We start from the raw sequence: 57,671 nt of genomic DNA, 5'->3' as shown, positions 1-57,671 counted from the left end.
AATTTCTAATGAGTAAGATTCTTGGTATCGACCTTGGTACTACTAACTCCGCTATGGCCGTCCTCGAGGGCGGTTCTCCGACCATTATCGTGAACGCCGAAGGCGACCGCACCACCCCGTCCGTTGTTGGCTTCCGTGCCGACGGCGACCGCGTCGTGGGCAAGGCCGCTAAGAACCAGGCTGTCACCAACCCCAAGAACACCGTGTTCTCCATCAAGCGCTTCATGGGCCGCAAGTATTCCGAGTGCACCTCCGAGATCAAGACCGTGCCGTATGAGGTCAAGGAGGGCCAGGGTGGCCGTGCCGTCGTCGACATCGAGGGCAAGGATTACACCGCCGAGCAGGTGAGCGCCATGACGCTCGCCAAGATGAAGGCCGACGCCGAGAAGTATCTGGGCGAGACCGTCACCGACGCCGTCATCACCGTCCCGGCCTACTTCAACGATGCCCAGCGTCAGGCCACCAAGGACGCCGGTAAGATCGCCGGCCTCAACGTCAAGCGTATCGTCAACGAGCCGACCGCTGCTGCTCTGGCCTATGGCCTGGACAAGCAGGGCACCGACCAGCGCATCCTGGTCTTTGACCTGGGCGGCGGTACCTTCGACGTCTCCATCCTCGACCTCGCCGACGGCGTGTTTGAGGTTCTGTCCACCTCGGGCGACAACCACCTGGGCGGCGACGACTGGGATCAGCGCGTCATCGACTGGATGGCCGATAAGTTCCAGCAGGAGAACGGTGTCGACCTGCGTCAGGACCCCATGGCCCTGCAGCGTCTGAAGGAGGCCGCCGAGAACGCCAAGAAGGAGCTCTCCGCCGCCCAGCAGACCACCATCAACCTGCCGTTCATTACCATGAACCAGTCCGGCCCGCTGCACCTCAACTACACGCTGACCCGCGCCGAGTTCGAGAAGATCACCCGTGACCTGCTCGAGCGCTGCAAGCAGCCTGTCACCAACGCCCTGCGCGACGCTAAGCTTAAGCTTTCCGATCTGACCGAGGTCATCCTCGTCGGCGGCTCCACCCGTATGCCCGCCGTCCAGGAGCTCGTCAAGACTATGACCGGCAAGCAGCCCAACATGTCCGTGAACCCCGACGAGGTCGTTGCCGACGGCGCTGCCGTCCAGGGCGGCGTGCTCACCGGCGACGTCGAGGGCATCCTGCTGCTCGACGTTACCCCGCTGTCGCTGGGCGTCGAGACCATGGGCGGCATCATGACCAAGATGATCGACCGCAACACCACGATCCCGACCTCCAAGACCGAGGTCTACTCCACCGCTGCCGACAACCAGACCAGCGTCGAGATCAACGTGCTCCAGGGCGAGCGCGAGCTTGCCCGCGACAACAAGTCGCTCGGTAAGTTCCAGCTGACCGGCATCCCGGCTGCCCGCCGCGGCGTGCCGCAGATCGAGGTCACCTTCGACATCGACGCCAACGGCATCGTCAAGGTCTCCGCTAAGGACAAGGGCACCGGCAAGGAGCAGCAGATCACCATCTCCGGCTCTACCGCGCTTTCCGACGACGAAGTCGATCGCATGGTCAAGGACGCCGAGGCTCATGCCGAGGAGGACAAGAAGCAGAAGGAAGAGGTCGAGGTCCGCAACCAGACCGACAGCCTGTGCTACTCCACCGAGCAGACCCTCAACGAGCTCGGTGACAAGGTTTCCGCCGACGTGAAGTCCAAGGCAGAGGCCGCTATCGCCGACGCCAAGAAGGCGCTCGAGGGCTCTGACGTCGAGGCCATCAAGGCCGCCGGCGAGTCCCTGCAGTCCGTGGCCTACGAGCTGGCTCAGGTTGTCTACGCCGACGCTCAGCAGCAGACCGACGGTGCCGCCGGTGCCCAGCCTGCCGACGATGATGTTGTCGACGCCGACTACGAGGTTGTGGACGACGAGGACAAGTAATCATGTCCGCTCGTAAAGCTCGCACGGAGGCGGCCGCCGTTGGTGCCGCCCCCGTTGACTCTGAGGAGAAGGACGTGAAGATTCCCGTAGAGGCCGCAGACGTTACCGAGGCCAACGAGGCCCCGGCCGCCGAGGCTGCCGAGAACCAAGTAGAGGATTCCAACAAGGAGGCGACGATGACCGAGGACGAGATGGTGGAAGCCGCTATCCGCGCCGGTGAGGAAGCCGCCGACAACGACTTTAAGCTCAAGTTCGAGCAGGCTCAGAAAGAGCTTGCCGACGTGCGCAACGAGCTCGATGCTGCGGCAGAGGCTCAGAAGGCCGCCGAGGACAAGGCAAAGGACGCCACCGAGCGCACCGCCCGTCTGCAGGCCGACTGGGAGAACTTCCGTCGCCGCACCGCCAACGAGCGTATCGCCGAGCGCGAGCGCGCGACCGAGAAGCTCGTCACTGCGCTGCTGCCGGTGGTCGACGATATCGAGCGTGCGATCGACCACGCCCGCAGTCAGGAGCTTGCCGACGACTTTAAGCAGTTCGTCGACGGCGTCGACGCGGTGCATGCCAAGCTGCTCGACGTGTTTGCGCATGAGGGCGTTGAGCCCATCGACCCCAAGGGCGAAGCGTTTGATCCGCTCGAGCATCAGGCTGTGGGTCGCGTCGAGGACGCATCGCAGTACGACGAGACCGTCAACGACGTGTACCAGAAGGGCTACCGCATGGCGGACCGCATCCTGCGTTCCGCGATGGTGACGGTGACCTACGGTGGCGAGAAGCGCCCCGCACCGGAGCCCGAAGCGGCGCCCGAGGATGCTGCGGCCGATACGGCCGAGAGCACCGAGGAGTAATTGAGAAGGGCCCCGGGGCAACACCCGGGGCCCTTTCTGGCCTAGTGCCATATGAAAGCATGAACCGCCGCCCGCTGGGCGACGGATGAAACAGGAGAGGAGCTACGATGGCTGCAGGCAAAACCTTCTATGACATCCTGGGCGTATCCAAGAGCGCCTCCGACAAAGAGATCAAGAGCGCGTTTCGCAAGCTCGCGCAAAAATATCACCCCGATGCCGGCGGTGACGAGGCCAAGTTCAAGGAGATCAGCGAGGCCTACGAGACGCTTTCGGACGAGAAGAAGCGCAAAGAGTACGACCAGATGCTCATGTTTGGCGGCATGCCGGGCGCGGGCGGCGCGTATGGCGGCGGCTACGGTGCCGGCGCGGGTGCCAGCGGCTGGGGCGACATCTTCGACAGCATCTTTAGCGGCAACGGCGCCTGGGGCAGCGATTGGGGCTCGGGCTTTGCCGGGGCTGCGGGCGCTGCCGGTGCCGGCGCGGGTCGCAGCCGTGCTCGCAAGGGCGGCGACCTGTCGCTGACCGTCGATGTGACGGCCGAGGACGCGTTTCGCGGCGTGACGCACAAGGTCACCTATCGCATTCCCTCGACAGGCGAGCAGCAGACCATTACGGTCTCGGTGCCCGCGGGCGCGGTCGACGGCGGCAAGCTACGCTACAAGCGTCGCGGCGAGTATGGCGTTGCGGGTGGCGAGCGCGGCGACCTGGTCGTGACCACGCATGTGGAGGAGCACCCGCTGTTCAAGCGCAAAGGCGCCGACGTGACCATGGAGGTACCGGTCTCGGTCTACGAGGCGGCGCTCGGCTGCACGGTGGACGTGCCCACACCCGGCGGTGCGACGGTCCGTTTGAAAGTGCCCGCGGGTACTCAGACGGGCAAGAAGTTCCGCTTTAAGGAGATGGGAGCGCCCGACGTTAAGCACCGTGCCCGTACGGGCGCGCTGCTCGTCGAGATCAAGGTGCAGGTCCCCACGAACCTATCCGATGACGAGCGCGATGCCATGACCAAGCTGCGCGAGGCCGACACGCGCGACTATCGCGAGAAGGTCAACCGTTACAAGGCGACGTACTAGGAAGGTCGCGGCGCGCGCCCGCGCCCGCGGGCTTATGATGGACGATAGCGAGACGGAAAGGGGTCAGGTAGCATGGCCGAGGACAATAGGAACAAACCGCTGTACATGATCAGCGTGGCGGCCGAGTTGACCGGCATGCATCCGCAGACTCTGCGCGTCTACGAGTCTAAGGGCCTGGTGAACCCCCAGCGCTCGGGCGGTAACACGCGCCTGTATTCGCGTGCCGATATCGAGCGTCTGGAGCTCATCAACCAGCTGACTGACGAGGGTATCAACCTTGCCGGCGTGGTGCGCATTCTCGATATGAAGGAGCGTGCCGAGGAGCGCGAGCGCGAGAACGAGAAGCTCCGCGCTCGCGTGCGCCAGCTCGAGGATGAGCTGCACGAGTACAAGATGCAGAAGAAGATCACCGCCCTGGCCCCGCGCGATGGCTCGGTTAACCCCGAGCAAGTCATGCGCAAGCTACTGGGCGCCGGCGGAGATCTCTAGGTTCCGCCGTTCTGACGAACGGCGGACCAGTTGACGCTGCGCGCCGTCCAGAGCGACAATTTGTCATTCAAAGGGCAAGGCATGACCAGAAGGTCTATGCCTTGCCTTTTTCATGCCAACTTGTTCGCTCTGGACGGCGCTCGCTGTCCGTCCTCTGCCTGCGGCGTTGCCTTGCTCCGGATGCGGTAGGGTAGTCATTGGGGACGTTCTTAAATGACTAGTCGAAAGGGACGCTCTTGCACAAAATCTTCCGGCCCTCGACCGGCACGTCCTTTACTTTACCTAGATAAAGTGAACGTGCAGATTCGTAACCCACTCGCAACCGTTCTATGGCACGATATTGAACGAATTTATGCTATGCGCCCAAATCTTTTGGGCAGAGTGGGAGACAGTATGGTCAAGCTGTACGAGGACGGCATCTACCTGCGCGGCGGCAGCGAGGTCGTGCCTGCGGCCGAGGCTGCCGAGCGCGGCATTACGCAGGCGCCCGAGGATGCCAAACGCGGAACCATCGCGTATTCGATCCTCCAGGCACACAATACGTCCGGCGACCCCGAGGCGCTCAAGATTCGCTTCGACGCCATGGCGAGCCACGACATCACCTTTGTCGGCATCATCCAGACGGCGCGTGCCTCGGGCATGGAGCAGTTCCCGCTGCCCTACGTGCTCACCAACTGCCATAACTCGCTGTGCGCCGTGGGCGGCACCATCAACGAGGACGACCACGTCTTTGGCCTCTCCGCGGCCAAGAAGTACGGCGGCATCTTCGTCCCGCCGCACATCGCCGTTATCCACTCCTTTATGCGTGAGAACTTTGCCGGTTGCGGCAAGATGATCCTGGGTTCCGACTCGCACACCCGCTACGGCGCCCTAGGCACCATGGCCGTGGGTGAGGGCGGCGGCGAGCTGGCCAAGCAGTTGCTGCGCGACACCTACGATGTCGCCTATCCCGGCGTCGTTGCCATCTACCTCACGGGTGCCCCGCGCCCCGGCGTCGGCCCGCACGACGTGGCGCTCGCCATCATCCGCGCCGTCTTTGCCAAGGGCTACGTTAAGAACAAGGTCATGGAGTTCGTGGGTCCCGGCATCTCGAGCATGACGACCGACTACCGCAACGGCGTCGACGTCATGACCACCGAGACCACCTGCCTGTCGAGCATCTGGGCCACCGACGAGGACACGCACGCATTCCTGACCATGCACGGCCGCGGCGACGACTACCGCGAGCTCAAGCCCGCCGATGTCGCCTACTACGACGGCTGCGTCGAGGTCGACTTGTCGAGCATCAAGCCCATGATCGCGCTGCCGTTCCATCCTTCCAACGGCTTTGAGATCGACGAGCTCAACGAGAACCTCGAGGACATCCTGCACGAGGTGGAGCTCGAGGCCGCCAAGATCGGCGAGGGCAAGACGCACTTTAGCCTGCTCGACAAGATCGTCGACGGCAAGCTGCACGTGCAGCAGGGTGTTATCGCCGGCTGCTCGGGCGGCAACTACGACTCTGTGGTCCAGGCTGCCCGCGTGCTCAAGGGCGCCAACACCGGCTGCGGCGAGTTCTCGCTGTCGGTCTATCCCACGAGCCAGCCCGTGGCGCTCGAGCTTACACGCCGCGGCTATATCTACGACCTTATGGAGGCTGGCGCGATTGTGCGCACGGCGTTCTGCGGCCCGTGCTTTGGTGCCGGCGACACGCCTGCCAACAACGGCCTTTCGATCCGCCACACCACGCGCAACTTCCCCAACCGCGAGGGTTCCAAGCCGGGCAATGGCCAGCTGAGTGCCGTGGCCCTGATGGACGCCCGCTCCATTGCGGCGACGGCTGCCAACGGCGGCGTCCTGACGCCGGCGACCGATCTGCCCGAGGAGACTTGGGACGAGGCCTGCGAGTACACCTTCGACGACGCTCCCTACAAGAAGCGCGTGTACTGGGGCTTTGGCAAGGCGGAGCCTGCCGACGAGCTGGTCGAAGGCCCCAACATCAAGCCGTGGCCCGCGATGGAACCCCTCGGTGACGACATCCTGCTCAAGGTGTGTTCTAAGATCATGGACCCGGTTACCACGACTGACGAGCTCATTCCTTCGGGCGAGACGAGCTCCTTCCGCTCCAACCCGCTGGGTCTGGCCGAGTTTACGCTCAGCCGCCGCGATCCGGCCTACGTGGGTCGCTCCAAGGAGGTCGACGCGGTGGAAAAGCGCCGCGTTGCCGGCGAGGCGGCAGGCGACTTGGCGGCGCTCGATGCCGAGCTTGCCGGCGTGTTTGAGGCACTGGCCGGCGCGGGCGTCGCGGCCGATGCCAAGGCGACCGAGTACGGCTCCATGCTCTATGCCAAGAAGCCCGGTGACGGTTCTGCCCGCGAGCAGGCCGCGAGCTGCCAGCGCGTAATTGGCGGCCTGGCCAACATCGTCCACGAGTACGCCACCAAGCGCTATCGCTCCAACGTGATGAACTGGGGCATGGTGCCCTTCCAGATGGAGGCCGAGCCCAACTTTGAGGTGGGCGATTACGTCTTTGTGCCGGGTATCCGCGCCGCGCTCGATGGCGACCTAAAGGACATCGCCGCCTACGTGGTGCGTGCCGATGGTGCGGTCGAGCAGATTGAGCTCTATATTGCCGATATGACGGCAGAGGAGCGTGCCATCGTCAAGGCCGGCTGTCTGATCAACTACAACAAGTTCAAGGCCGCTGCCGAGTAACGCACATACTTGTCCGCCCCGGTTATACCTTTCCCTGCCGCTCACGCGCTTCGCGAGGGTCGCGTCAGAGAAAGGTATAACCGGGGCTACTTGTTAAGTGCTGCTCGTTGGGTCTTGAGGGCGCTAAAATCGAGGTTGCAACTCTCCTCTATGGGGGAGTGCGCCTTTGTTCATATGCTATCTAGAATTGACAGTATGAAGTTGGCGCTTTAAAGTGAGCTCAAAACACTCTCGTTTGTGGAGTTGAAGATGAAGCGTTGCACTTCTGTTTTGTTGCTGTTGGTGGCTTGCGTCGTCGCTGCTGCGGGCGTGGTCCTATTTGGCTCGCTTATCTTCTATGGGCCGAGTGGGGTTGAGCAGACGGTTGAGATGGCGTCCCTTGTTGCATCGATGCCCGGGCAAATGATTTCGGACGTTACAAAGCCCGATGAGATAACGCTCGATATCGAGGAAACGCCGGGCATTCTAAGCATAAGCAACTACCCCATGATTGAACTTGGCTCGTCTCGCTATACCAAGGACGAGAAGTTGTCCCGACAGGCGCTGGATTTGCTAAACGGGCGTTCGTTCAAACGCTGGGACGGTTGGGATGCCTATGAGCGCCGACGTGGTTCTGTGAACGGTGGCTACTATACAACGCTGAAGTTGTATTCATCTGATGGCAAACTGATGCGCACCGTTAACTACAATCCGGAATACGCAAAAGCCGGAGGTGGGGACGGCGTCTATATCCAAGATGGCGGCGTGACCTACATTCTTGAAGGCGACCAGCAGCAGGTGATCGATTTTTTGGATTGTTGCGTGATGGACGCGTACGACCAGACCTGCCTGCCCGACCCGCAGACTGCACGCGATGGTGGATCTGCTCGTACATGGCTATTCGAGGATGAGATGCCCTGGACCGCCGAATCGGGAAGCACGGGCTCGGCAAAAGAGTAGAGAACGCGACCACCACAAAGGTGCCCCTTTGCGGTGGTTTTCAGTCTGTCTCGATCTGTAACATCTGGGCCGTTAAAAGTGGGCTTGGTGTTGCAGATTTAGATTATCGATTCGGGTGTCTTCTGTTTATCTCGATCTGTAACAGGTGGACCCTTATTTGCCGAGTAGTTGTTACAGATTTAGATAAACGGGCGCCGCTGAGCATTTCATCTCAATCTGTAACATCTGGGGTCAAAAACGGCCGCTAGATGTTACAGATCGAGACAGATGAGCGCCGGAGTCGAAAATCACCACAAAGGTGCCTGTCCCCTTTGTGGTGGTGGGGGGCGGGCTCGATGTTATTGTGATTGCTGGGCAGCATTTTAATGAATGTCTCTACAGGATTTCATCTGGGGTGGCGGGTTTGGTTGTTTTGGGGATGCCGAGTTTGGATGACGCGAAATCGTCAACATTGTCCTTAATTCCGTCTTTGGTGTAGACAGTGACCATATAGGTGCTGTGTCCGAATTCGCCCTTGTCGCGTGTTGCCCAGGCATCCCAGTAGGCGGCCCCGTTTCGCCCTTTGATTTTTCCGACACGGCGGAGTTCTGTTCGCTTTAATTTCCGGTTGCTATAGATGGTTCGACCGGCTTCCGCGGTGAGCCCGCACTGTCCAAGCAGCTTGTCGAGGACTTGGTTCATGTGGCGCTCATCGGTGTTTGGTGCGTAGTCGTAGGCGAGGGTGATGGAGTCGAGTGGCTGGTCGTCGATCAGATAGTTTAGCGCCTGAGGTTCAAGGCAGAAATAGGGGGAGCATCCGTCGACCTTGCCGAGCAACGGTAACTTGGACTGCCAACTTCCGGTGGGAATTGCATATTCGTAGAACACGCCACGGCAGACAAAGGAGAGCGAGGTGGCACGCGAGCCGGCGTCGACCATCCCGCACAAATCGAAGGGCGAGGCGATACCGAGAGAAAAGGGCGTGATGACGATAAGGAAGAGCATCACGATGGGTACGGCGAGAATGGCGATGACGTTGCGACCGGTGGAATGAGACGGCTTCATATGATCTCCCCGAAACAAAAAGCTGTTGAGGATAGATAGAAATAGATAAATTCAGATAACAAATTAAGTTTAATCTCATGGCGTGAGATTGTCGACCGTTAGCGTCGAAACCCACCACAAAGGTGCCTGTCTCCTTTGTGGTGGTGGGGAGCGAGCGGCTTCTTTTGGTGATAGTGTTAGCTGACGGTATCATTAGGGCAAATGACGCAGATCTGCATTGCGAGGTGTTTTGCTGTGAGTCGCTCTGCCCGTATTGGATTGATTGCTCTGGCGCTTGCGATCGCCGTGGTTGGTGTGGGCGCTGTCGGTATGGCATTTCTACCTGCTGCGGTGACGGAGCCGGTGGTCAAGCCTGTGACTCAATCTGTCGAACTTCTGACCGGCGACGACAAGCCCGAGACCATTACCGTTGATTTTGATGAGCAGCCGGCTGTGCTGGGTATTAGCAATTATCCGCGTATTCAGCTTGGGGCCATGCGCTATACCACGGATACAAGCCTGATCGATAGGGCGTCTGAGCTACTCAAGGGCAAAACACTTAAGCGTTGGTACGGATATGCGTCCTATCGGGCAAAAGCGAACGACATGGTTGGCGGATGCCACTCTTCCATCGAGCTGGACACTGCAAACGGCGCAAAGTTATGTGATGTCTCGTACGATCCGGGCTACGAGGGCAATGAGGGTCCGGGCATCTACATCATGGACGGCGATGTCGCCTATGTCATGGAGGGCGACCAGACCGAGCTCAACGATTTTATGGGTCAGTGTATCCAAGATGCCTATAAACAGACCTGCTTGCCTGACCCGCAGACTGCACGCGATAGTGGGTCTGCCCGTACATGGCTGTTCGAGGATGAGATGCCCTGGACCGTCGAATCGGGAAGTACGGGTTCGGCGAAGGAGTAGAGACCGCGACCACCACAAAGGTGCCTGCCCTCTTTGTGGTGGTTTTCGGTCTGTCTCGATCTGTAACATCTTGGCCGCTAAAAGTGGGCCTGGTGTTACAGATTTAGATTTTTGATCCGGGTGTTTTCTGTTCGTCTCGATTTGTAACAGATAGAGCTCTATTTGCTGACTAGATGTTACAGATTGAGATAGTAAGGGGACGAGGCCGTAGCGGGTGAGCGCACCTGCTTCCTATCTTTCAATCACTCAGAAAATCTTATATATAGAGACTTAGATTTGTGTATAAGAACGCGCAAAGCTGGCAACAATACTTCTCGAACAACGTGAAGCCGCCCCGTAGGGCGGCCGCCCCAAGAGAGGTGATTCCATGAGAATCGATAAGCTAGCAATGACGTCGCGCGAGGCGCTGCAGACCGCCATGAGCACGGCTGCCGACGCGCAGGCCGGCGCGGTGGAGCCGATCCACCTGCTGTCTGCCCTGCTCGGCGCCGGCGAGCGTAACATCTCCGTGATCATCGAGCGCATCGGCGCCGATCCCGCTCAGCTCGCGCGTTCCACGCAGGATGCCATCGACCACGCGCCCAAGGTTTCGGGCGAGGGCCAGCAGATGGGTCTTTCCAACGAGCTCGTTCGCGTCATCGAGAAGGCTGAGAAGAAGGCCACCAAGATGGGCGACAGCTTTGTGGTGACCGAGCATCTGCTCATGGCGCTTGCCGAGGACAAGGGCGAGGCGGGTCGCGTGCTGCGCGACGCCGGCGTCACCAAGGAGCGCATCGAGCAGGTCTACGAGGAGCTGCGTGGCGATGACCGCGTGACGTCTGCCGAGGACAAGACTCAGTTTGAGGCGTTGGAGCAGTACGGTCGCAACATCTGCGATCTGGCCCGCGCCGGCAAGCTCGACCCGGTCATCGGCCGTACCGACGAGATCCGTCGTACTATTCAGGTCCTGTCCCGCCGCACCAAGAACAATCCCGTGCTCATCGGCGAGCCGGGCGTCGGCAAGACGGCCATCGTCGAGGGTATCGCCCAGCGTATCGTGGCCGGCGACGTGCCGAGTACCCTGCGCGACCGCGACCTCATCGAGCTCGATATGAGCGCGCTGGTCGCCGGCGCCAAGTACCGCGGCGAGTTCGAGGACCGCTTGAAGGCCGTGCTCAAAGAAGTGCAAAAATCCGAGGGCAAGGTCATCCTGTTCATCGATGAGCTCCACACCATCGTGGGCGCGGGTGCCACCGAGGGCTCTATGGACGCCGGCAACATCCTGAAGCCGGCGCTTGCCCGTGGCGACTTGCACGCGATCGGCGCGACCACGCTCGACGAGTACCGCAAGTACATTGAGAAGGACGCGGCGCTCGCCCGTCGTTTCCAGACCGTGATGGTGAGCGAGCCCACCGTCGAGGACACCATCTCGATCCTGCGTGGCCTCAAGGAAAAGTACGAGATCTTCCACGGCGTGCACATCACCGATAGCGCGCTCGTGGCCGCCGCCGACCTCTCCGATCGCTACATTGCCGATCGCTTCCTGCCCGACAAGGCCATCGACTTGGTCGATGAGGCCGCAAGCCGCCTGCGCATGGAGCTCGACAGCATGCCAGTCGAGATCGACGCCACCATGCGTCAGCTCACCCAGCTGCAGATCGAGGAGCAGGCGCTCATGAAGGAGACCGACGACGCCTCCAAGGAGCGTCTGGAGGCCCTGCGCCAAGAGATTGCCGAGGTCCAGGAAAAGCTCAACGTGCAAAAGGCCGGCTGGCTCAACCAAAAGAACGCCATCGACCACGTGCAGGAGCTTAAGGGCCAGCTTGACGAGGCCAAGAGCGAAGAGGAGCGTGCAACGCGCAACGGCGACCTGGGCCGTGCGTCCGAGCTGCGCTTCTCCGTGATTCCGGGCCTGCAGCAGCAGATTCAGGATTCCGAGGCTGCGCTCGAGGCACAAAAGCAGCAGGACGGCGAGGGCCTCAACGAGCAGGTGACCTCCGACGAGATCGCCGAGGTCGTGAGTGCCTGGACCGGCGTGCCCGTGTCCAAGATGATGCAGGGCGAGCTCGACAAGCTCAAGGGCCTGGAGGGCGAGCTGCATAAGCGCGTCATCGGTCAGGACGAGGCCGTCTCCGCCGTTGCCGCGGCCGTGCGCCGCAGCCGTGCGGGTCTCTCCGATCCGGACAAGCCCATCGGCAGCTTCTTCTTCCTGGGCCCCACCGGTGTAGGCAAGACCGAGCTCGCCAAGGCGCTGGCCGAGTGCCTGTTCGATGACGAGCGCGCGCTCGTGCGTATCGACATGTCCGAATACATGGAGAAGTTCAGCGTCCAGCGTCTGATCGGTGCGCCCCCCGGATACGTGGGCTACGACGAGGGCGGCCAGCTCACCGAGGCCGTGCGCCGTCGCCCGTACTCCGTAATCTTGCTCGACGAGATGGAGAAGGCTCATCCTGATGTCTTCAACGTGCTGTTGCAGGTGCTCGACGACGGCCGTCTGACCGATGGCCAGGGTCGTCAGGTGTCCTTCAAGAACACGATCATCATCATGACGTCTAACGTGGGTTCCAAGGCTATCGCCGATCTGTCCGGTAAGGACGAGGAGGAGATGCGCCATCAGGTCGACGCTGCCATGGCTCAGACCTTCCGCCCCGAGTTCCTCAACCGTATCGACGATATCGTGGTGTTCCATCCGCTCGGTATGGCGCAGATCGAGAAGATCGTCGACATCCAGCTCGCCGACGTCCGCGCGCGTCTGGCCAAGGAGCGCATGACGCTTGCCATCACCCCGGCGGCCAAGCAGATGCTCGCCGTGGGCGGCCTGGACCCGGTCTTTGGCGCCCGTCCGCTCAAGCGTCTGGTTCAGCGCGAGGTCGTGGATGCCATCGCCGCCGCTATCATCGACGGCACGGTGCGCGAGGGCGATCAGGTGACGGTCGATGCCGACAAGGACGGCGGCTTTACCGTCGTGTGCGACAACACGCCGGCGGCCACCTACGAGGTCCCCGACGCCGAATAGATTTATGGGACATGCCTTAAAATCTGCCAGCCGTCTCTAAACGCCAAAGGCGGCGGATCCAATTGGGTCCGCCGCCCTTATTCGTGCGACAATCGATAATGTTGAACGGATGCGATGCAAGGAGCTATGCAGATGAAAGACGAGATCAAGACAAGTGCGCCGGCGACCGATGCCGCACCCGCCGCACCCAAGCCTGTGCCTAAGCCGGCACCCAAGCCGCGCGACCCCTACATCCGTGCCGAGAACGAGGACGATGACGGCTACGATCCCTACAGCGATCGCCGCCCCGAGCGCGAGCCGCTGTTCGAAGCCGACCCGTGGCGCTAAGTGCCACCCAAAAGGCCACCAATAAGTTGCGGTGAAATAGGGACTGTTTTGCGGTTTGACCAGCAAAAACAGCCCTATTTCACCGCAACTGCGTTAGGGATTTTTCTACAGGGGGAGGGTAGTCAAAAAAGTCCCGTCCCAAATCGACTGTCCAGGGAGTCGCATTCGAGCTTGGTTGTCCTCTCAGCCACTCGGCATCCTTCGAGCAGTAATAGTGAAAAAACTTGCTTAAGTGTTAATCAAGTCAGATATAATCTTGCTCTCTAATTAATCAAGAATCACTATAATTTTGATTAGCTAGAGAGCAAGATTGGAGAATAATGGCATTCAACGACTTGATCGCCCAGAAAATAAAGGACTTTGAACAGCAGGGGGTTCCGCAGGTCTTTGAGCGAGACCTTGATCTAGGAAACCCACAGGAGCCAAAGCGCGACAACATCGTAAATGTGATTGTGGGGGCCCGCCGTTGTGGAAAGACGTATCGCCTGTATCAGGAGATGTGGCGGCTTCAGAACCGGGGCGTCGAGCTTGACCGGATGCTTTACTTCAATTTTGAGGATGAGCGCTTGCGCCCGTATGAGCCATCGCTGCTGGCGGACGTGCTCGACACGTTCTATGCGCTGTATCCTGTTGCTCGAACCGAGGGCGCTTACATTTTCTTTGACGAGATCCAGGAAATTCCCGAATGGGGTGCGTTTCTGCGGCGTGTAGTCGATACGGAGAAAGCGACCGTCTATGTGACGGGATCTTCTTCTAAGATGCTGTCCTCAGAACTTAAGAGCGAGTTCAGGGGTCGTTCTCTTGTGCGAGAGCTTTTTCCGTTGAGTTTTTCGGAATACGTTCGATATAAGACGGGGAGCGTTCTCGAGTCAGATGCGACCTTTTCCCCGAGCGATGCAGCGCTGCTTCGACATCATCTGATCGGGTATCTTGAACGAGGGGGATTCATCGCGACACTTGAGCAGACGCCTGCAGACGCGATTCAGCTGCTACAGGAATATGCTTCGCGAACGGTCGCCATGGACGTCGTTGAACGTTACGACGTCAAGAACCCTCGCCTGGCATCGCTGTTCTTGACGCGGTGTATGGCATCTTCGGGACGAGAGCTGTCAGTGAACAAAGTGTACAACGAGTTCAAGAGCAGACAGATACCCGTCAGTCGTAATTCGCTCAGCGACTTACTTGAGTATTATGAGGACGCCTACCTGTTATTTTCTGTGCCGGAGTTCACGCGTTCACTGGCAAATAACATGCGGTCTGCGTCTAAGGTCTACGCTGTCGACCCTGCGATGTTTGGAGCATTCTCTCCCGCATCGGCATTGGACCAGGGCCAGAGGCTCGAGACCGCAGTGTTCAATGCGCTAAGAAGAAAGACTCCCGCGGTGAGGACCGGCTCGGTCTGCCGCCTGCTAATCAAAGAGAAGAGCAAAAGCCATGAGGTGGACTTTGTGGCTGGGGACGCACTTCTCATGCGGGCTTATAGCCTGATTCAGGTGAGTGTGGATATGGCAAGTGAGAAAACGCGCGAGCGCGAAATTGCCGCGCTTGATGCCTCGATGGCCCAGTTCGATCTTGGCGAGTCGGCAATCGTTACCATGGATGAGCAGGCCGATATTCCATGCGAACACGGTGTGGTACACGTTGTGCCCGCATGGAAGTGGCTCCTTGCCTAATCATCTACGGATCTGTGGGGCCAGGACCTCCTGGCCCCTTTATCACGGTTGGGGAGCACCATGATGCGCCCGGCTAGTCTTGGGCTTTGATGCTCGGCATCAGAATCTGGGCGAGGTAGTCGCATTCGAGCTTGGTGGCGGCGTCGGCCTTGCCGTCTTTGCCGACCAGCACGTTCTTGATCTGGCTATAGGTGTAGCGGTTGCCGGTCGTGAGCTCGACAAGCTCAATCGCCGTATCCATGGGGTAGGTCGACACGGGGTCTTGCGTCCGTCCGTTGATGGTCTGGGGCACCACGTACGGATAGACGGGGCCGCTGGCGTAGACGGTGTAGCCGTTGCCGAGGTTTGCCGCACCCAAAACCGCATCGCCCTCATCGGGCGTAAAGCTCTCGCCGTCGCGCACTGCGACAAGCGTCACGATTGGCGTATTGGCGTCATCGCCCAGATAGATGCACAGCGTGCTGCCATTTTGCCAGGTAGCAACCTTACCGTACCACTCGACGGGGATATCGAGCTGATACAGATCCGTCGCCTTATGCCGAGCATCGGCATCGCGCGCGGCCTGCGCTTCGCTCGCGCTCACAGCGTTGGCGGCGGCATCACGGCGAGCGGTTGCCGCCTGCTGAAGTATCTTGGCGGCCGCGGCAGAGCTACAACCGCCCTCCTCGGCATATTTGGCTGCTGCATCGATCTGGTCGTCGGTCACCGTGTCTGCCGAAGGTACCTTAAGCTTAAAGGATGCCTGAGCGCTCAGGTCCTGCCCGTCGCTCTTTACGCTGACCTGCGCCTTGGTGGTCGGCACGGTGTAAATGGTACCGTCGGCTGCGATGGGGGACCCAGCGATGGAGAGCGTATAGTCACCGGGCAGCAGCTTGATGCCGCGACCGTGCTCGTCAACGTAGAGTGTTTCGCTCACAGAAGAGCCGTCGGAGTCCTGGCCGCTCACCTGCACGGGGATCTTTGAGCCGGTGGAGCAGTCGAGCCCCGCGGCATGTACGCCAATTTGCACCGACATCATGGTATGGGCGTTTGCGGCAACCACGGCGGCCTGCTCTTGTTGGTATCCGTTCCAAGCCGCATAGCCCGCGCCGCCGGCGACGAGCGCGACGGCAACAACGCCTGCCACCATCAGGTTGCGTCGCTGGGGCGACATCTTGCGGTGACGGGCCTCGGCCTCATGTGCCGAGGGAACGGACGGCAGGGGAATATCGCCCATGGCGATGGTCTCGTCCACGGCAGGCGCGGAGCCCAGGCCGGGAAGCTCGCGGGTGAGCGAGTCGTCGGCAGGCAAGCTGCCAAGCAGGACGGTCTCTTCTCCCGAGTCGGATTCCGGCTGGTCGTCGCCCTTGCTATCGTCCTCTTCGGCCTCGGCCTCGGCCTCGGCTTCGTCCTCGTCAGGAACGTCTTTGGCGTCGCTGCTTTCGTGCTCAGTGTCTTCGTGCGCCTCGTCCTGCGCGTCGACGGCCGAATCGCTCAACGAGAGCTCGTCTAGCGCAATCCAGTCAAGGCTCTCCAGGGCCTCGGCACAAGCTTGTGCATCCTGGGCCGCATCCTCGCGGCCACGCGTCTCATCGCTCATATATCCCCCAATGCAATATCGGCTCAACACTGTACCCAAAAATGGAGCCATATAAAGCGCATACGAAATATAAGATCCGATTTAACCTGAGCGCATCCTGGGCCGCATCCTCGCGGCAACAAAAAGCCCCCGGAAAGCGGACAAATCGCTTTCCGGGGGCATGCAATACGTTGCATTGCGCGGAGCCGGCCAGGCGGCTTCACGTTCAAGCGATGTTTGCGTCAGGCGCGTTACTCGGCGTGCGCGTAATCCACCTTGGCGCGGCGAGCGGTAGCCTTCTCCCAATCGCTGGTGCCCTCGAAGACATCCTGCTTGTAGGGGTTGCGGCCGAGCTTCTTGGCACGGTAGGCGATGTAGATGATCGCGGCGACGTTGGCGACCAGTGCGGCGATCGAGACCGCGGTAGCGGCGCCGGGGTCGAGCGTGGAGTGGGTCACAAAGATGGACTCCTCCTGGAAGTACGGGAACACCTGGGCAAACATGCACCAAATGGCCAGCGTAAAGGCGCGGTTCTGGATCCAGCCGCCCTTGTTCCAGATAAAGGCGGCGACGGTGGGCGCCAGCAGCAGCGCAAAGCCGCAGAACCAGGAGTGGGTGGGCAGGCAGTTGTAGGTGTAGCAGAAGTTCCAGATATCGTAGGCGATGATGTAGACCCAGGTCATGTCGGGCCACAGCATGTCGGTCTGATCCTCGGAGGCGTAGACGCTCCACCAACCGGTCATGCAGAAGATGTTGATGATACCGGCGATGCCGTTGAACACGTTATTCCAGCCGGCCAGCTGCGTAGCACCTTCGGAGGTGACCCAGGTGGGCTCGCCCAGGACAAAGAAGTGATAGGCGCTCTCAAAGTCGGACACGACGGCGATCATGATGTTGATGGCGACGATCACAAACGGCCACGCGCGGAACCAATGCGCCTTGCCGATTTTGCCCCACTGGTACTTAATGGCGATGAAGCCCCAGCAACCGGCCAGCGCCGCGTATACCTTGGCGTAGTGGAACCAGCTGTTTTGGTACACATGGGTGGGGTTGGTGAGCGCCCACTCGGCGCCCTGTGAGACGCCGATAGCGATAGCGACGCAGTAGATGGTCATGGCCAGCGGAGCCACGCCAAAGATGATTGCCGCGCCCAGCTTGGTGCGACGGCCGACCTCGTTGAGCACGATCAGGCCAATAAAGACCATGGCCCAGCCGGCCCAGTGGATAAGGGTATCGCTACCCCAAACATCGAACAGCATGCTGCTCTCCTTTCACACGCCCGCGGCCCCTCTTCTGATCGCGGGCAGTTTGGCCAAATGTCGTCAGTTCTGGGGCTTGCGCTCCGAATACTTGGCGGTATAGCCCTCGATGTGGAGTGTCGAGGCGATGATTTCCTTGACCGTCTCGTCGGGCACATCGGGGTGCGTGCGGATATACATCAAAAGACCCATGATGAGGGTGTAGAACGTCTCGTAGACATGATCGATGCGTAGCTCATGATGGGCGACAAAATCCACCACGGTGGTGTCGCAGATATACTGCGCCACGCGCTGGACCACATTGTGCAAAAAGCCGCCGTAGAGCGCGCCGCTGTTGGAGGTCAGAGTGTGCGGCAGTTCGTGGCCGCTGGCGACCAGGCGCTTAAAGAGCGGGGCGACGGTGTCGAGCGCGCCCTCGATATCACCGACGGTGCGGTTGGCATTCCACTGCTCGAGCTCGGAGATAAAACCGTCGATTGTCTCGTCCATGACGGCGGTGACGGCGGCGTCCATGTCGGCGAAGTAGTGGTAGAACAATGAACGCGTGCAGCCGGCTCGCTTGGTCACGGCCGATACCGATAGGTGGGACACGCCCAGCTCGGAGCTTACGGTGCGCACGGCATCGAGGATCTCGCGACGGCGTTCGTCGCCCGTCAGGCGCTTTGCCGCGCTATCGGATGCGGGGACGGCATCGACCACAGAGGTACCTGCTGTGTTGTTGCCCATGTTTTGCCGCCTTTCATCCTCTTTTGCCTGACCGTTCGCCTAACAGTCTTGAATATTGTTGACGGTTCGTCAATACTATTTTTGACACAATGTCAACAATGGCGGGTGAACGGCATGGGGGCATGCCCGGCCTGCAAAAAAGAGGGGCGCCGCGGTCCCGCCGGGCTGTGGCAAGAGAAGGGACAACCATGATTCTCAACGGACCGGGGATTAGCTACACCGAGCCCGACATCGGTTCGGAGTTCGTGGCGCCGCTGCCGGAGCATCCGCGCGAGGCCATCGTCAAGCTGTGCGAGCACTGCACCAACCGTCTGCTGCATCGCGATGAGCTGCTGGGCTACGAGTACTGGTCGTTTGCCGAGGCCGCGACTGACGAGCAGGCCGAAGTGCTCTGCAAGATGAAGATGCGCCGTCCCTATACGCTGCCCGAGATGGTCAAGCTCACCGGCATGCCCGAAGCCGATATCGAGAAGATGCTCGACGACATGAGCTACACGGGTCTGCTCGAGTACAACTGGGAAAACCCCGAGCGCGCCAAGCAGTGGGTGCTGCCCATGCTGGTGCCGGGTTCCGCCGAGTTCCTCAACATGCGCGTGAGCCAGCTCGAGGAGCACCCGGTCTATGCCAAGTTCTTTGAGCAGGCGTCCAAGGGACCGCTGTCCAAGGCCACGCCGATGGTGCCGCCCGGAGGCGCCGGCATCGGCATGCACGTCATTCCGGTCGAGAAGGCCATCGACGCCGCGAGCACCTCGGTGCCGATCGAGCATATCGAGCACTGGCTCGACAAATACGAGGGTAAGTATGCCGCCAGCACCTGCAGCTGCCGCGCGAGCCGTCGCGTGATGGGTGAGGGCTGCGCCGATGACCCGGCCGATTGGTGCATCGCCGTGGGCGATATGGCCGATTACGTGGTTGAGACCGACCGCGGCCATTATGTAACGCGCGACGAGGTCTACGACATCCTGCGCCAGGCCGAGGACAACGGCTTTGTGCACCAGATCACCAATATCGACGGCGAGAACAAGATCTTCGCCATCTGCAACTGCAACGTCAACGTGTGCTACGCCCTGCGCACCTCGCAGCTGTTCAACACGCCCAACCTGTCGCGCTCGGCCTATGTCGCCAAGGTCGAGAAGGACAAGTGCGTGGCCTGCGGTCGCTGCGTTGAGGTGTGTCCGGCCGGCGCCGCCAAGCTGGGCCAGAAGCTCTGCAGCAAAAAGGCCGGCGGACAGGTGCCCGAGTATCCGCGCCAGGAGCTGCCCGATGCCACCAAGTGGGACCACACCAAGTGGTCGCCCAACTACCGCAACGACAACCGCATCGAGACGCATGAGTCCGGCACCGCTCCCTGCAAGACGGCCTGCCCAGCGCACGTTGCTGTTCAGGGCTATTTGAAGCTCGCGGCTCAGGGTCGCTATGACGAGGCCCTAGCACTCATTAAGCGCGAGAACCCACTGCCCGCTATCTGCGGCCGTGTGTGCAACCGCCGCTGTGAGGATGCCTGCACCCGCGGCCGTGTGGACGCCGCCGTGGCCATCGACGAAGTCAAGAAGTTTATCGCCCAGCGCGATCTGGATGCCGCGACCCGCTATGTCCCACCTGTGGTGACCCCGACGCGTGCCGGCGGCTTTGACCAGAAGATCGCCATCATCGGTGCCGGTCCGGCCGGTCTGTCCTGCGCCTTCTATCTGGCCGAGAAGGGTTACAAGCCCGTCGTGTTCGAGAAAAACGAGCGCCCGGGCGGCATGCTCACCTACGGTATTCCCAGCTTTAAGCTGCAGAAGGATGTTATCGAGGCCGAGGTCGAGGTCATTCGCCTGATGGGTGCCGAGTTCCGCTACGGCGTGGAAGTCGGTCGCGACGTGACGCTCGACGAGCTGCGCGCGCAGGGCTTTAAGGCCTTCTACGTTGCCATTGGCTGCCAGGGCGGCCGCCTTGCCGGTATTCCGGGTGAGGATGCCGAGGACGTGGCCCTGGCCGTCGACTTTTTGCGCGAGGTCAACAGTGGCAAGATCGACGCGCTGCCCGGCCGCACCATCGTGGTGGGCGGCGGCAACGTGGCCATCGATGTCGCACGCAACGCCTGCCGTCTGGGTTCCGAGCACGCTGAGATGTTCTGCCTGGAGAGCGAGGCTCAGATGCCCGCCAGCGAGGAGGAGCGTCGCGAGGCCGTTGAGGACGGCGCGCACATCAGTTGCGGTTGGGGCCCCAAGGAGGTCCATCTGGACGAGGCCGGCCGTGTGTGCGGCATCACCTTTAAGCGCTGCACGCGCGTCTACGATGACGAGGGCCGTTTTGCGCCCGAGTACGACGAGAACGACCTGCGCCGCGTCGATGCCGACCGCGTGGTCATGTCCATCGGCCAGTCCATCGTGTGGGGCGACCTGCTGGCTGGCTCCAAGGTGGAGCTTGGCCGTGGTCAGGGCGCCCTTGCCGATCCCCAGACCTACCAGACCGCCGAACCCGACATCTTTGTGGGCGGCGACGTCTATACCGGCCCCAGCTTTGCCATCGATGCCATCGCCGCCGGTCACGAGGCCGCCGTGTCCATCCATCGCTTTGTGCAGCCGGGCTCCACGCTCACCATCGGCCGCAACCAGCGCCGCTATACCGCGCTCGACCGCGACGACGTTGTTCTCGAGGGCTACGACAACGCGAGCCGCGAGGTTGCGCATGTGGACCGCGAGCGCGAGAAGGCTGCGCCGTTTAGCGAGTATGTTGAGACCTTTACCGAGGAACAGGTGCGCGCCGAGACCGCCCGCTGCCTGGGCTGCGGCGCCTCGATTGTCGATCCCAACAAGTGCATCGGCTGCGGCCTGTGCACCACCAAGTGCGCGTTCGACGCCATCCATCTAGATCGCGACCGCCCCGAGTGCTCCACGATGGTCAAATACGAGCAAAAGCTCCCGAGCCTGGGCAAGTATGCTTTAAAGCGTGCAATCAAAATCAAGTTCGGTCGTAAATAGGTAACCATGGCGGGTAAGGGGACGGCGCAGACTAGATTTCGCCGTCCCCTTGCTTTGAGTTTGCATCGCATCAACCGTTGTTGAAAGGTTTCTACCTTGCATGAATTGGGAATCGTGTATCACATCATTCGCGATGTCGAGAATGTGGCGCGCGCTCATGGCGTGCGTCGCGTTTCGAGCGTGACGTTGCTGCTGGGCGAGGTCTCGGGCGTCGTTCCCGACTTGCTGCTCGACGCTTGGCGCTGGGCAGCAGATAAAAAGCCTATCGCGCAGGGCGCGGAGCTTATCGTGGAGCCTGTCGAAGCCGTGACGCATTGCGAGGCGTGCGGCTGCGACTACGCGACGGTCGAGCACGGCAAGACCTGTCCCCATTGCGGTAGCGGCGAGACCTATTTGCTGCAGGGCCAAGAGGTAATGATCAAACAGATCGAGACCCCCGACGAGGACCCGGCAGACGCTGCTCCTGACGGCCTCTCCGACGCCCCCGATGCCGTCGACGCCGCCAACCCCCTCCACATCGCCTAACATCTAATGTCTACATGGGCTAGAGTTCTAAACATATTTGCTTCGGTTAGTCAAGTCATGTCTGTTTAAACAAAATGGTGGCACGCAGACGCATTGGGATTCACCTAAAAGCGGTCTTAACGAACGGTGCACCTTTATATGTCTTTGAAAACAATCAGCAAATCACGTTTTAGCAGGCAATGAGCTATAAGCCAGCAACGTAATCAATTTGTAACAAACATAGACGTTTAAACAAATAATCCAACCTTTTGCGATTTTAGCTATAATTCCACAATCCAAACAGGTATACTCCTTTCATGTCGTGTAGGAAATACGTAGACAAAAAGGAGGTTATGTGATGGTAAGTATTGTTCTTGCTAGCCACGGGGACTTGGCAGCTGGAATCAAGCAGACGGGCTCGATGGTCTTTGGCGATCAGCCGTCTGTTGCCGTGGTCTCGCTCGAGCCGAGCATGGGCCCCGACGATTTCCGTGCCAAGGTCGAGGAAGCAGTCGCTTCCTTCGAGGACCAGGAGCAGGTGCTCTTCCTCGTTGATCTGTGGGGCGGCACGCCGTTCAACCAGATCAGCGGGCTCATCGAGGGCCACGATTCCTGGGCTATCGTCACCGGTGTCAACCTGCCTATGCTCATCGAGGCATATTCGCAGCGCTTTGACGCAAAGAACACTGCACATGCGATCGCAAAACATCTCGTGACTGAGGCTAAGGCTGGCGTGCGCGTCAAGCCCGAGTCTCTGGAGCCCGAGGAGAAGAAGCCGGCTGCGGCCGCCGCTGCTCCTGCAGGCGCCATCCCTCCGGGAACGGTCATCGGCGACGGGCACATCAAGATTGCCCACGTCCGTATCGACACCCGTCTGCTTCATGGTCAGGTGGCCACCACGTGGACCAAGCAGATCAACCCCAACCGCATCATCGTGGTTTCCGACGGCGTCGCTCACGACGAGCTCCGCAAGACCATGATCGAGCAGGCTGCCCCTCCGGGAGTCCATGCCAACGTCGTTCCCATCAAGAAGATGGCCGAGGTCGTCAAGGACACGCGCTTTGGTGACACCAAGGCCATGCTGCTCTTCGAGAACCCGCAGGATCTGCTCAAGGCCATCGAGGCCGGCGTCGACATCAAGGAAGTCAACATCGGTTCCATGGCTCACTCCAAGGGCAAGGTCGTCGTCACCAACGCCGTCGCTATGGGCGATGACGACGTCAAGACTCTCGAGGCCCTCAAGGCCAAGGGCGTCAAGTTCGAGGTCCGCAAGGTTCCTTCGGATTCCTCCGAGGATCTCGACGCCATGTTGAAGAAAGCTAAGGCCGAACTGGCCGCTCAAGCATAGTAAAGGAGGGTCCGATACATGTCTGCAATCACTATTCTGCTTGTTGCGATTGTCGCGTTGCTTGCCGGTATGGAAGGCATTCTGGATGAGTTCCAGTTCCATCAGCCGCTCGTGGCATGCACGCTTATCGGTCTCGTAACCGGTCACCTTCAGGAGGGCATCCTCCTGGGCGGTTCGCTCCAGATGATGGCCCTTGGCTGGGCTAACGTCGGCGCCGCTGTCGCGCCTGACGCCGCTCTGGCCTCGGTCGCTTCTTCGATCATCATGGTGCTCGCTCTCAACGGTGGCGCCACCGATTCGGCCAAGGCCGTTACCGCCGCCATCGCCGTCGCCGTCCCGCTGTCGGTCGCTGGTCTGTTCCTGACCATGATCTGCCGTACCCTGGCTACCGCTATCGCTCACGCCATGGACGGTTGCGCCGAGAAGGGCGACTTCTCCGGCATCGAGCGCTGGCAGTACGCTGCCATCCTCATGCAGGGCCTTCGTATCGCCATCCCGGCAGTACTTCTGTGCATCATCCCGGCCGAGGCTGTTACCAACGCGCTTAACGCTATGCCCGACTGGCTGTCCGGCGGCATGGCTGTCGGCGGCGGCATGGTCGCTTCCGTCGGTTACGCCATGGTTATCAACATGATGGCCACCAAGGAGACCTGGCCGTTCTTCATCCTCGGCTTTGTCCTTGCTGCCATCCCTCAGCTCACGCTGATCGCCCTTGGCCTCATCGGCATCTCCCTTGCCCTCATCTACCTTGGCCTTAAGGATCTGGCCAAGCAGGGTGGCGGCATGGGCGGCGGCTCCGGTGACCCGCTCGGCGACATTCTGAACGATTACGAGTAGGAGGGGAGTGATACATATGGCAGAGAACAAGATTCAGCTCACCAAGGCTGACCGCAAGAAGGTTTGCTTCCGTCATCAGTTCCTTCAGGGCTCGTGGAACTACGAGCGTATGCAGAACGGCGGCTGGTGCTTCGCAATGATCCCTGCGATCAAGAAGCTCTACACCAGCAAGGATGACCAGATTGCCGCTCTTAAGCGCCACCTGGAGTTCTATAACACCCACCCCTATGTTTCCGCCCCCGTCATTGGCGTTACCCTCGCTCTCGAGGAGGAGCGCGCCAACGGTGCCCCGATTGACGACGTCGCCATTCAGGGCGTCAAGGTCGGTATGATGGGCCCGCTCGCCGGCGTCGGCGACCCCGCCTTCTGGTTCACCCTTCGCCCGATTCTGGGCGCTCTGGGCGCTTCCCTGGCCCTGTCCGGCAGCATCGCCGGTCCGCTGCTGTTCTTCTTCGCGTGGAACATCATCCGTTACGCCTTCCTGTGGTACACGCAGGAGTTTGGCTACAAGGTCGGCTCCTCCATCGCCAAGGACCTCTCCGGCGGTCTGATGGGCAAGGTCACCGAGGGTGCATCCATCCTGGGTATGTTCATCATCGGCGCCCTGGTCGAGCGCTGGGTGTCCATCTCCTTCACCCCGGTCGTCTCCAAGGTCACGCAGTCTGCTGGCGCCTTTATCGACTGGGCTAACCTGCCCTCCGGTTCTGAGGGTGTCAAGGAAGCACTGACGATGTATAACTCCATCGGTGCTAACGCCCTTGATCAGGTGAAGGTCACCACGCTTCAGGCCAACCTCGATCAGCTCATCCCCGGCCTTGCCGCCGTGTGCCTGACCCTGCTGGTCTGCAAGCTCCTCAAGAAGAAGGTCAGCCCGATCGTCATCATCCTGGCTCTCTTCGCCATCGGCATCATCGGTCGCGTCTGCGGCTTCATGTAAGCACGTTTCGGCTTAAGACCGAGAATTGCTAGGCAAGGGCTTTTGAGCCATTGAAACGGACCGCACCCGGTGGGTACACTGGATGCGGTCCGATTGTTTTATTTGGAGGGCGAGGCGCGCATGGCGCAATCTCAGAACAGCACGGTCGATCTGGCAACGCCGGCAACCTGCCTGATGGGGCTTACCAGCCACGGCAACGTGATGGTGGGCAATAAGGCGTTCGAGTATTACAACGAGCGCAATCCCGAGGATTATATTCAAATCCCGTGGGATGAGGTCGACTATATTGCCGCCGAGGTTTTACGCGGCACCAAGAAGATCACGCGTTTTGCCATCTTCACCAAGGACAACGGTCACTTTACGTTTTCGACGCGCGACGACAAAGAGACGCTTCGTGCTGTCCGCAAGTACGTCGACGAGGATAAGCTTGTGCGTTCGCCCGACTTTATCGATGTGACGGCCAAGGGCGCCAAGAGCATCCCCTCCGTTATCAAAAACCTCTTCCACAAAGGTAACTAGCTCCTCATAAGTTGCGGTGAAATAGTTCCTAAATACGGCTTTAGATGCTTCAGACAGGAACTATTCCACCGCAACTTCGAAGTCTAGTCATGCGACGTATTGCGATGCAGTAAATCTGCTACACTAGTACAACATGCCTCCGTAGCTCAGGGGATAGAGCACCGCTCTCCTAAAGCGGGTGTCGACGGTTCGAATCCGCCCGGGGGCACCAGAGAAATAGCAGGTCAGACGGTATAAATCGTCTGACCTGTTTCTGTATGGATAGGGGTAAAACCCGCCTGAGGGGTGAAAAAGGGGTGAAAGTTCATTCTATGGGGAAAACATCGCGACTTCATATTTCACCCCAGAGTTTCACCCTCAGGGCCGGTTTTCAACCCTTCCCACAGCCTACGGGCTGGATGTGGGACCCTCCGGCTATGGAAAGCGTTGAAAACCTAGGCTGTCGTTGCCGTAGGGCAAGCCAGTTTCCGGCAGCCCTTTGATACCTTTTGATTGCTATTGAAGCCCTGTTGGACATTAGATGACGTTGGAAGTCTGTCCTTTCGTTCTAATTCGATTTGTGCTCTGTCTTATTTGACAAAGAGGTCAGAGTTGAAGAACTCTTTCAGGGAAACGCCGAGCCCTTGTGCAATCCGGTCGATATTTTCAATTGATATGTTCCGCTTGCCGGTTTCGACCTCAGCGAAGTATGTTCGGGACATTTCGATAGAGTACGCAATAGTTTCCTGGCTATAGCCGAGTTCGTTTCTCAACTCTTTTATTCTCAGCCCGACCCTCATCTTTATATCTAACTGAGTTATTGGCACCTCCTAATAGGTTGTGCCAATGATTCGTTTCGGTTCTATATGAGTCACACCTATATAAGTGACAATTTGGAATACAATGCCGCTAAGTTAGACCTCTGATAATTGAACTGGAGTTTGCCGATGGATGAGTACGGCTCTCGGGAAATTAAACGATCGGATTCGACGAAGGAGGAGAATGCTAAGAAGCCGCTCGTGCTCTTCGGGCGCGAGTTCTCCCGTAAGCAGGTCTGCGCGGCTGGTGCGGGAATCCTCTGTGCGGCGCTTCTCATCGGCGGCGGTGGGTATGCCATCACACATGCCGGGTGGACGGGCAAAGCGAACGCCCCTGCGGTGCCCCAGTCAAAGGACGATGAGGAGCAGGACATGGTGCTTTCCCTTGAGGTGAAGGCTGACGGCTGGGATACGGAAACCTCCACGCCCGTCATCGCCCATATCGAGGATGAGGACGGGAAAGTAGACTTCTACACCGCCATCGCTGCGAACAAGCAGGTGACCGTGAGGGTCGGCAAGTCCGGTACCTATACCGTCACATTCATTTCACCGGTGAACGCCGACGGTTCCATCTATAAGGTGTCATCGAAGAAGGTTACCGCCGGGAAGGCCGATAAGAAGACGGCCAGCACGGGTGTGACTTTCGATAAGGTGGATGCGGACAAGGTGACGAAAGATGACTTGACAGCCATTGCCAAGGACGTTGCGGAAGCCGTGAAGAAGGGCGATTCCACCCTGACCGGGGACAAGGGCGCTGAGGTCGTGAAGAAGTTCGAGGACAACATCAAGAAGAACCCGAACGCCGATACCGATGCCGTCGAGAAGGAGACCGAGAAGGCTCAGGAGTCCGCCAAGGAAGAGAAGTCCGACGCGAAGACCCCGGAAACTTCCGACAGCAAGAAGAGCGATTCAGGCTCATCCAACGGCTCCAAGAAGGATAACGGGAACAGTGGTTCCGACAACAAGTCAGACAGCAAGCCGAGTGGAAGCAACAACAGCTCCAATTCCGGCAGCTCCTCAAAGAAGGATGACACCCCGGCGCATCAGCACAACTGGGTTGCCCAGACAAAAACCGTCCATCACGACGCTCAGTACAAGACCGTCCACCACGACGCGGTGACGCATCAGGTATGGCATGACGCGGTGACGGAGGAACACTATATCTGCAATCAGTGTGGTGCGGATATCACGTCTGACCCTTGGGGGCATATTAACAACTCTCTTATGAATGGTGGTAATTGCGGAAGCTATCACTCTACCTATGTGACTGTAAAGCAGGGGTATTATGAAACCGTGACCGACAAAGCGGCATATGACGAGCAGGTGCAGGTTAGTGCGGCATGGGATGAAACCGTGACCACCGGTTATAAGTGCTCTTCCTGCGGTGCCACGAAGTAACTTGAAAGAGCAAGGCAATCGTCTATTCAGGCAAGGAAAGCCCCGACCAAATGGCCGGAGCTTTCTTAATGTTCATCGATCGGCCTTGCGGCCGATGGGTCCCGCCCATAAGCGGGACCCCCGCGACGCGTGGCGTCGCTCTCGCTACGGCTTCCTGCAACGCTCCCAAGGATCGCGTTTCCGTCCGCCTCCGCTCACACCGGCCCCGCCCGCCGGGTCGCCGAGCACCGTCGTGCGACGCTCCCCATGGGTCGCGTCTCCTCGGCGTCGGCTCAACCGGCGCTCACCTGCCCGGGCTCGCGTTGCCTCGGCAACCGGCTCGCTCCGTGCAGGCAAGATATGGATTCCGTTGCACGGAATCATCTTGCCGCCTGCGGCGGAGGGCGAACCGCTCCGAAGTCGCTCCCGCCAATAATAAGCTGGGACGCTTGTTGCGTCCCGGCCCAAGCGCTCAGTCCCCTCGCCCGTTCTGGTTCTCCCACGACTTGCGCTCAAGTTCCCAGAACGCCCTCATCGCCGTCGCGATCCCGCGCAGCGTGAAGCGGACGACGAGGCCGGTTGAGCGGTCGACCGCGAAGCCGAGCCTGCCGCCGTTGACTTTCCGCACGGCCCCGAGGGCCTTCGAGAAGAAGCGGTACTGGAGGCTCCCGCCCTTCGACCTCGCGAGCTCGATGCCATCTCGCCTGAGCCGCCGGTCGAGCTCGGCCATGCGGTCGGGGCAGTCCCTCATTCGTCCGACCTCCTCGACGCGACGGGCGACCGCCACGCGGACGCGGGCGTTCTCGGAGCGCTCGGCCTGCCCCTTGCGGGCCATGTCGCGTTCCTCCCTGCCCGGCTGTCTCGCGTGGACGCGCGAGTTGGCCTTGCCGCGCTCAAGCTGTTTGAGCCCATACCTTTCGTCCAAGGTGCGAACGGTTTTCACGCGTGCGGCAGCGGCTTTGCGTGCGGGGCCCTCGTCGAGCCTCCTGCCTGTCTCAAGGTCGCTGCGGTTGATGCCGAGGTGCACGGCATAGCGGTCGGTGTCATCGGAGCGGCAGCGCTCGCGATGCAGAACTATGACGACCTCTTGGTTCGGATAGCGCTCGGCCACGTAGTCGCGTGCGTATCGCATGCACATCTCCGGCGTCATCTTCCCGCCGTTGAGGTCGCACTCGTCGGGGAGGAAACCAAGTATCTGATGCTGCATGTAGGTGCACTTCGCCCCCGCCTTCCCCGGCTTGTCATGCCCCATGGCCTTCCTCGTGTCTGCCATCTCTTGGAACCAGCGCTCTTTACTGATGATGTTCTGCGTGTCGTGCGCGAGAGCTTTGTCCCTGTCCCATGAGAGATAGTCCTTGAGGCGGGAGAGGTGCTTCTCGCTGCACACGCTTGTCTGTTTAATCGCTGTCATGGGTCCTCCCTAGTCGAGCGAAAGGCCGCTGAATTTGCCGGTCGGCTGGATCTCGGCTTTCTTCTTCGGCTCGGGCCACTTGGGGCACCAGAGGCCGACGCGTTCGCCCATCTTCTCGGCAGCGGCCTCGTCCAGTTGCTTTTGATAGGCACGGCGCTTCTCCGCCTCGTGCTCCGGAGTCCCGAGGTCGAAGTGCTCCTTCGTGGGCGTCTTGGTGCAATCGGCGACGGGTGAGCGGAAGACCCCGGCCCGCTCGGCGGGTATTCCGTTATCCGCGTGCTTGACGACGATTATCCCGTCCCTGTCCGGGGCCATGTCGCGCCATTCCCACGCGTGTATCACGTCGTCTGCGCTCTCGCTGTAGGAGGTCGATGCCGACGAACCCGACGCCGCCTTGCTGCTGCTCGTGCCCTGCGTGTGGCGGGTGGTCTTGCCGATGAGCTCCGTGAAGTATCGGCGGTCTTCCTCCTCGGCGAGCTTCATGGCGACTTTTACGCCGCAGTTCGCGAGAATCTTCCTCCGTCCGTCCCTCTCTCCGTATTTATTAAGCTGGGATATATCTTGCGTTGCCCCCGTCCAGTAAATCTGGAACGACCTTCCAAGCGAAAGGAGGGCGGGCAGGCATTCGATGCGGGGCAGGTTGCCCCATTCGTCGCCGAGAATCTGGACGGGGCGCGGAAGTCTTCCGCCGTTGGAATCGGCGACGATTTGGACGGATTCCCAGAGCTGGGAGAGGAATATCGCCGCTATGCAGTTGTATGGCGAGCCCTCGTCGAGCATATGGAGGAATACGGCGCTCTTGGTTTCAAGAACCGCGCGAGGGTCGATGTCGGACCCGGACGTCATCCATGCGACTGGGGCCGACGAGAACGGGCGCAGCGCCACCTTGAGCGTCGAGAGGATGCTTCTGAGCTCGTTGCCGCCCGAGGAGACGAACTGCGAGGCTCTGTTTTTAGCGGGGTGTCTGCTTGGTAGGGCGCGGAAAACGCTCTTGAGTGGCTCGGCCGGGTCGTCACCCTCTGCCTCGGTGCCACGGTCCAGCACCTCGCAGACGGTCGCAAGGTGCTTTGCTTCCTTGGGGCATTCATCGGACATGGAGACCAGCAAGACGAGGGCAGACAGGAGGCCCCGCGCGGATGCGGTCCAGTGCGAGCCCTTGCCGTTCTCGTCATCCTGCACCACGAGCTCCGCAATGGTGTCAGCCGCCTGCTCGGCTTCTTGGTCGCGGCTTTCGGCGTGGAGGTCGATGACCTGCTTGAGCGGGTTGAACCTCTGGCCTCGATAAGGTCGCTGCGTGTCGAGCAGGAGGACGTTGTAGCCGCGTCGGGCCAGCTCGTCACCCGTGAGCTCTATGAGCTCGTTCTTGACGTCGGAGACGACGAGGGTCGCGGGCTCGGAGCCGTTTGCGCCGTCGCCGTACGAGAGCAAATCGATTGAGGGCAGGTAGAGGAAGCGGGACTTGCCAGAGCCAGTGGACCCGGAAACATAGACCATCTTCTTTGGCTCGAAGAGGTAGCAGGGTTTGCCGAGCCATCTGGTGAACCCGTAGACGAACCCGCGTGAAGAGGGGTTAGCCGAGCCGTCCCATGTAATCGAACCTTTCACCGCATTGCGGCCCGTCTTGATGCAAGCATTGCCGAGCACGCCGCCATCGTCGGCACGCGAGTTGAGGGCGCTCGAATAGGCAACGAGGGAGCAGATGCAGAGCGTGAGGAGGAAGGTGAGGACGGTCCCCGTGATATGGGCGATGAATGCGCCCGAGAGCCACCAGCCGAGAACCGTGGCCGCATCGAGCGCAGAGGGGAGGGCTGACGCGTCGGGCATGATCCCGGAGGCAATATCGCCGATAGGGGCGGCAAGGATTGGGCAGACGAGGAATGCAATGAAGACGGATGATATGAGGGCGGTGAACATCTTGCTTTTCATAGCCGCTCCTTTGCTTTCGACAGAAGGGTTGAGAGTTCGGAAGCTGTGCTCGATATCAACTGGACGGCGTTTTCAAGCTGGACGGCCGTTTGCCGGTCGATGCCATAGGCGTTTATGGAGCGCATAGCTTGGTTGAGGTTGTTGCCCTGCCGCTTCATCTCGACGAGCATTTGCCGGAGGGTCGACTCGTCGGCGACCTTGACGGGCTTCTCGCCGATTCGGAGGGCGGCCTCGCGCAAAAACGTTGATGGGGGCATGCCGAAAGAGGAAGAGCGGGCCACGATTTCGGCCCGCTCTCCATCGGTCATACGAACGTTGATATGCGCGGTCCTGCTAGTGCCGCGCATCGCCTAGCCCCTATCGAGGAAGGTAGCGTGGGCTCCGTCGAAGTCGAGCCGAGCTTCGCCTAACGTGCCGTAGCGATTCTTGAGGGCAACGAGCTTGAGCGGGGTGCCGCTCGCGGGGGCCTCAAAAGGGAAGTCGGGTTTTCCGTCATCGTCGGCAAGAAAAAGAACGGAGTCGAAGCTGTACTCGACCGTCGAAGAGCCGCCGAACATGCCGAGGTTGGGCTTGCTCGACTTGCCAGACTTGTAGGACTCGCGCGTGGTCGAGCTCAGGGCGATGACTGGCGAGCCGTAGAGGTTTGATATTTCGCGCAAGCCCTTTACGCACGCTGTGATTGCCAAGCGCTCGTCGATGAACTGCTGTCCCGCCGTGATACCGCAGGCGAGGAGTTGGAGATAGTCGATGAAAACGATAGGGGCCTCGTTGCGCTCACGTGCTATCAGCCCAACGAGGTTCGAGAGTTCAACGGTGTTCAACGGGCCGGTAATACAGAGATTCGGGGCGATACAGCTGCGATACATGTCGAGAGCAGCCTCGAAGGCCTCGTGCTTGGGATGGTCTGCCGCCGCCGCGTCCGCGACCTCGGAAAGGGCAAGCTTGCCTCCGCTGAGTCGTGCAAGGCTCTTCTCCAAGAGCTTATGCGCGGGAAGCTCGGCGGAGACATAGATTACTGGGTGACTGTCGTTCGCAAGCTTGTCGGCCTCCTGCAAGGCCAAGGTCGTCTTGCCCCTGCCGGGACCGGTGCCGATGGCATAATTGAGCCCGGGATGGACTCCGCCGAGGATGTCGTTAAGGGCCTTGAGCCCGAAGAGGGCGATAGGTTGGTCACCCCTAAGGGCGCTGAGGTGCTCATCGAGCCTATCGGATTCGAAAACGAGAGGGTTGGGGGCCGGGCACTGCATTACTCGTTCGCCTCTTCAGCCAAAGTCCTGAAATAGGCGATGAGGTCTTCTTCCATGACAAAATACTGGTTGGCGATGCGGAAGCAATGGTGCGTCGACTTCATGAGCTTAATGGCGCTCGACTGGCCAATGCCGGTGAGAATCTGAACATCGAGACGGCTCAAGATACGCTTGGGACCAGTGCGACGAAGGTTGATGCCTGCGGAAATGGCGTCAACCTTGGGGTCATCTGCAAGATGCATGATAAACTCCTTGTTTGGGGTGCTCGGCTCCTCTTCGAGGTTTGGCGACTAAGAGAGGGGAGTCGGGTGCCGTTTTTTATTACCAGTCGGAACAAACCTCTTCAAGAAGACTGCTCCATTTGCGACGCAACTCCGGGGTATCCGGGAGTACGTGCTGGTTGCCGCAGTCTGCGGCAGAGGTCGTGACGCTCTCTTCGAGCGCGGAGAAGGCGTCGGCGAGATAGGCGCATGTCGCGTTCAGCTGGCCGATTTCGTCAAAATATTCGATGGCGAAGCGCACGAGCGCCACAACGGGGGCGCGGTTATAGTTGGTGGACGCCTCGTCCATCAGGGCGCGGCCGTACTTCACCGCCCTGTCGGTCTCGTAATCGACAAAGGGGTCTGAGGGATCGCGCGGAACCTTGTGCTCCATAAAGTCAATGACGGAATCAAAGCAGCGGCGAAGGTGCGGCATGTCCATCGCGCCGGTAAAGAGCGCGGTCTCACAACGCCTCTCGTGGATTAGCTCGAAACCGAACTCGACAATGGGCTTATAGCCGCCGTGGGCGACGGTTCCCGTCGCGCCAGTGACGTTCGAACGCAGAACGTCCGAGACGCTCGCAAACAGACCACCACCGCTGTAGACGTCGAGCATCCTGTCCCTCGGAAATGCCGGGGAGGGAAGCACCTCGTCAAAGACAAGGCCGATAATGGCTTTTGACTCATCGGTCGCTCGAAGGTAAGCCTCGTCGGAGACCATCTGTGAGAAGGGGGTCTTGAGGTTTTCGGGTATGCGGATACGCTTCTCGGCCTTCTTCTTATAGACCATTTTATTCACCTCCAATCGTTTGTCTGCAATCATCATACCATCAGACGGCGCATGTAGCCCTAGTAGTAGCCCACCGTATGAAGAGATAGTGAACATCGAGGTAAACTAGCCATTACTTAGATGACAGCAATTCAAAGACTTCTGCTGCGTTTCGGTCATTGGCCCTGATTGCATGGGTGTAGAAATTAGCCGTTGTGCTTGCGGAGGCATGGCCCATTCGCGCCTGAACGGTCTTTAAATCGACGTTGCTCGCCACGAGAGCGGTCGCGGCGGTGTGACGGAGGCCATGGGGAACAAGTCCTGAGTAACCAGTGCCGCGCGTATGAAGCTTGCCGTCTCGCATGAACTGCTTCGTCACATCGCTATAAGTCCCATAGCCGTTATCGACGCAGAAGTCCCTAAACCATCGAGAGTAGTTGTGCCCGCTTGGTCTGGTGATGCTTATGCTGCGGAAACCGTCGGCATCCTTTCCAACGCTGAATGCGTGGACGATGGGGTCGGTATCCTTTTGTTCCAACCCGCGACGTCTGAATATGTCGCGCTGCATAGTCTTCCACTTGTCTAAATACTCGGCCAGAGCTTTGTCTATGGAGAGAATGCGTCTGCTCATCTCCGATTTCGGGGGCCTCAAGGTCTTGTCGCTGGTGTACTGCCGGACGATTCGGAGCTCCATGGCTTCGGGGTCGTAATCGAGCCAGCTGAGCCCTAAAGCCTCGCCTTTCCTCAGCCCGAGGTGAAATATAAGCATGGTGCAGACGGTCATGGGCCCCATCGGCTCGGAAAGCAAGCACTCAGTGAATCTTGGGAGCTCATCGGGAGGGAGAAAGTTTCGTGCTCGCAGGTCCGGTTTCGGCAGCTTTATGCCGATGCAAGGATTGCGGCCAATCAGTTCGTTCTCAAGGGCATCTTGCATGACCTGCTTAAGCTTGACGTGAATGCGACGGATCTCGGCGTCGGTGAACCTTCCATTTGAACGGGCCTCAGCGTAGGCGCGTTTAACATCGTCGGGCCTCAGGTCGGCTAGGGGCACGTCTTCGAACAGTTCGCGTATGTGTCGCACGTCGTATCCCTCTCGCTCATATGAGAGAGGGGAGCCGAATGAGCTCTCTCGGAGCACGTGGAAGGATTCGGCATATGCCGCTACGGTGCTCGGAGCATCTCTAGATGGTTCATAGCTCTCAAGTTCCTCGCGGTACTCGTTGAGAGCGTTTGCGACTTCGCTAGGCCAGTTCTTCGGGTTCTTGCTCTTGCAATGGATGGTCCTCTTGGGTGTTTTGAGATACTTAACTTTGCTGCCGTTCTTTCCGGAGTTCGGGTCTCTCCCAAGAGAGAAGTAAATCTTGAATGAGCCGGGCTTTCCCTTGATGGGCTCAGATGTTCCCTTTGCGGTTGGTTTGATTCTGGTTTCCAAAAGTGTCCTCCAAGGGGATTACGTTAGGCTCGGGGCCGGGGCTTTGAGGGCCTCGGCCCCGAGCCTAACGTAAACTTTTCACCCCTGCAAGCCGTAAGCGCAACTGCTAGGGGTGAAAAAGAGGTGAAATAGAATTCTAATAAGAACCAGCAGAAACTCAAAAACAGCTAATCTACCTGCGAATATATATAATAGGGCAAAATTGCATTTGCCCAGGTAAGGTAAATGACCATGACCTCCTAAAGCGGGTGTCGACGGTTCGAATCCGCCCGGGGGCACCAGAGGAATATCGAGCCCGGTACCGCTACGGTGCCGGGCTCTTCTGGTCTAAGGGCAGGATTCGAGCCGTCAACACCCGCGTCACCAATTTCCCCGCGGGGGGGAGTTTTCGAATCCGCCCGGGGGCACCAGAGGAATATCGAGCCCGGTACCGTTACGGTGCCGGGCTCTTTTGGTTTAAGGCATGCCGTAGTATTCGCTGCTTCAGATAAAGAAAGCGCCCGCTTGCTGGGGGAGCAAGCGGGCGCCTGTGAGCGAATATGTTTGCGGCGAAAGCCGCGATGAGCGGTGGGGTGGCGACTAGTTGGTCGTACCGGAATCGTCGCCCGTGCTCGTGCCCGAGCCCGAGCCCGAGCCCGAACCAGAAAGTGCGACCGTCAGCGTAATCGTGCTGTCGGTGGACTGCTTTCCAGTGGGGGAGACGCCCGTAACGGTGGCATCCTCGTTACCGCTTACGGGATTGCCGTTCTGGTCACAGAAGCCAATGTTATAGAAACCGGCGTTGTTGAGCGCGGTAACGGCGGCGGAAATGCTCTTGCCGTACAGGTTGCCCGGGACGGTGGCCTTGCCGGACTTCTTGGCGATGACGACGGTAATCGTGGCGCCGGGCTTCTGCTTGCCGCTGGGGTTCCAGCTGATCACGGTGCCCTCGGTAACCGAGTCGTTCTCCTGGTAGCTCACGTCGACACCAAAGCCTGCCATATCGAGGGCGTTGCGCGCCTGGGCCTCGGTCATGTCGGTCAGGTCGGGGACGGACGTGGTATCCGGGCCGCTCGAGACCTTGTACGAGATGGTCGTGCCCTTCGCGACTTCCTTACCGGCTTCGGTGCCCTGCTCAAAGACCTGGCCCTCATCAGCCTCGTTGGCCTCCTCGGAGGCGTTGCCCTTCAGGCCAACGCTTGCCAGTGCGGCTTCTGCTTGGTCCTTGGTCAGGCCGACAAGTTTGGGAACCTCAACCTTTTCGGAGGGCTTGGGGCCCTTGGAGATTACCAGGTTCACCTTGGTGCCCTTGGCCTTCTTGGTGTTGCCGTTGGGCGTCTGCTCGGCGACCTTGCCCTCGTCGACATCGTCGTTGTAGCTTTGGTCGATGGTGCCGACCTCGAGGCCGGCTTCCTTGATCAGCTCGACGGCAGTCTGCTGGTCCTTGCCCAGCACATCGGGCACGGTGACCTGCTCGCCGCCAAAGAGTCCTGTGGCAAAGGCCACCACGATGCCGATGACGGCAACGGCTGCCACCACGGCGGCGATGATCTTGTTCTTGTTGGATTTGGGCTTTTCGACCTCGTAGGAGCCGGTGGAGCCCGAAACCGAGCTGCGGGCGGTATTTTGGCCGCTCACGCCCGAGACGGGACGCACCATGGCGCGCGTCTGATCGGAAAGCTCGCGAGTCTTGGTGGCGCCCAGCTCACCGAGGGCACCGATGATGCGCGTGGGCTCCGAGACGTTGACGGCACGGCCCGACAGGTAGCTGTTGAGCACCTGACGCAGCTCGTCGGCGGTCTGGAAGCGGTTTGCGGGGTCCTTCTCCATGCACTTGAGTATGATGCGCTCAAGGTCGGCGTCGACACCGGAGTTGATCTGGCTCGGCGGAATAGGCAGCTCGTTGACCTGCTTGAGTGCGACCGAGATAGCGTCGTCACCGTCAAAGGGAACGCGGCCGGTGGCGCACTCATACATCACGACGCCCAGCGAGTAGATATCCGAGGTGGGGCCGAGGTCCTGACCACGGGTCTGCTCGGGGCTGACGTAGTGGGCGGTTCCCAGCACGTTGTTGTCTTGCGTGAGGTGGCTGTTCTTGGCGCGCGCGATGCCAAAGTCCATCACCTTGATGTTGCCGTCGGGCAGCACCATGATGTTCTGCGGCTTAATGTCGCGGTGGATGATCTCGTGCTTGTGGGCGACCGAAAGCGCGGAGCTGATCTGCGAGCCGATCTGGGCGACCTTCTTGGGGTCGAGGGCGCCGTGGCTCTTGATGCCGCTCTTAAGGTCGGTACCGCGCAGGTACTCCATGACGATGTAATAGGTGTCGCCGTCCTTGCCCCAATCGTAGACGCCCACGATATAAGGGGAGGAGAGACCGGCTGCTGCCTGGGCCTCCTGCTTAAAGCGTGCGGCGAAGGTCGCGTCGCCAGCATACTGCGGCAGCATGATCTTGACGGCTACCGTGCGGTCGAGAACCTGGTCCTGTGCACGGTAGACGGTCGCCATGCCGCCTGTTCCCACCTTATCCTTGAGGAGGTATCTTCCCCCGAGGACCCTCTGTTCCATTCCTGCTCCTAACATAACTATTCGCTCAACGATGTGTGTAGTACCTACGATGTGGCCGCTGGGGCCGTGTGACGCGTTGCCGCTAACCCTTAGGCCGCGGCGCGCCTCGGGTGTCCGATTCGATCATGGGCATCACGCTCCCTGTGCGGCAAGCGCCGCGGTCAGGACGATACCGGCGATCTTGGCGGCCTTGACGTCATGCTTGTCGTAATCCTCCAAGGCCACTGAGATGGCGACCGTGGGTGAATCGTAAGGCGCAAAGCCAACGAACATCGAGTTGACGTTGGTGCCGCCAGTCTCGGCCGAGCCGGTCTTGCCGGCGACCTTGACGCCGGGGATTTGGGCATCGGTGCCGGTGCCGGACTGGACGACGGCAAGCATGGCCTGCTTGACCTGGTCGGCCGTGGCGGAGCTGACGGCCTGACCCAGCGAGCGGGACTGCGTGGTCTTGACCACGGTTCCGTCCGGGGCAAGTACCTGGGCTACAAAGTACGGGTCCATGACCACGCCGCTGTTAGCGATGGCGGCGGCAATCACGGCGTTTTGCATGACGGTGGTCTGCGGGCCGGGCGTGTGGTCCATGCCGACAGGCTGGCCGGCGCCGGCCCAGGCGGTCTCCCACTCGGTCATGAGCGACGGGTCGGCCATGATGGAGGCCGCGGAGGTCAGGTCCTGGCCGAGCTTTTGGCCGTAGCCAAAGGCGTTGGCAAACTGCACGAGCGTGTTTGCACCAACTTCGTTTGCCACCTGGCCGAAGACGACGTTGGAGGACACGGCAAAGGCCTGCTGCAGGCTGATGGTGCCGTAGCTCTCGTTGGCATCGTTGGTGACCGGTGCGTTGCCGATGTCCATGGAGCCGGGCGCCTGGTAGGTGCTGGTAAGGCTGGCGGTACCGGTCTCGAGTGCCGCGGAAAGTGTAACGACCTTAAACGTTGAGCCCGGCGTGTACAGCGCGTCCATGGCGCGATTGTACATGGAGCCGTCCTCGCCGCCGCCCGTCTGCAGCAGGGCATCGATGTTGGTGTTGTCGTAGGTGGGCGAGCTGGCACATGCGAGCACCGCGCCGGTACGCGGGTCGATGACCACTACAGCGCCCTTAAAGCCCTTGAGCGCCTGCTCGGCCGCCGTCTGGATACGCGAGTCGATGGTGAGCTTGGCGGTGTTGCCCGGCTGGGTCTGGCCCGCGAGCGACGCGATGGCGTTGTTCCAGCTGGAGTAGTCCTTAGAACCGGTGAGCGTGTCGTTCATGACGCTCTCGATGGCGGTGGTGCCATACTGCTGGCTCACGTAGCCAACCACGTGCGCTGCCAGGTTACCGTTGGGGTAGGAGCGTACGTAGGTGCCGTCCTCCTGCTGCAGCGACTCGGCCAGCGTCACGCCGTCGGACGTGATGATGGAGCCGCGCTGGATGTACTTGGAGCGGGCGATGGTGTGGTTGTTGGTCGGCATGTCCTGATAGTCCTTGGCCTTAATGACCTGGACATAGGTGAGGTTGCCGATAAGGATGGCGAACAGCGCCGTAAAGGCGAGCACCGCACGGGTTAGACGGTTGGCGAGCGCCACGCGGCCGAGCACACCGGATTCAGGTGTGTCGAGCAGGCGACGACGCATGCGTGAGCCGACGGAATGGCTGCCACTGCCGTAGGAAGACGAGGTGGCAAAGCGCGTGCCCGTCGGGGCGGCGGCAGATGCGACCTGATCATCGGTGATGGCGGCCATGGTGCCGGTGCCGGTAAGCTCCGCCTCGCGTCCGGTCGCCTCGTCACCGGCACGTAGCAGGAGCGCGACGATGATAAAGCTTGCCAGCAGCGAGGAGCCGCCCTGGCTCATAAAGGGCAGGGTGACGCCGGTCAGCGGGATCAGGCGGGTTACGCCGCCCACGATCAAGAAGGCCTGGAAGCTGATGGCTGCCGTAAGACCGGTGGCGCTAAAGGCGGCAAGGTCGGACTTTGCGCGGGCAGCTGTGGTCAGGCCGCGAACGGCAAAGAGCATAAACAGGATGAGTACGGCGCCGCCGCCCAAAAGACCCATCTCCTCGCCGATGGCCGAGAAGATAAAGTCGGACTCGACGACAGGGATGTTGTTGGCCATGCCGTTGCCGATGCCAACACCGACCAGGCCGCCATCGGCAAGCGAGAAGAGCGACTGGACGATCTGGTAGCCCTGGCCTTGGGCGTCCTTAAACGGATCGACCCAAACCTGGAAGCGCACCTGAACGTGCGACAGGAACTTGTAGGCGCCCACGGCTCCAACAGCTAAGAGCGCAAGGCCGATAACGACATACGAAAAGCGCCCCGTGGCAACGTAGAGCATCAGCAAGAAGATGGTGTAGAACAGCACGGCCGAACCCAGGTCGCGTTCGAAGACGACGACGAGCAGGCACACACCCCACACGGCAAACAGCGGCAGCAGCAGTCGCAGGCGAGGGATCTTAAAGCCCAGGATCTTGCGGTTGGAGATGGAGAGCAGCTCGCGGTTCTCGGCCAGGTACCCGGCCAGGAACAGCACGATAAAGACCTTGGCGAACTCGCCGGGCTGGATGGTAAAGCCCGCGATGCGAATCCACAGCTTGGAGCCCGAGATCGTGGTGCCGATAAAGATAGGCAGCATCAGCAGAATGATGCCGATGATGCCAAAGGTGTACTTGTAGCGCATGACCACGTCGAGGTTTTTGACTAGTGCAAGCGTTCCCACCATGAGCGCCACCGAGACAAACAGGATGATGAGCTGTGAGATGGCGAGAGCGGGGGCGAGACGCGTCACGAACGTGATGCCGATGCCCGAAAGTATAAATACGATGGGTAGGATGGCGGGGTCGGCACCGGGCGCCAAGATGCGCACGGCAATGTGGGCCGCGGCAAAGGCGGCAAAGAGGCCGATCGGTACGGCGAGCGTCTCAAAGGAGATGGCAGCGCCCGCGGTGAGCACGTACATCGCATACAGCAGGATGACGGGGAACGCCGAGGCGATGAGCAAGAGCAGCTCGGTGTTGCGGCGACTCATAAGTGGCACTCCCTTTCTAATTCTTATCGGAGGCTTCGGCCTCGGCGGACTGTTCGGCGGTTTTCTCGGAATCTGATTCGGAGGTCGATCCCTGATTGGTGTTGTCGCGAATCGTTTGCGCGTCGATCACCTGGCGGGTCTGCTCCTCGTCGATCTGGTGGCGGTACTTGGATATCGTGTCCTGCGCATCGTCGACACTTGTTTGCGGAATGCCCGCCTTGAGGCGGTTTTGCGTGTCTTCGGGCAGGTCGGACAGCTTGATGCTGGTTTCGCTTTCGAGCCAGTGGAGCTTGAGTCCGAGCGGCTTGCCGGGCAGGCCGCGCCAGACGGCGACATTGCCCTGGTAGGTACCCAGGTAGTACGAGCCGGTGACACCCGTGTAGGCCCAGATGCCAGCTGCCAGCACAAAGACGAGGGCCAGAATGGCGGCGATAGTAATGTTGCGGCGACGCACGCGCTGCGCCTCGCGCATAACGCCATCGTCAACCAGGTCAACGACTACTACGGTCACGTTGTCGTGGCCGCCGGCGGCAAGCGCCGCGTCCACTAGGTTGTCGACGCAGATTTGCGCGGTTGAGGACTGCGTGGCGATGTTCTCGATATCGCTATCGGGAATCATGCTCGAAAGTCCGTCGGAGCACAGGATCAGGCGGTCGCCTTCCTCGATATGCAGAGTGAAGTGGTCGGCATACATGGCGGGGTCCGAGCCCAGCGCGCGGGTGATGACCGAACGGTTGGGGTGGACGCGAGCCTCGTCTGCCGTGATCTCGCCGGCGTCCACGAGCTCCTCCACGTAGGAGTGGTCGCGGGTCACGCGGATGAGCGTGCCCTCGTGGAGCAGGTAGGCGCGAGAGTCACCCACGTGGGCGATGGCGAGCGTGTCGTTTTCGATATAGGCGCAAGTGGCTGTGCAGCCCATGCCGGGCTTGCCCAGGCCATTCAGGGCCGCCTCGATTACGGCGGCGTTGGCTGCCTCGACGGCTGCGGCCAGGCGTGCTGCGTCGGCGGACTGTGGGGCCGTCTTGGCAATAGTCTCGACGGCGATGGAAGAGGCTACCTCGCCGGCGGCGTGACCGCCCATGCCGTCGCATACGCAAAAGAGCGGCGACTGCACTAGGTAGGAATCCTCATTGTGCGGGCGCACGCAGCCAACGTCGGAGCGGGCGCCCCACATGAGTTGCGTGGTGGTGCCGGCATCATAGGTCGAGTCGGTCTCGATGCGTTCCTCGGTCAGGGGCTCAAAGCTCATGGTCGACCCGGGGTCTTTGAGCTTGGCCTCAACGGCGGCAACGTCGATCTCTGCTGTGTCACCGGGAGAGACGGTGTCGGTCTCGGCGTTTGATTCGGAATCGCCGTTGTCCGGGGAGCCGGGCTCCTCGGACACGCGGGCGGTCGACTCGTCGTCTTGCGGGCTGACGTCTATAGGCTCGGGCGTCGCAAAGTGCGACAGCGCGGGCGTGCTTTGCGACTGGGCGGCGGGCTCGGCCACGGCATCGGACTCGTTTGCGGGCGCAGACTGTGGGGCCTTGGGTGCAGGGCCGTCCTCGGGGGATGGCCCTGCCTCGGGCGCAACCTCGGATGCCGGGGCTATGGGAAACGCCGGCGCGGCGGGCTCGGGCGCTGCAAACACCGCAGCGCTCTCGTTGATTGCCGCGGCGACGGGTTCTGCAAAGTGAGCCGGCGCCGGGGTTGCTTCGGGCGCTGTGGGCTGTTCCGCAGCATGTGCGCCGATGGGCGCCGCTACGGCATCCTCTTCGTCCTCGTTATCGGCGAGATCCGAAATATCATGCGTTACATGCGAAAGAGACAGGGAGAACACGGTGTCCTCGGGTTCCACGGGTGCGGAGCCCGCCGGAGCGGCGTGGGCCGGCGCAGCTGCGGCGGCAGCCGGTGCCTCGGTCATAGTTGCGGACTTGTTCTCCTCGTCGATCATCGACGGTTCACCTTCATGACCACGTCGCCAATCTGGACTTCGTCGCCCTCACGCAGCGTCGCGGGCTCCACGAGCTGGCGGCCGTTGACGAGCGTGCCGTTAAGCGAGTTGAGGTCCTCGATGATGAGCGCCGGGCCCTGCAGCGAAAAGCGCGCATGCGAGGCCGAGACGAACGGTTCGTTGATGCAGATGTCCGAAGATGGCGAGCGACCGACGATGACGGGGCCGAGCATGTCTACGTGGATGCCGCGGATACCGCGCGGACCCTTGTCCACATCAATCGTCCAGATAGCCGAGTCGCGGCGCTGCCCGCGCACAAGTCCCACGCCGGTCTTCATGACGGCGAACAGGAAGATATAGAGCAGGGCGACCAGGACGATGCGGCCTGCAAAAAGGACGATATCGATGTTCATAAGCGACTATCCCCTAAATTCAAAGGTGCTCAGGCCAAACGTCAGCAGATCGCCGTTGCGCAGCGGGCAGCGCGTAATGCGGCGGTTGTTGACGAGCGTGCCGTTGGTGGAATTGAGGTCCTCGATCGACCAATCCGAGCCCGTAAAGGTGAGCTGGGCGTGGCGGCGCGACACGTTGGGGTCGCGCAGGGCAATGTCGGAAACTGAGCGCTCGCGACCGATGGTTACCTGTGCGGAGGTGATGCTATGGCTCTCGCCGCTCACGACGTCGACGAGCTGGGCGAGCGGGCGCTGCGGGGCGCGAGTGCTCGCCATGTTGGAGGCGATGCCGGCTGCGGCGCCTAGGCCCACGGCGGCACCGGTCGCGGCGGCTCCGCCCATGCCGGCAAGCGCGTCGCGCGAGACGGTCTGCGGCACCGGGATGGGTGCTGCGGCGGGGTCGGGGACGCTAGGCGCGAAGGGGTCTGCCACGGCAAGCGGGTCGGGAGCGGCGGCGCGAGGCGTCGGCTGCTGCTGGGGCATGGCGGCGGGGCGCTGCTGCTGCGGGGCAGCAAACTGCTGCTGGCCGGCGCGCGGGGCGCTGGCGGCACGGCTTGCCGCGGAGTTGTTCTGGCCCAGGCCGTTTTGATAGGCGCGCTCTTCTTCGTACAGGCGGCCGAGCGTGGGGGCATCGACGTTCTCGGCAAAGACCGAGAACTTGCCGGCACGCAGCTGCGGATCGATCATAAAGCGCACGAGGGGCTCGCCGACAAAGACATAGCGGCGCTTTTCGGCCTGTGCCTTCACAAACTCGCGGACTTCGCGCGAAAGCTCGGGGTAGAACGGGGCGAGCATGGGATCGTCGTCGGCGGCGATAAGGATGGTATAGAGTGCCGGCGCCGTGTTGACGCCGTTGATCACCAGAGTCTGATCCTCCATGTCGCGAGCGGCCTGCTTGGCAAGCTTCTTAAAGGAGAACGGGGCACGGGTGGCACCGAAGATGCCGGCCACGTGGTCCTCGAAGATGTTCAGGAAGTTCACGAAAGATCACTCTCCGTATAGGTTCTTTGGTATCCGAGCAAATATAGGCATATCCCAACGATTATAGAGGATAGGATTCCCGCAACCGCCGCCTTGGCGATGACCGCGGCTGCAAGGCTGGCAATTTCCATATGGTGTGCAAGACAGGACGCCGCTGCGCAGCCGATGCCGGTGACAGCGATGGCGGCGATTGCGGCAAGGTTTGAGCCCTGATTGGCACGCTTGGCATGGACATTGAGCAGCGCAGATGACGCCGCGGCAGTTGCCGCGACCAGCACAAAGGCAGCCCAAAGGAGCGGGTCTCCCAGCGCTGCGGCAACGTTACCGAGCCCCAGCACGCCTCCGGCTGAAAGCGCGACCCTGGCCAGACGGGCAAAAAGCGCGCCCATGCCCGTTGCCGCGGCGGCGCTTGCCGGGCCGAGCCAAAATGACGCGACGCCGGCGGCGACCCCAGCTGCCAGGAAGGTATTGCCGGTCAGACAGCCAAGCGCGAGTGCACAGGTGAGCGTGGCGCTCGCGGCAGTCTCGGTGCGACCCCAGGCGATCCACCAACCGGACACGGCGGCGGCAAAGATCACCGCGACGGGCAGCATCGACAGGATGCCCTGTGCCTGCATGGTGGCGTTGGCCATGAGCACCAAAAAGCCCACAGCCGAGATGGCCGAGCCAATCTGGGGGGCCAGGCCAGCCGCCGCTCCGATCGCGATGGCCGCAATGACCAGGCCGGGAAGCGCCGCGACCCCGGCCGTTTGCATCAGCAAAAAGCTAAAGGTGCCGCACGTTAGCGCCGAGATAGTGCGCATGGTGTAGTCGCGCGTATGGCTCCAGCGCGTGCCCGCCCAGCCGAGTGCGGGGTCGACCTCGATGGCGTCGTCCTCGTAGTGCGACGGCTCGATATCGTCGAGCTCCTGCTCGTCATCCGAAAGTTCGCCAACCATTTGCTCTAGGCTGCGACGGCCCTCGCGCACGCTGCCCAGACCGGCAAGGAGCTGGTCGCAAAATGCCTCGATGCTGTTGGGGCGGTCCTGCGGCATGGGGGAGAGCGCGCTCATGAGCGCGGCCTCGGCTCCCGGGGGGAAGTGTGGTATCAGCTCGCTGGGATAGGTGGCGCCGCCGATGATGCGGCCGAGCGAGTCGGCGGGCGTGGCCGCCATAAAGGGAGCGCTGCCGCACAGGCCCTCGTAGATCACACAGGCGAGGGCAAAGACATCGGCGCGCTCGTCGACCGTGCCGGTCTCGATATCGAGCTGCTCGGGCGGCATGTAGCCGATGGTGCCGCCGCGTGAGCCGCCAAAGCCACCGGCAGACGACAGTCGCGCCATGCCAAAGTCGGTGAGCTTTACATTGCCCGAGTGGTCGATGAGCACGTTGGCGGGCTTAATGTCCAGGTGGAGTACGCCATTACTATGGGCGAAGGTGAGCGCCTGGCCCAAGGCATCGGCAATGGCCGCGGCCTCGTCAAAGGTAAGGGAGTGGCCGTCTACGCGATGCAAAAACTCGGCCAGCGACATGCCATCGACATATTCCATGACCAGGTAGGCATAGGCTGTGTCGTGCGTAAAGTCGATGACCTGCACGATATTGGGATGTTGAAGCATGGCGGCAGTGTGCGCCTCGCGCAGGACATCCATGATGTCGCTGGCGGGCATGCCGGCACCGTTGATAAGGGGGATGCGTTTAATGGCGACGCGGCGGCGCAGGTGCGTGTCGCGGCAGATCTCGATGGAGCCAAAACCGCCGGTCGCAAGTGTCTCGAGCGGCTGGTACCGCTTGAGCAGCTCGCGAGAGCTGGTGCCCTCCAAAGGAACGTCCGGCGAGAACCGGGCGGTATGTTGCGAGAAAAGCGGCATGGCCAACCCTCGTGCGTTTAAAGTTCGTTTGCGAGCGGCGGGCGCGGGGCCGAGCCGTTCGCGGTGGCATAGATGCTGCTAGTGTAGCACGCTCGGGTGCATGGGGAGGATAGCGGGATGCGAGGCTGCCTGTCTGGCTTGGCCTTAGCGCTTCTTCTTGTTCTTCTTCTGCTTGCGCTGCTTGCCCTTGTTGTCCTGGGGCTTGTCGGCCTTGTTGCCCTGCTTGGCCTCGGCGGCGGCCTTCTCGGCCTTCATTTTCTTGCGTTTGGTCTCGATGCGGAGTTTTTTGTTGATGCGGGTCTTGAGGAAGGGACCGAACTGCTCGGCATCGCCGCGGACGAAGGTGTCCTTAGGGATCGTCACGCCCTGGTCGGCGAACATGGCTACAAAGATGCGCTCGCCGTCGAGCACGTGGTCGAGCTTTTCAAACGGGAAGAACTGCGACTTGCCGCTCTTGCCCCAAACCATCAGGCCATCCTCGTTGGCGGCGACGCGGCGATAGCGGCCACCCATGGACTCGTCGGCCTCAACGGCGTCGATAAAGTCACGGGCGAGGGTGTGGTGCAGGTTTTTGCTCCACCAGGCCAAAAAGGTGCCGAATATGATCAGCACGACGCCAAACTTGATCCAGCTGCCGCCGGCCACCAACATGCCGATGCCGATGAGCGCGGCAATTGCCGCGGCGACATACAGCGAGCCGCGACGCCTGGGCGAGGCGACCAGGCGCGCAAAGTCGGTGACCAGGTCGTTTTCGTACTGGTACTCGTTGAGGTACAGGATGCCGTCATCGGCCGCGGCCTGCTTCTCGAGCGCGACCTCGACCTGGTCGGCTGCTTCGGAGGGAACGAGGTTGCTCTCTGCGTCTGCCATGCTCTTTGGACTCCTATCGCGGCGGGCTCGCCGTACGGGTTATTATGAATGCAGTATGCCGTGCGACCGCATGGCCGTCGCGGCAACAAGACTCAGTATACCCGGGGGAGCACCCATGGAATCGTTGTACCGAAAGTATCGCCCGCTCACCTTCGACTCCGTGGTGGGCCAGCAGCATATCGTCTCGACGCTCGAGCACGCCATCACCGAGGGGCGCCTGTCCCACGCCTACCTGTTCTGCGGACCGCGCGGCACGGGCAAGACCACCATGGCGCGCATTCTGGCCAAGGCGCTGCTGTGTCGCAATGCCGAGGCGGCGCGCGCCGAGGGTGCAAGCGGCTGCATGCCCGACGGTACTTGCGAGGAGTGCGAGCTCATTGCCGAGGGTAACCACCCCGATGTCTACGAGCTCGATGCCGCCTCCCGCACGGGCGTGGACAATGTGCGCGAGGAAATCATCAACTCCGTCAACTTTGCCCCGGTGCGCGGCAAGTACAAGATTTATATCATCGACGAGGTCCACATGCTCACGACGGCGGCGTTCAACGCGCTGCTCAAGACGCTTGAGGAGCCGCCGGCACACGTGATCTTTGTGCTGTGCACCACCGACCCGCAAAAGATTCTGGAGACCATTCTCTCACGCTGCCAGCGCTTCGATTTCCACCGCATCGGCAACGAGGATATCGAGCATCGCCTGTCTTACGTGTGCGAGCAGGAGGGCTTCGATTACGACGACGAGGCACTCGCCATTGTGGCGCGCCATGCCAAGGGCGGTATGCGCGACGCGCTTTCCACGCTGGAGCAGCTGAGCGTCTTTGGCAACGGTTCTGTGCATGCGGACGACGCCCGCTCGCTTTTGGGCGAGGTTTCGGACCAGATTCTGGGCGAGTTTTCCCGCGCCATTGCCGATCGCGATGTTGCCGAGCTCTATGGACTGATCCGTGCGCAGGTCGAGGAAGGAAACGACCTGCTGGAGCTGACGCGCGACCTGGTGGCGCACGTGCGCGACGTGTATGTTGCCTGCGTTGCCGGTGCCCGTGCCGAGTTGTTTGAGGGCGGTGCCGAGCAGGCCGAGGCGCTTGCTGCCGAGGCCGCTGCCTTTGGCGAGCATCCTGCCGACCGCCTGGCCCGTGTGCTGACGGTGCTCGACGATGCCGCACTGGAGATGAGGGGCGCGAGCGACGTGCGCCTGGTGCTCGAGATTGCCTGCACGCGTCTGGCGCGTCCCGAGGCTGATTTAACGATTGAGGCATTGGCCGAGCGCGTGGCTCGCTTGGAGGCCATGGTTGCCAATGCCGCCGTTCCGGCGAGCGTGGCTGCTGCTCAGGCCGCCGCGCCTGCAGCATCCGTACCCGCTGCTGCCCAGCAGCCGACGCTCATTTCGGGCGCCCGTGCTGCCGCTCCGGCGGCATCCGCTGTCCCCGCTGCTACGTCCGCGCGCCAGGGCGGTATGCCTTGGGACCGTGGTGCTGCCGCTCCGGCGGCTCAGCCTGCGCCCCGTTCTGCGTCCGTGTCAGCTTCCAAGCCTGCAGCGCCTGCACCTCAGCCTGCGCCGACTCCGACGCCTCAGCCCGTTGCGGCCCCCGCGCCTGCCACCGCTCCGGCACCTAAGCCCCAGTCCAACAATGCCGCCCAGGTTGCCGCCGCCGGTGCTGCCGAGACCCCCGCGGTTGAGGACGCCGGCGAGCTCCAGCGCAAATGGGCCGAGGTCGTCGAGCGCGTCAAGGCTCGTCAGGCCTCCTACGCAGGGCTTTTGCTCAACGCTCGCGCCACGGCCGACGACGGCTCCAAGCTCACGGTCTCGTTCCCCGCGGGTTCGACTTTTGCCATTAAGATGCTCGGTCGCGCCGATACGCAGTCGGTGGTCCTGCCGACGGTCTGCGCGGTCTTCGGTCGTCGTACCGTCGACTATGTCCTGGATGGGGGTGGCACGCCGGCTCCTCAACATGAGGAGCATTCTCCATCTGCACGGGCTGCGGCATCTGCGGACCCGCAACCCGTGTCCTCGGTGCCCCCTGCATCCTCGAGCGCCAGCGCGACGCAGCCAAAAGCGGCGCCGGTAGCGGCACCGACCCCGTCGGCGCCTGAACCCGCTGCGCCCAAACCGGCTGCTCCGATCCCCGCGCCCAAGTCCGCTGCCGCGCCTGCGCCCAAGTCATCCGACCTGGCCAAGGCCCCTTGGCTGCGCTCCGACAACCCTGCCGGTGCTCCTGCCACGGGCAAGCTCCCGACCGAGCCCGCGCCCCGAGCGCCCGAGCGCGCGTCCGTCCCCATGGCTCAGCCGCCTGCGCAGGCTGCGCCATGGGAATCCGAGCAGGTGCCCTACGACGATGCTATGGTCGGTGGTTTTGCTGCCGATGCCGGCGGGGACGATCTGCCCCCGTTCGACGTGCCGGGTGCGGCGTCCGCGCCCAAGCCCGCTGCAACTGCCCCCAAAGAGGAGGACGCTCCTGCAGCCCCCTGGGAGTCCAACCCCGGCGCCGGCAGTCCCTTCGGCCATCAGGGCGCAGCCCCGAGCATCCCGCAGACCGAGGACGAGGCCAAGGCCCTCATCCGCAGCGTCTTTGGCCAGGCCACCATCTTCAAGCCGGTGGAGTAGCTGCGCAGGCGGGTATACTGCTCAAGAAGAGGACCCCTTGTCCGGGCGCATCTGTATTTCGGACATGTGTAGTGTGGTGCCGCGTATGTCGCATTTGAGCAGACAGGTGCGTGACGGTCGGCCTAGGATGCTGAGGTCGATACGATACGTCGCATGGCTGTCCGTGTACTCGACTTGCTCGGCGTTAATGGTTGCTCCGATTGCCAAATAAACGCCTAGCTCGGCATCGACAATCTTGAAGTCCTTTATCTTGACCTTGAACTCTTGATAGAGGGACGGGCTGTTGTAGTAGACGGTTCGGGTTCCGTCGGTGCACTCATCGGTCGTCTCCCATTTGACGACGGGCTGGTCCGAGCTGGCTATCAGCAGTTCTGCTCCAAAAGCTATGGCATGGGTGATGACAACCAGCAATGCCCAGCCGACAAAGAGATAGAGAACCACATATGCAACGGGGTGTTTTGAGCGGATGTTTTGGAGCGCGTTGGGGGCATTCATGGGGCACCTCCAAATTACTATCTATGGCAATCAAATTATACCCTGCCGCCATGTGCGCCGCCTCGAGCAGCGGTTCGGCATTTAGCTATTTAGTGGCGCACATGAAATGCCGGATTCGGCTCTACTAGATTGAGTGTGCGATATTATGCAACCTTGCATAATTCGACCTTGCATAATCTTTGAGTGCGGTTTGTATTGGAGGACATGTATATCGACTGAGGTAACACGTCCGCCCCGCTCTCTCGCCGCGCGCCGTGGTACGATTTTTGAGTTTGAAAGTCCCGCCGTGCTCCGGCTGCCCTTGCAGCTCGGCGTGCGGCCGCACGTAAAGGAGCCATCATGGCCGGTATGAACATGCAGCAGATGATGAAGCAGGCTCGCAAGATGCAGGAGCAGCTTGCCGCCGCGCAGGAGAACCTCAAGTCCCAGACCGTCGACGCCTCTGCCGGCGGCGGCATGGTCAAGGTGACCGTTAACGGCGAGATGGAGCTCGTCAACCTCACCATCGATCCCGATGCGCTCGATCCCGAGGACGTCGATATGCTGCAGGATATGATCATGGCTGCCGTCAACGAGGCCGTCCGCGGCGTCAACGAGCTCGCCAACAAGCAGATGGGCGCCATCACCGGCGGCCTCAACATCCCGGGCATGCCGTTCTAAGACACGCATATATATGAGTGCCAACCACAGTCTGCAAAAACTGCTCGATGAGCTGGGCCGTCTGCCGGGCATTGGTCCCAAGTCGGCCCAGCGCATCGCCTATTACCTGTTGGAGGCCGACGCCGAGGAGGCGCGCCGCCTGGCCGAGGCCATCCTGGAGGTCAAGCAGGAGGTCCACTTTTGCAGCCGCTGCTTTAACTACGCCACGGCCGACGAGTGCTCCATCTGCCAGGACCCGATGCGCGATACCACTCGCATTTGCGTGGTGGGCGAGCCGCGCGATGTCCAGGCGATCGAGCGCACGGGCAGCTACCACGGCCTCTACCACGTATTGGGCGGCGTGATCAGTCCCATGGACAAGATTGGCCCCGAGCAGCTGCACATTCGAGAGCTGCTGGCACGCTTGGGCCACGAGGACATCCACGAGGTCATCATCGCCACCAACCCCAATATTGAGGGCGAGACCACGGCGAGCTATCTGGCCCGTACCATCAAGCCGTTGGGCGTCGAGGTGTCGCGTCTGGCAAGCGGCCTTCCCGTGGGCGGCGACTTGGAGTATGCCGACGAGCTTACGCTTGGCCGCGCCATCGAGGCCCGCCGCGCGATTTAGGTGGCGAGCCTGCTCCTGCCGTATGTTTTCCTCGCGACGCACGGGGTAGTCATAATTTCCCCGTGCGACTGTGAGTTTGTTGTGCAACAAAGATGCTTCGTATCCGCTTATCGCATGGATGCTTCCGCTCGCATCCTTAATTTGTCCATTCGTTGCGCAACCTTTTTGGTTCGCTGATACACTCAAATATGGATTCGAATGAATGCGCCGCTCCCGAGCGGCGTGTTTTTGTTGGAGGAGAACGCATGCGGCCCGGTGGCACTCAGACAAAGCGCGGCGCCGCGGTGCGCATACGACGCCGACTGGGCTTGGCGCCGCGGGCGTACGCACTGCTATCGTGCTCGCTGGTGCTGGTCATAGCTGGCGTTTCTGCCTATGGCATGACCGTGCCGTCCATGATGCAGGCGCATGCCGCACGCGAACCGCGCGTGGGGCATGAGGTCAAAAGCGATCTGGGCACCACGACTGGATATGCTTGGGCAAGTGTGGTCGGGCATATTGTGTTTGGCACCGACGATGCGGACGGCGCCGAGGCCCCGGACAACGAAGTCACGCTTGCCAATGGCAAAACCATCGTGCTCACCAACACCAAGATCATCGATCGGTTGTCCAACAATAGCGTGGCGGCAACGGTGAATAAGGTCGAGCAGCAAAAGGAGCAGGACGCCCAGCAGTCCGGAAAGCCCGGTAGCTCGGATACTTCTGGCTCCGGCTCGAATTCGTCGAGTTCGAGCGGCGGCTCTGGGTCGGGCTCCTCTACCGGAGGGTCTGGAAATGGCGGCTCGACGGGCGGCAACACTGACAACGATGCAAACTCCGGTGGCCTTTCCGCTGCTGAGGAAGAGAGCATTCACAGTTGGCTTGTGACCAAGTACAACATGCTCGACGGCTACGTTTCTCGTGCCAATGACGTGGTCTCGACCTATAACTCTACGGGAGATCCCAGGCCGTGCGACAGCCTGGTCGGGGAGATGTTTGTCATTCGAGCCGAGTTCGGTCGTCAGACATTCTCGCCCCGGTCAAAGTGGTATCAGCAGTATGCCAATCTGTGGGGCTGTTACACCAACCTATGTCAATGGGTCGGCCATTACGGCGATGATGACGTCGCGCTCGGTAACTTCAACAATAACGTGGCGGCGCTTGCCCTATGATGACCGATCTTGTATCCACCACACCACAATCACTCGGTCGCGATCCCATGGTCGGCCTGCGCCTGGCGCGTGTCGACGGGTTTGAGCCGGCCATTGCGCTCGGTCAGGACGAACTGCCTACCTATCTGCGTCGTTTTACGATGCTGTTTGCCGACGATGCCACCATGCGCCATGGCGGTATCGGCCGCGTGACGCGTGCCGTCAACGCCCAAGGCGAGGCCGTGGCACTCAAGCAGCTCATCTTGCCGACGCGCGATGAGTTCGACGACGATGCCGCTCACGAGGCGCTGGTCGCCAAGTTCAAGGCGGCGTTTCGCGAGGAATACGAATGCCATCGCGCCCTTTCGGGCCTTAAGGGCTTTCCCCGCCTCTATGGCTGGGGCGAGGTCGACGGTGTGCCTGCAATTGTCATGGAATGGGTCGAGGGCGAGACGCTTGCCCGCTTGCGTTCGCGACTCGCCGTGGACGATGCCGGACGCCTATCGCCGCTTGTGGCGGCGCGCTTGGGGCGCGACCTGTTCGACCTGCTCTGCCGCATGAGCCTGGTGGGGGAGGGCTTTGTCCATCGCGATATCTCGCCCGCTAATATTATGGTGCGTACGGCGCGTTTACCGCTTGACCGGCAGCTTGCCGAGGGCACCTTTGACCTGTGCCTGATCGACTTTGGCTCGTCGCTGGCGCTCGAGCCTGCGTCGGCCGTGGCCGGTACCGGCGGCAAGGCATCCTTTACCGAGCGCTATGCCACGCTGCGTCGCGCGACGGTGGCCTACGCTCCGCCCGAGATGCTCACCGACGATATTCCCGACCTGCGCGCTTTGCGTATGTCGCCGGCGATCGACGTCTATGCCGCGGCAAGCACGGTTTACGAGCTCATTGCCGGCGTCGCGCCATACGAAGCTGCGCCGAGCACTTCGGGCACCTCGGGTTCGCGCAAAAAGACGCGCGACATCGCCAGCCCCTACCGTCTCAAGATGGACACGCTGCCCGACTATCCCATTGGTGCCCATGCGCCCGGTTGCGATTTGACTCAGCTGCTTCGTCGTGAGCCCGATGTGGCGCTCGCCGCGGCCGAGCAGGCCCAGCAGTTGGGGCTTGAGCCGGATTCCGAGGAGCTACGCGATGCGCTGGCGTTTGTCGATGCCCAGCTGTTCGACGTGGTGATGGCCTGTCTGTCCAGCCATCAAAAAGATCGTCCCGAGCCGGCGGCGGTCGAGGCGGCGCTCTCGGCGTTTTGTGACCACTATGCACAAAATGTCGGTCGTTCGCTCCGCGGCGAGCCGCTCACGCCGTGCCCCATGGATGCGTCCGGCCGCGCGGTTCGTCGCGCGCTGATGGTCGGCGCGACGGTCGTCTGTGGCGTGGTTTGGGCTGTGATCGTGGTTTCGGCCGCGCTGCTGGCGTCGGGCGCTCGCGTGACGGCGACTTTGGGATCGCTCGTGTGGTCTGGGTCGCTACCGGGTATTATTGCCGCACTGGCGTTGGCGCTGCCAGGCATAGCCGGCGTTGCCGCGGGGGCGCTTGCGCGCGATCGGCGCTCGGGCTTCCTGCAGGGTGTGCTTGCGCTTTCTGCCTGCGAGGTTCCGGTGCTGGTTGTGGCTGCATGTAGCGTATTTTCCCAACGCGCCGTGATGGGCGGCCTTGTTGCCGCTCTGGTTGCAACCTATACGCTTACGTGGTTTTTGCTTGCGATGGGCTTTGCCTTTGAACTTCCCGTTTCGGCACCGCGACGCACAAAAGCCCAGATGGCGACTCCGCTTGCCGGTGGAGCCGCAGCTGCCCGTACTTTTGGCGGACCTGTCGAAGTATCGTCCGATTCTATTTCTACGACTAAGGAGGCCTAGGTCATGGCATCTCAAGTTGAGCTCACCCCATGCGGGGCCATGTTTGACATCTTTAAGCGCGCGGCGCATCTGAGCCATATCGAGCTGTGCGGCTTGGTGCTTTCGTCCCGTCCGCTCGCCGACGGCCGCAGCCCGCAGAGCCGAGCCGCCGATCGCTCTTGGGTTTCCCGCTTTATCGTTCGCGCGCCGGTCGGCACGCTTCAGCATCGCTACTTTGCCGAATACGGTACCTCGGCTGCGCGTATTATGTCGCAACTGGCCCTGCGCCAGCGCAATCCCATGGACTCCACGGCTGTGATCAATATGGTGTGCGGTCCTGCAGGTGAACCGATGGTACGCGCGCTCGAAGAGTGCCACCAGGACACGAATCTCTATCGCAACGCGCTCGATCGCCTGTCCCAGGCGGCGGAACTCATGCCCGTCGAGCGCGCCGAGGCCGTGCTGGTGCTGTTTGTCGCCGTCGGTTGTTCGGCGGATGTGCGGTCCTCGGTGAACTATGCCATCGACTACGCGCACGCGACCTGTGGCGGAGGAACATCCACGCCGCGTTCGCTTGGCATGTCGATGACCGCGGGCGAACGCGAACCCGCCCCGGCGCACCCCTTGGGCTTGCTGCGCGTACAAAACAGTTTTGTCGTGAGCGCCCCGCGCTGGATTCAGCCGAGCGAGCAGGGTGTTGAGATTGGCGCGCTGGCCACTGGCGAGGGCGATATTACCGACGTCGGCGACGATGTCTCGGCCCGCCATGCCCATATCTGGTGCGATGCTCAAAATATCTGGCACGTCGAGGACTTGTCGTCCACCAACGGAACCGTGGTGGTAAACGGGGCCACGCGCGTCTGCATTCAGGTCGAGCCCGGCCGTTCCGCCCAACTCAATCCCGGCGACGAGCTCAAGCTCGGCGAATCCACTACCTACGCCATCCTCTTCGGTGCTCTCTAGCCGGCAGATAGGGACGTTTCTTTTCTGCCGGCACTTGGGGACACTCCTCGGCGCGCCAGAGCCAGTCGCCCGGGGATGGAGGGGCCATTTTGGCCCTTGGCGGTCAGTCGGGGCGAAACTAGAAGATCTTTCCGATTCGCGGCTGTTCATGCTTGTAGAGCATCTAAAACAATAGGATGTTATTCTGGAATATGCCGGGTGCGTGAACTTGCCTGTCTTAGCCTTAATAAGGTATAGGGGAGTTTGGCTCAGGGGTTCCGTCTTGTTCTTCAGCGCAGTATTGTGGGACAGATTTGCTGAGATTGGCGCCTTACACCGCAGAGCGCACGGAAGGCTCTCGATTTGTGTTCTGGCCCCAGAATACAGGGCCTGATACTTACCAACTGTGGCATGGATGTAACATCTGTAGAAATCAACCCTTTTGTTGTCGACCTTTGTAAGAAAAACACTGCCATCAACTCTTTGGATGACGAAACTAGGGTGCTTGAGGGGAGCCTTTACTCCCCTCTGAGAGATGACTCATGTTTTTCGCTTGTCGTTGTGAATCCTCCGTTACTGCCGATTCCGGATGAGATTCCTTATCCCTTCGTTTGAGATGGAGGACAATCGGGTCTGGATAAAACACTTCGTATTCTTAAGGGTGGCGATACGCATTTAGAGAAAAACGGTAAATACTGCTAATAGGGGTGACGACGATGGTGCAGGGGCGACCCGCGATGCTCTCATCAATACGTCGGATACTTGGGAAATCAGGTCTAGATGCATGTATGATGATGCTGTGTGGCTATTCAATTAATCCGCGTTCCGAATGGGTGCAGGGTATAGCTGCGACATCGTATGCTTTTGACCCGGCGCGATACTCAGATATTTCTGAGGCGGTTGACGAAGTTTATACGCACTATGCCGCGCAAGGCGTTTCGGAAGTTTGCACATCTACGTTACGGGCTTAGGTTTCTTCAAGCGAGCAGGCCGGTTGCGTTATTTCGAGCGATTTTTCTAGTCTAGACGACAAAAGGCAAAGGATTTGATGGGTATAAAACGCGGACGTTTGTGGGCGGATGCTCAAATCTATTGTGGCAATCGGGCGGTTGAAAAAGATATTTCAACCGCCCGATTGCCAGGTTCGTCGGAGGAGATGTCCGATTCCGACTCTCTTGTAGGAAGAGCTTGAGATCGTATTGGCCCAAGGCAATCTTAAAGCAGTCTCATTGGCAAATCTTCGCTCCTGTTGTGTTGAGGTGTAAGGTATCAGTGATTGATGTTTTGTGGCGGGTAGATTGGGGCCTTCCTTGATTCGATGCGTTCTCTCGAGGTTCATCAGAGCAAAAGGGGCTTTCGTCTTCATTGCTATCACGGTGATTGGAACCGCTCTCTCCTATGCCATGCCATACGTGAACGGGAAATTCTTAGATTTTCTTCTCGGTAACCGCAGCGAAAGAGACGCCGTACTCTTCGCGCTCCTGGTTGCGTCAATAGGAGTTTTCTCCACCCTCTTTACTTATTTTGCAGGAACACTTTCCATTCGCATAACCACGAGACTTTCCTTTGATCTTCTCAGGGAGGCCGTCTTGCGTTTTGAAAGAGACGATTACTTGGTGAGTCGGACCATCGATCCAGCCTATACAACGCAACGGATTATTTCCGACTCCAGCGTGGTCTCATCCTTCGTTTTGGCGAATTTTATCAGTGCGCCGCTGTCCATTGTAGCCATTCCCATCGTATTGCTTATCATATGGTCAATTGATTCAACTCTCGCGGTGTTTTCCATCATTCTCCTCATCGTGTATTTCTGTGTAATTACTGGGTTGAGGAAACTTTTGTATAGGGTCACGTATGAGAAGAAAGAGGCGGACAGCGCCTTTTACGCCGCAATTGCATCGCAGCTTAATCAGATTCTCAACATTCAACTGACATCTTCGTACGGCAAGAGCGAACAAGCGCTCGACGCTGGGTTTAAGAGCTATTTTCCCAAAGTTTTGCGCTCCGGAAAGCTATCATATTCTCTGACATCGCTCGATGGTCTTTTCGCAGCGTTGTTTCAAGCGGTGATACTTGTTGTTTCCGGAGTACGAATCATTAACGGAACTATGTCAATAGGCGAGTACACTATCATCGGTACATACTTCGCGGTTCTCTTTAAGACTTTGAAAAGTATGATGTCATTGTTCAAATCCTATCAAGATGCCAAAGCATCATGGGATAGGACGGCTATCGCGACGAGAGAAAAGGAGAGATCGGGGTGGAATCGGACCGATTTAGCTAAACTCGATGAAATAAATGACATTTCGGTATCTGATTTGGAATTCTCGGTTGCCCTTCCAGACGGATCTGTCCGAGAGGTCCTCGGCGGGTTTTCTTTCAAGTTTTCCGGTCCTGGTACATATTGCATAGTTGGGGAAAACGGAAGAGGCAAGACGTCACTTCTTTACTTGATGCTCGGGCTATACTCATCGAAAGGCAAAGTAAAATACAACGGCGTGCCAATCGAAGAATGCGACTTGGATTACATGCGTGCGAGAGAGATATCGTGCTGCCCACAGTCGTGCTTCGCGCCGGACGAAACGGTGAAAGAGCTGTTAGAGTATTTCGACACACCCTTTTCTTCCTATCACCGGGGTGTAGATGGCCTACTTTCGCTGGAAAACAGCGTGAAGGAGTTGCTCGGGAAACGTTGCTCCGCGCTTTCGGGCGGTGAGCTGCGCCGAGTGTACTTATGGTCGGCGATTTCACGCAAGTCGTCAGTTTTGGTACTCGACGAGCCCACGACTGGGTTAGACGCTGTAAGCCGCGCCGAGCTTGCGGCCTATGTTAAGCGCAACAAGCAAAGCCAGCTGATCATCGTTGTCTCTCACGATGACGAGATGGTCGGCGCGGTAGAAGGGGTAGTGGATTTAGGCAGGATCGCGTCGAAAATGTTGGTGTAAGGGTGACGCTCTAGCGCCCGTTTAACGAAGAACGGCCTTCGTCCTAGAATCTGA

At 60.5% G+C, this 57,671-nt stretch carries 44 protein-coding genes, 1 tRNA gene and 1 pseudogene; 26 read left to right on the top strand and 20 right to left on the bottom strand.

Annotated elements, in window-relative coordinates; all coding sequences use genetic code 11:
- The first annotated feature begins 8 nt into the window (after positions 1-8).
- The 6 genes from dnaK (at position 9) to GPK42_RS06800 (ending at position 7,941) form a co-directional block, all read left to right on the top strand.
- On the top strand, positions 9-1,901 hold the full coding sequence (gene dnaK / locus GPK42_RS06825; RefSeq protein WP_055310046.1) for a molecular chaperone DnaK: 1,893 nt from the start codon (positions 9-11) through the stop codon (positions 1,899-1,901).
- A 2-nt stretch (positions 1,902-1,903) separates the two neighbouring features.
- Positions 1,904-2,746 carry a nucleotide exchange factor GrpE gene (locus tag GPK42_RS06820; RefSeq protein ID WP_117746522.1) on the top strand — a complete coding sequence of 281 codons (843 nt, stop codon included), beginning with the start codon at positions 1,904-1,906 and terminating at the stop codon, positions 2,744-2,746.
- A gap of 107 nt (positions 2,747-2,853) precedes the next feature.
- Entirely contained in the window at positions 2,854-3,819 is a 966-nt protein-coding gene (locus GPK42_RS06815; protein WP_215694437.1) for a DnaJ C-terminal domain-containing protein, read from the top strand.
- A gap of 72 nt (positions 3,820-3,891) precedes the next feature.
- Complete coding sequence (locus GPK42_RS06810; RefSeq protein ID WP_006235210.1) at positions 3,892-4,308, top strand: heat shock protein transcriptional repressor HspR; 417 nt, start codon at positions 3,892-3,894, stop codon at positions 4,306-4,308.
- A 393-nt stretch (positions 4,309-4,701) separates the two neighbouring features.
- Positions 4,702-7,002: a hydratase gene (locus GPK42_RS06805; RefSeq protein WP_215694435.1), complete on the top strand. Its 2,301-nt coding sequence runs from the start codon at positions 4,702-4,704 to the stop codon at positions 7,000-7,002.
- A 249-nt stretch (positions 7,003-7,251) separates the two neighbouring features.
- A complete protein-coding gene (locus GPK42_RS06800) occupies positions 7,252-7,941 on the top strand; it encodes a hypothetical protein (protein ID WP_215694433.1) in 690 nt (229 codons plus the stop codon).
- A gap of 375 nt (positions 7,942-8,316) precedes the next feature.
- On the opposite strand, the gene GPK42_RS06795 is transcribed toward GPK42_RS06800, so the two are convergent.
- Positions 8,317-8,985 carry a hypothetical protein gene (locus tag GPK42_RS06795; RefSeq protein WP_215694431.1) on the bottom strand — a complete coding sequence of 223 codons (669 nt, stop codon included), beginning with the start codon at positions 8,983-8,985 and terminating at the stop codon, positions 8,317-8,319.
- A gap of 234 nt (positions 8,986-9,219) precedes the next feature.
- Here GPK42_RS06795 and GPK42_RS06790 point away from each other — a divergent pair, with 234 nt between their 5' ends.
- From GPK42_RS06790 to GPK42_RS06775, 4 genes are all read left to right on the top strand, one after another.
- Positions 9,220-9,891 (top strand): hypothetical protein, encoded by a 672-nt coding sequence (locus GPK42_RS06790; protein WP_215694429.1) that lies wholly within the window; start codon positions 9,220-9,222, stop codon positions 9,889-9,891.
- A gap of 367 nt (positions 9,892-10,258) precedes the next feature.
- The gene (clpB, locus tag GPK42_RS06785) at positions 10,259-12,886 is read left to right on the top strand and encodes an ATP-dependent chaperone ClpB (protein ID WP_215694427.1); all 2,628 of its coding nucleotides are present in this window, start codon (positions 10,259-10,261) and stop codon (positions 12,884-12,886) included.
- A gap of 132 nt (positions 12,887-13,018) precedes the next feature.
- Positions 13,019-13,213, top strand: coding sequence for a hypothetical protein (locus GPK42_RS06780; RefSeq protein WP_226790497.1), 195 nt, complete (start codon positions 13,019-13,021; stop codon positions 13,211-13,213).
- Positions 13,214-13,533: 320 nt separating this feature from the next.
- Positions 13,534-14,886 carry an ATP-binding protein gene (locus GPK42_RS06775; RefSeq protein ID WP_215694423.1) on the top strand — a complete coding sequence of 451 codons (1,353 nt, stop codon included), beginning with the start codon at positions 13,534-13,536 and terminating at the stop codon, positions 14,884-14,886.
- Between the two features lie 73 nt (positions 14,887-14,959).
- Here GPK42_RS06775 and GPK42_RS06770 read toward each other — a convergent pair whose 3' ends face one another.
- The 3 genes from GPK42_RS06770 to GPK42_RS06760 form a co-directional block, all read right to left on the bottom strand.
- On the bottom strand, positions 14,960-16,465 hold the full coding sequence (locus GPK42_RS06770) for a hypothetical protein (protein ID WP_215694421.1): 1,506 nt from the start codon (positions 16,463-16,465) through the stop codon (positions 14,960-14,962).
- A gap of 230 nt (positions 16,466-16,695) precedes the next feature.
- Positions 16,696-17,703 carry a DUF5692 family protein gene (locus tag GPK42_RS06765; protein WP_215694420.1) on the bottom strand — a complete coding sequence of 336 codons (1,008 nt, stop codon included), beginning with the start codon at positions 17,701-17,703 and terminating at the stop codon, positions 16,696-16,698.
- Positions 17,704-17,766: 63 nt separating this feature from the next.
- The gene (locus GPK42_RS06760; RefSeq protein WP_215694418.1) at positions 17,767-18,429 is read right to left on the bottom strand and encodes a TetR/AcrR family transcriptional regulator; all 663 of its coding nucleotides are present in this window, start codon (positions 18,427-18,429) and stop codon (positions 17,767-17,769) included.
- A 188-nt stretch (positions 18,430-18,617) separates the two neighbouring features.
- Between GPK42_RS06760 and GPK42_RS06755 the strand changes: the two genes are divergently transcribed.
- From GPK42_RS06755 to GPK42_RS06725, 7 genes are all read left to right on the top strand, one after another.
- Positions 18,618-21,395 carry an FAD-dependent oxidoreductase gene (locus tag GPK42_RS06755; protein WP_215694416.1) on the top strand — a complete coding sequence of 926 codons (2,778 nt, stop codon included), beginning with the start codon at positions 18,618-18,620 and terminating at the stop codon, positions 21,393-21,395.
- A 96-nt stretch (positions 21,396-21,491) separates the two neighbouring features.
- Positions 21,492-21,920 carry a hydrogenase maturation nickel metallochaperone HypA gene (locus GPK42_RS06750; protein ID WP_195233833.1) on the top strand — a complete coding sequence of 143 codons (429 nt, stop codon included), beginning with the start codon at positions 21,492-21,494 and terminating at the stop codon, positions 21,918-21,920.
- A 337-nt stretch (positions 21,921-22,257) separates the two neighbouring features.
- Entirely contained in the window at positions 22,258-23,247 is a 990-nt protein-coding gene (locus GPK42_RS06745) for a PTS sugar transporter subunit IIB (RefSeq protein WP_148332486.1), read from the top strand.
- An 18-nt stretch (positions 23,248-23,265) separates the two neighbouring features.
- On the top strand, positions 23,266-24,084 hold the full coding sequence (locus tag GPK42_RS06740; protein ID WP_055285302.1) for a PTS mannose/fructose/sorbose transporter subunit IIC: 819 nt from the start codon (positions 23,266-23,268) through the stop codon (positions 24,082-24,084).
- Positions 24,085-24,100: 16 nt separating this feature from the next.
- Complete coding sequence (locus GPK42_RS06735) at positions 24,101-25,021, top strand: PTS system mannose/fructose/sorbose family transporter subunit IID (RefSeq protein ID WP_022094170.1); 921 nt, start codon at positions 24,101-24,103, stop codon at positions 25,019-25,021.
- 120 nt (positions 25,022-25,141) lie between these two features.
- Positions 25,142-25,540, top strand: coding sequence for a DUF956 family protein (locus GPK42_RS06730; RefSeq protein ID WP_006235193.1), 399 nt, complete (start codon positions 25,142-25,144; stop codon positions 25,538-25,540).
- Positions 25,541-25,675: 135 nt separating this feature from the next.
- Positions 25,676-25,751 (top strand) — tRNA-Arg (locus GPK42_RS06725).
- A gap of 358 nt (positions 25,752-26,109) precedes the next feature.
- On the opposite strand, the gene GPK42_RS06720 is transcribed toward GPK42_RS06725, so the two are convergent.
- Positions 26,110-26,319: a helix-turn-helix domain-containing protein gene (locus GPK42_RS06720; RefSeq protein ID WP_252200177.1), complete on the bottom strand. Its 210-nt coding sequence runs from the start codon at positions 26,317-26,319 to the stop codon at positions 26,110-26,112.
- Positions 26,320-26,466: 147 nt separating this feature from the next.
- Between GPK42_RS06720 and GPK42_RS06715 the strand changes: the two genes are divergently transcribed.
- Positions 26,467-27,735 carry a hypothetical protein gene (locus GPK42_RS06715; RefSeq protein ID WP_215694414.1) on the top strand — a complete coding sequence of 423 codons (1,269 nt, stop codon included), beginning with the start codon at positions 26,467-26,469 and terminating at the stop codon, positions 27,733-27,735.
- 451 nt (positions 27,736-28,186) lie between these two features.
- Here the strand turns inward: GPK42_RS06715 and GPK42_RS06710 are convergent, their stop codons facing one another.
- The 14 genes from GPK42_RS06710 to GPK42_RS06645 all read right to left on the bottom strand — a co-directional run bounded on the left by GPK42_RS06710 (position 28,187) and on the right by GPK42_RS06645 (position 46,395).
- Positions 28,187-29,125, bottom strand: coding sequence for a relaxase/mobilization nuclease domain-containing protein (locus tag GPK42_RS06710; protein WP_215694412.1), 939 nt, complete (start codon positions 29,123-29,125; stop codon positions 28,187-28,189).
- A 9-nt stretch (positions 29,126-29,134) separates the two neighbouring features.
- Positions 29,135-31,051 carry a type IV secretory system conjugative DNA transfer family protein gene (locus GPK42_RS06705; RefSeq protein ID WP_215694410.1) on the bottom strand — a complete coding sequence of 639 codons (1,917 nt, stop codon included), beginning with the start codon at positions 31,049-31,051 and terminating at the stop codon, positions 29,135-29,137.
- Positions 31,048-31,398: a plasmid mobilization protein gene (locus GPK42_RS06700; protein WP_215694408.1), complete on the bottom strand. Its 351-nt coding sequence runs from the start codon at positions 31,396-31,398 to the stop codon at positions 31,048-31,050. The genes GPK42_RS06705 and GPK42_RS06700 overlap by 4 nt, the downstream gene beginning before the upstream one ends.
- A gap of 3 nt (positions 31,399-31,401) precedes the next feature.
- Positions 31,402-32,298 (bottom strand): DnaB-like helicase C-terminal domain-containing protein, encoded by an 897-nt coding sequence (locus GPK42_RS06695; protein WP_215694406.1) that lies wholly within the window; start codon positions 32,296-32,298, stop codon positions 31,402-31,404.
- Positions 32,298-32,540: a hypothetical protein gene (locus tag GPK42_RS06690; protein ID WP_215694404.1), complete on the bottom strand. Its 243-nt coding sequence runs from the start codon at positions 32,538-32,540 to the stop codon at positions 32,298-32,300. The genes GPK42_RS06695 and GPK42_RS06690 overlap by 1 nt, the downstream gene beginning before the upstream one ends.
- Before the next feature lie 79 nt (positions 32,541-32,619).
- Positions 32,620-33,348 (bottom strand): hypothetical protein, encoded by a 729-nt coding sequence (locus tag GPK42_RS06685; protein WP_215694402.1) that lies wholly within the window; start codon positions 33,346-33,348, stop codon positions 32,620-32,622.
- A gap of 112 nt (positions 33,349-33,460) precedes the next feature.
- Positions 33,461-34,759 carry a tyrosine-type recombinase/integrase gene (locus GPK42_RS06680; protein WP_215694400.1) on the bottom strand — a complete coding sequence of 433 codons (1,299 nt, stop codon included), beginning with the start codon at positions 34,757-34,759 and terminating at the stop codon, positions 33,461-33,463.
- A 579-nt stretch (positions 34,760-35,338) separates the two neighbouring features.
- Positions 35,339-37,306: a Stk1 family PASTA domain-containing Ser/Thr kinase gene (gene pknB, locus GPK42_RS06675; protein WP_215694398.1), complete on the bottom strand. Its 1,968-nt coding sequence runs from the start codon at positions 37,304-37,306 to the stop codon at positions 35,339-35,341.
- A gap of 132 nt (positions 37,307-37,438) precedes the next feature.
- Positions 37,439-40,309 carry an FtsW/RodA/SpoVE family cell cycle protein gene (locus tag GPK42_RS06670; RefSeq protein WP_215694396.1) on the bottom strand — a complete coding sequence of 957 codons (2,871 nt, stop codon included), beginning with the start codon at positions 40,307-40,309 and terminating at the stop codon, positions 37,439-37,441.
- A gap of 16 nt (positions 40,310-40,325) precedes the next feature.
- A complete protein-coding gene (locus GPK42_RS06665) occupies positions 40,326-42,242 on the bottom strand; it encodes a Stp1/IreP family PP2C-type Ser/Thr phosphatase (protein ID WP_215694395.1) in 1,917 nt (638 codons plus the stop codon).
- Positions 42,239-42,655, bottom strand: a complete 417-nt coding sequence (locus tag GPK42_RS06660; protein WP_006235180.1) for an FHA domain-containing protein — start codon at positions 42,653-42,655, stop codon at positions 42,239-42,241. The genes GPK42_RS06665 and GPK42_RS06660 overlap by 4 nt, the downstream gene beginning before the upstream one ends.
- Before the next feature lie 6 nt (positions 42,656-42,661).
- Positions 42,662-43,675, bottom strand: coding sequence for an FhaA domain-containing protein (locus tag GPK42_RS06655; RefSeq protein WP_035136732.1), 1,014 nt, complete (start codon positions 43,673-43,675; stop codon positions 42,662-42,664).
- Positions 43,672-45,525: a serine/threonine-protein kinase gene (locus tag GPK42_RS06650; protein ID WP_215694393.1), complete on the bottom strand. Its 1,854-nt coding sequence runs from the start codon at positions 45,523-45,525 to the stop codon at positions 43,672-43,674. The genes GPK42_RS06655 and GPK42_RS06650 overlap by 4 nt, the downstream gene beginning before the upstream one ends.
- Before the next feature lie 144 nt (positions 45,526-45,669).
- The gene (locus GPK42_RS06645) at positions 45,670-46,395 is read right to left on the bottom strand and encodes a hypothetical protein (RefSeq protein ID WP_215694390.1); all 726 of its coding nucleotides are present in this window, start codon (positions 46,393-46,395) and stop codon (positions 45,670-45,672) included.
- 115 nt (positions 46,396-46,510) lie between these two features.
- On the opposite strand from GPK42_RS06645, the gene dnaX reads away from it, so the two are divergent.
- Positions 46,511-48,994 carry a DNA polymerase III subunit gamma/tau gene (gene dnaX / locus GPK42_RS06640; protein WP_215694388.1) on the top strand — a complete coding sequence of 828 codons (2,484 nt, stop codon included), beginning with the start codon at positions 46,511-46,513 and terminating at the stop codon, positions 48,992-48,994.
- A gap of 21 nt (positions 48,995-49,015) precedes the next feature.
- Here dnaX and GPK42_RS06635 read toward each other — a convergent pair whose 3' ends face one another.
- Positions 49,016-49,489, bottom strand: coding sequence for a hypothetical protein (locus tag GPK42_RS06635; protein WP_006235175.1), 474 nt, complete (start codon positions 49,487-49,489; stop codon positions 49,016-49,018).
- 339 nt (positions 49,490-49,828) lie between these two features.
- Between GPK42_RS06635 and GPK42_RS06630 the strand changes: the two genes are divergently transcribed.
- From GPK42_RS06630 to GPK42_RS06600, 7 genes and pseudogenes are all read left to right on the top strand, one after another.
- Positions 49,829-50,149 carry a YbaB/EbfC family nucleoid-associated protein gene (locus GPK42_RS06630; protein WP_006235174.1) on the top strand — a complete coding sequence of 107 codons (321 nt, stop codon included), beginning with the start codon at positions 49,829-49,831 and terminating at the stop codon, positions 50,147-50,149.
- A 13-nt stretch (positions 50,150-50,162) separates the two neighbouring features.
- Positions 50,163-50,759: a recombination mediator RecR gene (recR, locus tag GPK42_RS06625; RefSeq protein WP_006235173.1), complete on the top strand. Its 597-nt coding sequence runs from the start codon at positions 50,163-50,165 to the stop codon at positions 50,757-50,759.
- Positions 50,760-51,004: 245 nt separating this feature from the next.
- Entirely contained in the window at positions 51,005-51,910 is a 906-nt protein-coding gene (locus GPK42_RS06620) for a hypothetical protein (RefSeq protein ID WP_215694387.1), read from the top strand.
- A complete protein-coding gene (locus GPK42_RS06615; RefSeq protein ID WP_215694385.1) occupies positions 51,907-53,751 on the top strand; it encodes a serine/threonine protein kinase in 1,845 nt (614 codons plus the stop codon). Before GPK42_RS06620 ends, GPK42_RS06615 begins: the two co-directional genes overlap by 4 nt.
- A 3-nt stretch (positions 53,752-53,754) precedes the next feature.
- Positions 53,755-54,693: an FHA domain-containing protein gene (locus GPK42_RS06610; protein ID WP_215694383.1), complete on the top strand. Its 939-nt coding sequence runs from the start codon at positions 53,755-53,757 to the stop codon at positions 54,691-54,693.
- Between the two features lie 324 nt (positions 54,694-55,017).
- Positions 55,018-55,287, top strand: a pseudogene (locus tag GPK42_RS10225) (methyltransferase); the annotation flags it as partial.
- A 695-nt stretch (positions 55,288-55,982) separates the two neighbouring features.
- Positions 55,983-57,617, top strand: a complete 1,635-nt coding sequence (locus GPK42_RS06600) for an ATP-binding cassette domain-containing protein (RefSeq protein WP_215694381.1) — start codon at positions 55,983-55,985, stop codon at positions 57,615-57,617.
- The last annotated feature ends 54 nt before the right edge of the window (positions 57,618-57,671 follow it).

Source organism: Collinsella aerofaciens (genome assembly GCF_018785265.1).
Classification (GTDB): Bacteria; Actinomycetota; Coriobacteriia; order Coriobacteriales; family Coriobacteriaceae; genus Collinsella; species Collinsella aerofaciens_AI.
Note: the sequence above shows the minus strand (reverse complement) of the source record. Positions and strands in the feature narration are given on the sequence as shown.

What these genes read in the sequence shown, in the direction of transcription:
- dnaK (WP_055310046.1), top strand. Translation starts at nt 9, where the DNA reads ATGAGTAAGATTCTTGGTATCGACCTTGGTACTACTAACTCCGCTATG.
- GPK42_RS06820 (WP_117746522.1), top strand. Translation starts at nt 1,904, where the DNA reads ATGTCCGCTCGTAAAGCTCGCACGGAGGCGGCCGCCGTTGGTGCCGCC.
- GPK42_RS06815 (WP_215694437.1), top strand. Translation starts at nt 2,854, where the DNA reads ATGGCTGCAGGCAAAACCTTCTATGACATCCTGGGCGTATCCAAGAGC.
- GPK42_RS06810 (WP_006235210.1), top strand. Translation starts at nt 3,892, where the DNA reads ATGGCCGAGGACAATAGGAACAAACCGCTGTACATGATCAGCGTGGCG.
- GPK42_RS06805 (WP_215694435.1), top strand. Translation starts at nt 4,702, where the DNA reads ATGGTCAAGCTGTACGAGGACGGCATCTACCTGCGCGGCGGCAGCGAG.
- GPK42_RS06800 (WP_215694433.1), top strand. Translation starts at nt 7,252, where the DNA reads ATGAAGCGTTGCACTTCTGTTTTGTTGCTGTTGGTGGCTTGCGTCGTC.
- GPK42_RS06795 (WP_215694431.1), bottom strand. Translation starts at nt 8,985, where the DNA reads ATGAAGCCGTCTCATTCCACCGGTCGCAACGTCATCGCCATTCTCGCC.
- clpB (WP_215694427.1), top strand. Translation starts at nt 10,259, where the DNA reads ATGAGAATCGATAAGCTAGCAATGACGTCGCGCGAGGCGCTGCAGACC.
- GPK42_RS06780 (WP_226790497.1), top strand. Translation starts at nt 13,019, where the DNA reads ATGAAAGACGAGATCAAGACAAGTGCGCCGGCGACCGATGCCGCACCC.
- GPK42_RS06775 (WP_215694423.1), top strand. Translation starts at nt 13,534, where the DNA reads ATGGCATTCAACGACTTGATCGCCCAGAAAATAAAGGACTTTGAACAG.
- GPK42_RS06770 (WP_215694421.1), bottom strand. Translation starts at nt 16,465, where the DNA reads ATGAGCGATGAGACGCGTGGCCGCGAGGATGCGGCCCAGGATGCACAA.
- GPK42_RS06765 (WP_215694420.1), bottom strand. Translation starts at nt 17,703, where the DNA reads ATGCTGTTCGATGTTTGGGGTAGCGATACCCTTATCCACTGGGCCGGC.
- GPK42_RS06760 (WP_215694418.1), bottom strand. Translation starts at nt 18,429, where the DNA reads ATGGGCAACAACACAGCAGGTACCTCTGTGGTCGATGCCGTCCCCGCA.
- GPK42_RS06755 (WP_215694416.1), top strand. Translation starts at nt 18,618, where the DNA reads ATGATTCTCAACGGACCGGGGATTAGCTACACCGAGCCCGACATCGGT.
- GPK42_RS06745 (WP_148332486.1), top strand. Translation starts at nt 22,258, where the DNA reads ATGGTAAGTATTGTTCTTGCTAGCCACGGGGACTTGGCAGCTGGAATC.
- GPK42_RS06740 (WP_055285302.1), top strand. Translation starts at nt 23,266, where the DNA reads ATGTCTGCAATCACTATTCTGCTTGTTGCGATTGTCGCGTTGCTTGCC.
- GPK42_RS06735 (WP_022094170.1), top strand. Translation starts at nt 24,101, where the DNA reads ATGGCAGAGAACAAGATTCAGCTCACCAAGGCTGACCGCAAGAAGGTT.
- GPK42_RS06730 (WP_006235193.1), top strand. Translation starts at nt 25,142, where the DNA reads ATGGCGCAATCTCAGAACAGCACGGTCGATCTGGCAACGCCGGCAACC.
- GPK42_RS06720 (WP_252200177.1), bottom strand. Translation starts at nt 26,319, where the DNA reads ATGAGGGTCGGGCTGAGAATAAAAGAGTTGAGAAACGAACTCGGCTAT.
- GPK42_RS06715 (WP_215694414.1), top strand. Translation starts at nt 26,467, where the DNA reads ATGGATGAGTACGGCTCTCGGGAAATTAAACGATCGGATTCGACGAAG.
- GPK42_RS06710 (WP_215694412.1), bottom strand. Translation starts at nt 29,125, where the DNA reads ATGACAGCGATTAAACAGACAAGCGTGTGCAGCGAGAAGCACCTCTCC.
- GPK42_RS06705 (WP_215694410.1), bottom strand. Translation starts at nt 31,051, where the DNA reads ATGAAAAGCAAGATGTTCACCGCCCTCATATCATCCGTCTTCATTGCA.
- GPK42_RS06700 (WP_215694408.1), bottom strand. Translation starts at nt 31,398, where the DNA reads ATGCGCGGCACTAGCAGGACCGCGCATATCAACGTTCGTATGACCGAT.
- GPK42_RS06695 (WP_215694406.1), bottom strand. Translation starts at nt 32,298, where the DNA reads ATGCAGTGCCCGGCCCCCAACCCTCTCGTTTTCGAATCCGATAGGCTC.
- GPK42_RS06690 (WP_215694404.1), bottom strand. Translation starts at nt 32,540, where the DNA reads ATGCATCTTGCAGATGACCCCAAGGTTGACGCCATTTCCGCAGGCATC.
- GPK42_RS06685 (WP_215694402.1), bottom strand. Translation starts at nt 33,348, where the DNA reads ATGGTCTATAAGAAGAAGGCCGAGAAGCGTATCCGCATACCCGAAAAC.
- pknB (WP_215694398.1), bottom strand. Translation starts at nt 37,306, where the DNA reads ATGGAACAGAGGGTCCTCGGGGGAAGATACCTCCTCAAGGATAAGGTG.
- GPK42_RS06670 (WP_215694396.1), bottom strand. Translation starts at nt 40,309, where the DNA reads ATGAGTCGCCGCAACACCGAGCTGCTCTTGCTCATCGCCTCGGCGTTC.
- GPK42_RS06665 (WP_215694395.1), bottom strand. Translation starts at nt 42,242, where the DNA reads ATGATCGACGAGGAGAACAAGTCCGCAACTATGACCGAGGCACCGGCT.
- GPK42_RS06660 (WP_006235180.1), bottom strand. Translation starts at nt 42,655, where the DNA reads ATGAACATCGATATCGTCCTTTTTGCAGGCCGCATCGTCCTGGTCGCC.
- GPK42_RS06650 (WP_215694393.1), bottom strand. Translation starts at nt 45,525, where the DNA reads ATGCCGCTTTTCTCGCAACATACCGCCCGGTTCTCGCCGGACGTTCCT.
- GPK42_RS06645 (WP_215694390.1), bottom strand. Translation starts at nt 46,395, where the DNA reads ATGGCAGACGCAGAGAGCAACCTCGTTCCCTCCGAAGCAGCCGACCAG.
- dnaX (WP_215694388.1), top strand. Translation starts at nt 46,511, where the DNA reads ATGGAATCGTTGTACCGAAAGTATCGCCCGCTCACCTTCGACTCCGTG.
- GPK42_RS06635 (WP_006235175.1), bottom strand. Translation starts at nt 49,489, where the DNA reads ATGAATGCCCCCAACGCGCTCCAAAACATCCGCTCAAAACACCCCGTT.
- GPK42_RS06630 (WP_006235174.1), top strand. Translation starts at nt 49,829, where the DNA reads ATGGCCGGTATGAACATGCAGCAGATGATGAAGCAGGCTCGCAAGATG.
- recR (WP_006235173.1), top strand. Translation starts at nt 50,163, where the DNA reads ATGAGTGCCAACCACAGTCTGCAAAAACTGCTCGATGAGCTGGGCCGT.
- GPK42_RS06620 (WP_215694387.1), top strand. Translation starts at nt 51,005, where the DNA reads ATGCGGCCCGGTGGCACTCAGACAAAGCGCGGCGCCGCGGTGCGCATA.
- GPK42_RS06615 (WP_215694385.1), top strand. Translation starts at nt 51,907, where the DNA reads ATGATGACCGATCTTGTATCCACCACACCACAATCACTCGGTCGCGAT.
- GPK42_RS06610 (WP_215694383.1), top strand. Translation starts at nt 53,755, where the DNA reads ATGGCATCTCAAGTTGAGCTCACCCCATGCGGGGCCATGTTTGACATC.